The 56,853-nt window shown below is 69.6% G+C and carries 55 protein-coding genes (2 of these 55 only partly in view); 30 read left to right on the top strand and 25 right to left on the bottom strand.

The genetic code is table 11. The annotated features are described in order from the left end of the window. Positions 1-13, top strand: the end of a protein-coding gene (locus ACZ6SF_RS20390; RefSeq protein WP_466063741.1) for an acyl-ACP desaturase. Its footprint begins 947 nt before the window's first position; 13 of the gene's 960 nt are visible here — the last part of the coding sequence; its start codon lies off the left edge, out of view; its stop codon occupies positions 11-13. A 33-nt stretch (positions 14-46) separates the two neighbouring features. On the opposite strand, the gene ACZ6SF_RS20395 is transcribed toward ACZ6SF_RS20390, so the two are convergent. Continuing rightward, the gene (locus tag ACZ6SF_RS20395) at positions 47-847 is read right to left on the bottom strand and encodes a biotin--[acetyl-CoA-carboxylase] ligase (protein ID WP_466063742.1); all 801 of its coding nucleotides are present in this window, start codon (positions 845-847) and stop codon (positions 47-49) included. A gap of 62 nt (positions 848-909) precedes the next feature. Beyond that, a complete protein-coding gene (locus tag ACZ6SF_RS20400) occupies positions 910-1,089 on the bottom strand; it encodes a hypothetical protein (protein WP_466063743.1) in 180 nt (59 codons plus the stop codon). A 263-nt stretch (positions 1,090-1,352) separates the two neighbouring features. Between ACZ6SF_RS20400 and ACZ6SF_RS20405 the strand changes: the two genes are divergently transcribed. The 3 genes from ACZ6SF_RS20405 to ACZ6SF_RS20415 all read left to right on the top strand — a co-directional run bounded on the left by ACZ6SF_RS20405 (position 1,353) and on the right by ACZ6SF_RS20415 (position 4,096). After that, the gene (locus tag ACZ6SF_RS20405; RefSeq protein ID WP_466063744.1) at positions 1,353-2,993 is read left to right on the top strand and encodes an acyl-CoA carboxylase subunit beta; all 1,641 of its coding nucleotides are present in this window, start codon (positions 1,353-1,355) and stop codon (positions 2,991-2,993) included. 112 nt (positions 2,994-3,105) lie between these two features. Continuing rightward, positions 3,106-3,426, top strand: a complete 321-nt coding sequence (locus ACZ6SF_RS20410) for an acyl-CoA carboxylase subunit epsilon (protein ID WP_466063745.1) — start codon at positions 3,106-3,108, stop codon at positions 3,424-3,426. 25 nt (positions 3,427-3,451) lie between these two features. Beyond that, on the top strand, positions 3,452-4,096 hold the full coding sequence (locus tag ACZ6SF_RS20415) for a Maf family protein (RefSeq protein WP_466063746.1): 645 nt from the start codon (positions 3,452-3,454) through the stop codon (positions 4,094-4,096). On the opposite strand, the gene ACZ6SF_RS20420 is transcribed toward ACZ6SF_RS20415, so the two are convergent. Beyond that, positions 4,025-4,987: a helix-turn-helix transcriptional regulator gene (locus ACZ6SF_RS20420; protein WP_466063747.1), complete on the bottom strand. Its 963-nt coding sequence runs from the start codon at positions 4,985-4,987 to the stop codon at positions 4,025-4,027. The genes ACZ6SF_RS20415 and ACZ6SF_RS20420 overlap by 72 nt on opposite strands. Positions 4,988-5,154: 167 nt before the next feature. On the opposite strand from ACZ6SF_RS20420, the gene ACZ6SF_RS20425 reads away from it, so the two are divergent. From ACZ6SF_RS20425 to ACZ6SF_RS20435, 3 genes are all read left to right on the top strand, one after another. Beyond that, positions 5,155-6,012, top strand: coding sequence for a sulfurtransferase (locus ACZ6SF_RS20425; RefSeq protein ID WP_466063748.1), 858 nt, complete (start codon positions 5,155-5,157; stop codon positions 6,010-6,012). Positions 6,013-6,364: 352 nt separating this feature from the next. After that, positions 6,365-8,149: an acetyl/propionyl/methylcrotonyl-CoA carboxylase subunit alpha gene (locus ACZ6SF_RS20430; protein WP_466063749.1), complete on the top strand. Its 1,785-nt coding sequence runs from the start codon at positions 6,365-6,367 to the stop codon at positions 8,147-8,149. A gap of 133 nt (positions 8,150-8,282) precedes the next feature. After that, positions 8,283-9,248 carry a patatin-like phospholipase family protein gene (locus ACZ6SF_RS20435; RefSeq protein WP_466063750.1) on the top strand — a complete coding sequence of 322 codons (966 nt, stop codon included), beginning with the start codon at positions 8,283-8,285 and terminating at the stop codon, positions 9,246-9,248. A 132-nt stretch (positions 9,249-9,380) separates the two neighbouring features. Here the strand turns inward: ACZ6SF_RS20435 and amaB are convergent, their stop codons facing one another. Further along, on the bottom strand, positions 9,381-10,910 hold the full coding sequence (amaB, locus tag ACZ6SF_RS20440) for an L-piperidine-6-carboxylate dehydrogenase (RefSeq protein ID WP_466063751.1): 1,530 nt from the start codon (positions 10,908-10,910) through the stop codon (positions 9,381-9,383). Between the two features lie 112 nt (positions 10,911-11,022). On the opposite strand from amaB, the gene ACZ6SF_RS20445 reads away from it, so the two are divergent. Together ACZ6SF_RS20445 and lat are read left to right on the top strand one after the other, a co-directional pair. Then, a complete protein-coding gene (locus ACZ6SF_RS20445; RefSeq protein ID WP_466063752.1) occupies positions 11,023-11,475 on the top strand; it encodes an Lrp/AsnC family transcriptional regulator in 453 nt (150 codons plus the stop codon). A gap of 85 nt (positions 11,476-11,560) precedes the next feature. Further along, positions 11,561-12,919 carry an L-lysine 6-transaminase gene (gene lat / locus ACZ6SF_RS20450; RefSeq protein ID WP_466063753.1) on the top strand — a complete coding sequence of 453 codons (1,359 nt, stop codon included), beginning with the start codon at positions 11,561-11,563 and terminating at the stop codon, positions 12,917-12,919. A gap of 49 nt (positions 12,920-12,968) precedes the next feature. On the opposite strand, the gene ACZ6SF_RS20455 is transcribed toward lat, so the two are convergent. Further along, positions 12,969-13,313 (bottom strand): hypothetical protein, encoded by a 345-nt coding sequence (locus ACZ6SF_RS20455; protein WP_466063754.1) that lies wholly within the window; start codon positions 13,311-13,313, stop codon positions 12,969-12,971. A gap of 196 nt (positions 13,314-13,509) precedes the next feature. Between ACZ6SF_RS20455 and ACZ6SF_RS20460 the strand changes: the two genes are divergently transcribed. Further along, positions 13,510-15,249, top strand: coding sequence for a serine/threonine-protein kinase (locus ACZ6SF_RS20460; RefSeq protein WP_466063755.1), 1,740 nt, complete (start codon positions 13,510-13,512; stop codon positions 15,247-15,249). Between the two features lie 23 nt (positions 15,250-15,272). Here the strand turns inward: ACZ6SF_RS20460 and ACZ6SF_RS20465 are convergent, their stop codons facing one another. Continuing rightward, positions 15,273-15,824 carry a histidine phosphatase family protein gene (locus ACZ6SF_RS20465; RefSeq protein ID WP_466063756.1) on the bottom strand — a complete coding sequence of 184 codons (552 nt, stop codon included), beginning with the start codon at positions 15,822-15,824 and terminating at the stop codon, positions 15,273-15,275. A gap of 99 nt (positions 15,825-15,923) precedes the next feature. Here ACZ6SF_RS20465 and vapB point away from each other — a divergent pair, with 99 nt between their 5' ends. The 4 genes from vapB (at position 15,924) to ACZ6SF_RS20485 (ending at position 21,941) form a co-directional block, all read left to right on the top strand. Beyond that, positions 15,924-16,181: a type II toxin-antitoxin system VapB family antitoxin gene (vapB, locus tag ACZ6SF_RS20470; protein ID WP_466063757.1), complete on the top strand. Its 258-nt coding sequence runs from the start codon at positions 15,924-15,926 to the stop codon at positions 16,179-16,181. A 58-nt stretch (positions 16,182-16,239) separates the two neighbouring features. After that, positions 16,240-20,799 (top strand): ATP-dependent helicase, encoded by a 4,560-nt coding sequence (locus ACZ6SF_RS20475; protein WP_466063758.1) that lies wholly within the window; start codon positions 16,240-16,242, stop codon positions 20,797-20,799. A 54-nt stretch (positions 20,800-20,853) separates the two neighbouring features. Then, a complete protein-coding gene (locus ACZ6SF_RS20480) occupies positions 20,854-21,633 on the top strand; it encodes a DNA-formamidopyrimidine glycosylase family protein (RefSeq protein ID WP_466063759.1) in 780 nt (259 codons plus the stop codon). A 113-nt stretch (positions 21,634-21,746) separates the two neighbouring features. Then, complete coding sequence (locus ACZ6SF_RS20485; protein WP_466063760.1) at positions 21,747-21,941, top strand: hypothetical protein; 195 nt, start codon at positions 21,747-21,749, stop codon at positions 21,939-21,941. Positions 21,942-22,005: 64 nt separating this feature from the next. Here the strand turns inward: ACZ6SF_RS20485 and ACZ6SF_RS20490 are convergent, their stop codons facing one another. Further along, positions 22,006-23,739 carry a glycerol-3-phosphate dehydrogenase/oxidase gene (locus tag ACZ6SF_RS20490; protein WP_466063761.1) on the bottom strand — a complete coding sequence of 578 codons (1,734 nt, stop codon included), beginning with the start codon at positions 23,737-23,739 and terminating at the stop codon, positions 22,006-22,008. A gap of 230 nt (positions 23,740-23,969) precedes the next feature. Here ACZ6SF_RS20490 and glpK point away from each other — a divergent pair, with 230 nt between their 5' ends. Next, a complete protein-coding gene (glpK, locus tag ACZ6SF_RS20495) occupies positions 23,970-25,466 on the top strand; it encodes a glycerol kinase GlpK (RefSeq protein WP_466063762.1) in 1,497 nt (498 codons plus the stop codon). A 7-nt stretch (positions 25,467-25,473) separates the two neighbouring features. Here glpK and ACZ6SF_RS20500 read toward each other — a convergent pair whose 3' ends face one another. The 4 genes from ACZ6SF_RS20500 to ACZ6SF_RS20515 form a co-directional block, all read right to left on the bottom strand. Beyond that, positions 25,474-26,676 carry an aminotransferase-like domain-containing protein gene (locus tag ACZ6SF_RS20500; RefSeq protein ID WP_466063763.1) on the bottom strand — a complete coding sequence of 401 codons (1,203 nt, stop codon included), beginning with the start codon at positions 26,674-26,676 and terminating at the stop codon, positions 25,474-25,476. A gap of 84 nt (positions 26,677-26,760) precedes the next feature. Then, positions 26,761-27,858, bottom strand: coding sequence for a DUF8176 domain-containing protein (locus ACZ6SF_RS20505; protein ID WP_466063764.1), 1,098 nt, complete (start codon positions 27,856-27,858; stop codon positions 26,761-26,763). 73 nt (positions 27,859-27,931) lie between these two features. Continuing rightward, the gene (locus tag ACZ6SF_RS20510) at positions 27,932-28,885 is read right to left on the bottom strand and encodes a hypothetical protein (protein WP_466063765.1); all 954 of its coding nucleotides are present in this window, start codon (positions 28,883-28,885) and stop codon (positions 27,932-27,934) included. A gap of 426 nt (positions 28,886-29,311) precedes the next feature. Further along, positions 29,312-30,715 carry an NAD(P)H-quinone dehydrogenase gene (locus ACZ6SF_RS20515; RefSeq protein ID WP_466063766.1) on the bottom strand — a complete coding sequence of 468 codons (1,404 nt, stop codon included), beginning with the start codon at positions 30,713-30,715 and terminating at the stop codon, positions 29,312-29,314. Positions 30,716-30,912: 197 nt separating this feature from the next. Here ACZ6SF_RS20515 and ACZ6SF_RS20520 point away from each other — a divergent pair, with 197 nt between their 5' ends. Next, entirely contained in the window at positions 30,913-31,392 is a 480-nt protein-coding gene (locus ACZ6SF_RS20520; RefSeq protein WP_450004107.1) for a gamma-glutamylcyclotransferase family protein, read from the top strand. 371 nt (positions 31,393-31,763) lie between these two features. Here the strand turns inward: ACZ6SF_RS20520 and ACZ6SF_RS20525 are convergent, their stop codons facing one another. Beyond that, positions 31,764-32,939 carry a M20 family metallopeptidase gene (locus tag ACZ6SF_RS20525; protein ID WP_466064077.1) on the bottom strand — a complete coding sequence of 392 codons (1,176 nt, stop codon included), beginning with the start codon at positions 32,937-32,939 and terminating at the stop codon, positions 31,764-31,766. A gap of 293 nt (positions 32,940-33,232) precedes the next feature. Continuing rightward, entirely contained in the window at positions 33,233-33,937 is a 705-nt protein-coding gene (locus tag ACZ6SF_RS20530; RefSeq protein WP_466063767.1) for an enoyl-CoA hydratase/isomerase family protein, read from the bottom strand. Positions 33,938-34,060: 123 nt separating this feature from the next. On the opposite strand from ACZ6SF_RS20530, the gene ACZ6SF_RS20535 reads away from it, so the two are divergent. Further along, positions 34,061-34,840, top strand: coding sequence for a purine-nucleoside phosphorylase (locus ACZ6SF_RS20535; protein ID WP_466063768.1), 780 nt, complete (start codon positions 34,061-34,063; stop codon positions 34,838-34,840). Then, positions 34,840-36,339, top strand: a complete 1,500-nt coding sequence (locus ACZ6SF_RS20540; RefSeq protein ID WP_466063769.1) for a phospho-sugar mutase — start codon at positions 34,840-34,842, stop codon at positions 36,337-36,339. The genes ACZ6SF_RS20535 and ACZ6SF_RS20540 overlap by 1 nt, the downstream gene beginning before the upstream one ends. Before the next feature lie 5 nt (positions 36,340-36,344). On the opposite strand, the gene upp is transcribed toward ACZ6SF_RS20540, so the two are convergent. Further along, the gene (upp, locus tag ACZ6SF_RS20545) at positions 36,345-36,968 is read right to left on the bottom strand and encodes a uracil phosphoribosyltransferase (protein ID WP_466063770.1); all 624 of its coding nucleotides are present in this window, start codon (positions 36,966-36,968) and stop codon (positions 36,345-36,347) included. A 137-nt stretch (positions 36,969-37,105) separates the two neighbouring features. Between upp and ACZ6SF_RS20550 the strand changes: the two genes are divergently transcribed. The 7 genes from ACZ6SF_RS20550 (at position 37,106) to ACZ6SF_RS20580 (ending at position 41,888) form a co-directional block, all read left to right on the top strand. After that, on the top strand, positions 37,106-37,435 hold the full coding sequence (locus ACZ6SF_RS20550; protein WP_466063771.1) for a type VII secretion target: 330 nt from the start codon (positions 37,106-37,108) through the stop codon (positions 37,433-37,435). Between the two features lie 3 nt (positions 37,436-37,438). Further along, entirely contained in the window at positions 37,439-38,542 is a 1,104-nt protein-coding gene (locus ACZ6SF_RS20555; protein ID WP_466063772.1) for an NlpC/P60 family protein, read from the top strand. Positions 38,543-38,605: 63 nt separating this feature from the next. Continuing rightward, positions 38,606-38,956, top strand: coding sequence for a hypothetical protein (locus ACZ6SF_RS20560; RefSeq protein WP_466063773.1), 351 nt, complete (start codon positions 38,606-38,608; stop codon positions 38,954-38,956). A 58-nt stretch (positions 38,957-39,014) separates the two neighbouring features. Beyond that, a complete protein-coding gene (locus tag ACZ6SF_RS20565; RefSeq protein WP_466063774.1) occupies positions 39,015-39,362 on the top strand; it encodes a YbaB/EbfC family nucleoid-associated protein in 348 nt (115 codons plus the stop codon). Positions 39,363-39,454: 92 nt separating this feature from the next. Continuing rightward, complete coding sequence (locus tag ACZ6SF_RS20570) at positions 39,455-40,717, top strand: primosomal protein (RefSeq protein ID WP_466063775.1); 1,263 nt, start codon at positions 39,455-39,457, stop codon at positions 40,715-40,717. 208 nt (positions 40,718-40,925) lie between these two features. Continuing rightward, positions 40,926-41,114, top strand: a complete 189-nt coding sequence (locus ACZ6SF_RS20575; protein ID WP_357422221.1) for a type II toxin-antitoxin system VapB family antitoxin — start codon at positions 40,926-40,928, stop codon at positions 41,112-41,114. A gap of 90 nt (positions 41,115-41,204) precedes the next feature. Then, the gene (locus ACZ6SF_RS20580; protein WP_466063776.1) at positions 41,205-41,888 is read left to right on the top strand and encodes a JAB domain-containing protein; all 684 of its coding nucleotides are present in this window, start codon (positions 41,205-41,207) and stop codon (positions 41,886-41,888) included. A gap of 7 nt (positions 41,889-41,895) precedes the next feature. On the opposite strand, the gene ACZ6SF_RS20585 is transcribed toward ACZ6SF_RS20580, so the two are convergent. From ACZ6SF_RS20585 to ACZ6SF_RS20620, 8 genes are all read right to left on the bottom strand, one after another. After that, entirely contained in the window at positions 41,896-42,801 is a 906-nt protein-coding gene (locus ACZ6SF_RS20585; protein WP_466064078.1) for a metal ABC transporter permease, read from the bottom strand. 5 nt (positions 42,802-42,806) lie between these two features. After that, positions 42,807-43,541 (bottom strand): metal ABC transporter ATP-binding protein, encoded by a 735-nt coding sequence (locus ACZ6SF_RS20590; RefSeq protein WP_466063777.1) that lies wholly within the window; start codon positions 43,539-43,541, stop codon positions 42,807-42,809. Then, positions 43,538-44,437, bottom strand: coding sequence for a metal ABC transporter substrate-binding protein (locus tag ACZ6SF_RS20595; protein ID WP_466063778.1), 900 nt, complete (start codon positions 44,435-44,437; stop codon positions 43,538-43,540). The genes ACZ6SF_RS20590 and ACZ6SF_RS20595 overlap by 4 nt, the downstream gene beginning before the upstream one ends. 158 nt (positions 44,438-44,595) lie before the next feature. Further along, the gene (locus ACZ6SF_RS20600; RefSeq protein ID WP_450000777.1) at positions 44,596-45,369 is read right to left on the bottom strand and encodes a succinate dehydrogenase iron-sulfur subunit; all 774 of its coding nucleotides are present in this window, start codon (positions 45,367-45,369) and stop codon (positions 44,596-44,598) included. Continuing rightward, positions 45,369-47,168, bottom strand: a complete 1,800-nt coding sequence (gene sdhA, locus ACZ6SF_RS20605) for a succinate dehydrogenase flavoprotein subunit (RefSeq protein WP_450000778.1) — start codon at positions 47,166-47,168, stop codon at positions 45,369-45,371. Before sdhA ends, ACZ6SF_RS20600 begins: the two co-directional genes overlap by 1 nt. 16 nt (positions 47,169-47,184) lie before the next feature. Continuing rightward, positions 47,185-47,616: a succinate dehydrogenase hydrophobic membrane anchor subunit gene (locus tag ACZ6SF_RS20610; RefSeq protein WP_466063779.1), complete on the bottom strand. Its 432-nt coding sequence runs from the start codon at positions 47,614-47,616 to the stop codon at positions 47,185-47,187. A 3-nt stretch (positions 47,617-47,619) separates the two neighbouring features. Then, positions 47,620-48,018 (bottom strand): succinate dehydrogenase, cytochrome b556 subunit, encoded by a 399-nt coding sequence (gene sdhC, locus ACZ6SF_RS20615; protein WP_466063780.1) that lies wholly within the window; start codon positions 48,016-48,018, stop codon positions 47,620-47,622. Positions 48,019-48,586: 568 nt separating this feature from the next. Further along, on the bottom strand, positions 48,587-48,847 hold the full coding sequence (locus ACZ6SF_RS20620; RefSeq protein ID WP_466063781.1) for a hypothetical protein: 261 nt from the start codon (positions 48,845-48,847) through the stop codon (positions 48,587-48,589). Positions 48,848-49,015: 168 nt separating this feature from the next. Between ACZ6SF_RS20620 and ACZ6SF_RS20625 the strand changes: the two genes are divergently transcribed. The 5 genes from ACZ6SF_RS20625 (at position 49,016) to ACZ6SF_RS20645 (ending at position 54,613) form a co-directional block, all read left to right on the top strand. Next, positions 49,016-49,432 (top strand): cytidine deaminase, encoded by a 417-nt coding sequence (locus ACZ6SF_RS20625; protein WP_466063782.1) that lies wholly within the window; start codon positions 49,016-49,018, stop codon positions 49,430-49,432. A 103-nt stretch (positions 49,433-49,535) separates the two neighbouring features. After that, positions 49,536-50,537 (top strand): LLM class flavin-dependent oxidoreductase, encoded by a 1,002-nt coding sequence (locus ACZ6SF_RS20630; RefSeq protein WP_466063783.1) that lies wholly within the window; start codon positions 49,536-49,538, stop codon positions 50,535-50,537. A 70-nt stretch (positions 50,538-50,607) separates the two neighbouring features. Then, on the top strand, positions 50,608-51,912 hold the full coding sequence (locus ACZ6SF_RS20635; protein WP_466063784.1) for a thymidine phosphorylase: 1,305 nt from the start codon (positions 50,608-50,610) through the stop codon (positions 51,910-51,912). A gap of 172 nt (positions 51,913-52,084) precedes the next feature. Continuing rightward, positions 52,085-53,182: an adenosine deaminase gene (locus tag ACZ6SF_RS20640; RefSeq protein ID WP_466063785.1), complete on the top strand. Its 1,098-nt coding sequence runs from the start codon at positions 52,085-52,087 to the stop codon at positions 53,180-53,182. Between the two features lie 120 nt (positions 53,183-53,302). After that, a complete protein-coding gene (locus tag ACZ6SF_RS20645) occupies positions 53,303-54,613 on the top strand; it encodes a D-alanyl-D-alanine carboxypeptidase family protein (protein ID WP_466063786.1) in 1,311 nt (436 codons plus the stop codon). Positions 54,614-54,658: 45 nt separating this feature from the next. Here the strand turns inward: ACZ6SF_RS20645 and yhjD are convergent, their stop codons facing one another. The 3 genes in view from yhjD to ACZ6SF_RS20660 are tightly spaced (at most 46 nt apart) and all read right to left on the bottom strand, a layout consistent with a single transcriptional unit that may run on beyond the window. Further along, complete coding sequence (gene yhjD, locus ACZ6SF_RS20650) at positions 54,659-55,687, bottom strand: inner membrane protein YhjD (RefSeq protein ID WP_466063787.1); 1,029 nt, start codon at positions 55,685-55,687, stop codon at positions 54,659-54,661. 46 nt (positions 55,688-55,733) lie between these two features. After that, the gene (trpS, locus tag ACZ6SF_RS20655) at positions 55,734-56,768 is read right to left on the bottom strand and encodes a tryptophan--tRNA ligase (protein ID WP_466063788.1); all 1,035 of its coding nucleotides are present in this window, start codon (positions 56,766-56,768) and stop codon (positions 55,734-55,736) included. A 22-nt stretch (positions 56,769-56,790) separates the two neighbouring features. Next, positions 56,791-56,853, bottom strand: the final stretch of a protein-coding gene (locus ACZ6SF_RS20660; protein WP_466063789.1) for an oxygenase MpaB family protein. 876 nt of this gene lie beyond the right edge of the window; 63 of the gene's 939 nt are visible here — the last part of the coding sequence; its start codon lies off the right edge, out of view; it ends in the stop codon at positions 56,791-56,793.

Raw genomic sequence — 56,853 nt, forward strand, 5'->3', positions numbered from 1 at the left:
CGAGCCGGCGTAACACCGGCGGACCGGTCGTGGCGGAGCCGCCCGATCAGTCCTGGGGCCGGAGATGGGTCACATCACCGGCGGCGACGGCTTCCTCGCCGATCAGCAACCGGCCGGACGCATCGATATCGCGGGCGATACCGGTGAGCAACCGGCCCCCGGGCAGTTCGGCACGCACCGGGGCACCAAGAGTCGCGCAGCGTTCCCGGTAGGCCTCGGCGAGGGCCGTCGTATCCCAGCCGCCGTCGCGCCATTCGGTGTAGCGCCGCCCGAACTCGGTGAGCAGTGCGAGTACGAGCGCGGTGCGGTCGGGTTCGTCGGCGCCGCAGAGAGTGAGCGAGGTGGCGTGCGGGACGGGCAGCTCATCGGCGGTGAGGCTCACATTGAGCCCGATGCCCACCACGATCGCGGACCGCGGCCCGGTGGCCGCCACCTCGGCGAGGATGCCGGCGAGTTTGCGGCCCTCGACCAGGACGTCGTTCGGCCATTTCAGCGCGGCCGGGACGCCGGTGGTGGCGCGGACCGCGTCCACCGCCGCGATCCCGGTGAGCAGCGGGATCCAGCCGAGCATCTCGGCGTCCACCCCGTCGGTGCGCACCAGCATCGACAGGGAGATCTGGGCGCGCGGCGGGCTCGACCAGGCCCGGGCGAGACGACCCCGCCCGCTTTCCTGGGCCTCCGCGACCAGCGCGATCCGATCGGTCTCCGGATCGGCGGCACGCGCGATCAGATCCGCGTTGGTGGAGCCGGTCGATTCGACGACGTCGATTCCGGTGAAGAACGCCGGTTCCGGGGTGCCGGTCAGCGCTCGCCGCAACTGTTCGAGATCCAACGGGGGCCTGTGCATTCAGGGCACGCTACCGCCGTGCCCGGCGGCCACCGCAGGGTGGTGCGGTGACCGCCGGGGACCTAACCGGCGAGGTCGTAACTCCCGAGGCGGGCGCCCCCGCGATTCGCCTCGGTCTCCTCCTGTTCGGCCCCTTCGGTCACAGGTGCCGGATCGGTGACGGTCGGCTCGGGTTCACCCACCCGCGCGGTGAAGGCCACCGCCTCCGGATGCCGGCCTGTGAGAGTCGTCCAATGCCACATAGCAGACCACCTCCCCTCTGGACTTCAAAAGTGATCTGCTACAAGGGTATTGACCGCGCCTGGCGAGCGAAAGCGATTTTCCGGCCGGCGCACCGCGGCACAAACCCCCGCGAGTGACGTCGTGACAGGTCACCAGGGAGATTCACGATCAACATAAGAGGCGTCCACGGCGTACCCACCTGGGGTTTTCCCGACCAGGCACTACTGACCAGTAGCCAGATGTGGGTTAACAGGCCGGTAGGGCTCTGGTTACACTCCGACCCATGACGAGTGTCCAGCAGCAGCCCACGCCGGATTCGGCAGGTACGCCCGATATCCACACGACCGCCGGCAAACTGGCTGACCTGCGGAACCGGCTCGAAGAGGCCCAGCATCCGATGGGTGAGGCCGCGGTCGACAAGGTGCACGCCAAGGGCAAGATGACCGCGCGGGAACGTATTCTCGCCCTGGTCGACGAGGGTTCCTTCGTCGAGCTCGACGCGCTGGCCCGGCACCGCAGCGTCAACTTCGGCCTCGACAAGCAGCGTCCCCTCGGCGACGGTGTGGTGAGCGGTTACGGCACCATCGACGGCCGCGAGGTCTGCCTGTTCAGCCAGGATGTCACCGTCTTCGGCGGAAGCCTCGGCGAGGTCTACGGCGAGAAGATCGTCAAGGTCATGGACCTCGCGCTCAAGACCGGCCGCCCGCTCATCGGCATCAACGAGGGCGCCGGCGCCCGGATCCAGGAGGGCGTGGTCTCGCTCGGCCTCTACGGCGAGATCTTCCACCGCAATATCCAGGCCTCCGGTGTGATCCCGCAGATCTCGCTCATCATGGGCGCGGCCGCGGGCGGGCATGTGTACTCGCCCGCGCTCACCGACTTCGTGGTGATGGTCGACGAGACCAGCCAGATGTTCATCACCGGCCCCGACGTCATCAAGACGGTCACCGGTGAAGAGGTCACCATGGAGGAGCTGGGCGGCGCCCACACCCATATGGTGAAGTCCGGAACGGCCCACTACGTGGCCTCCGGGGAACAGGACGCCCTCGACTACGTCAAGGATCTGCTGTCCTACCTGCCCAGCAACAACCGCGCCGAGGCGCCCCGCTTCCCGGCCTCCGATCCGATCGCCGGCGCGCTCGAGGATTCCCTCACCGAGGAGGACCTCGAACTCGACACCCTGATCCCGGATTCGCCGAACCAGCCCTATGACATGCACGAGGTCATCCGGCGGCTGCTCGACGACGACGAATTCCTCGAGATCCAGGCCGAGCGGGCCATGAACATCATCGTGGGCTTCGGCCGGATCGACGGCCGCAGTGTCGGAATCGTCGCCAATCAGCCGACCCAGTTCGCCGGCTGCCTCGATATCGACGCCTCGGAGAAGGCCGCCCGCTTCGTGCGTACCTGCGACGCCTTCAACGTCCCGATCATCACCCTGGTCGATGTGCCCGGCTTCCTGCCCGGAACCGATCAGGAGTACAACGGCATCATCCGGCGCGGCGCCAAGCTCCTCTACGCCTACGGTGAGGCCACTGTGGGCAAAATCACGATCATCACCCGGAAGGCCTACGGCGGCGCCTACGACGTGATGGGGTCCAAGCATATGGGCGCCGATGTGAACCTGGCGTGGCCCACCGCCCAGATCGCGGTGATGGGCGCCTCCGGCGCCGTCGGCTTCGTGTACCGCAAGCGGCTCGCCGAAGCCGCCAAAGAGGGCGCCGACGTGGACAAACTCCGCCTGGAACTGCAGAACGAGTACGAGGACACGTTGGTGAACCCGTACGTCGCCGCCGAGCGCGGCTACGTGGACGCCGTGATCCCGCCGTCGCATACTCGCGGCCAGATCGTCTCCGCCCTGCGCCTGCTCGAGCGCAAGATGGTGACCATGCCTCCGAAGAAACACGGCAACATCCCGCTGTGATCCAGCGATAGGCTCTGTAGGCCGGACACTGATTTCGGGTATGCGATCAGTGCACGACGATCGCCCGGCCCACGCGCGCGGCGATCAAAGGCAAGAGAGAGGATCTGGCACTGTGACGATTGTGGCAGAAGAAGAGGTATTGGCCGCAGCCGAACTGGACCTCGCCACCGGCGAACTGCCGGTCGATACCGCGGACGGCGTGAGCGCAGCTGCCGAGACGGCCGGGGAAAAACCGTTTCTGGTCATCGAGAAGGGCGCGCCGACCGACGCCGAGATCGCCGCACTGGTCTGTGTGTTCAGTGCCGCCGCGGCCGCGGGCGCGCCCGCCGATCCGGGGCCGCAGGACCTGTGGGGCCGGCCGACGATGCTGCACCGGGGCACCTCCCCGTTCTCGCCGTACTCCTATCCGCAGCTTTCCCACCTGCGTTTCTGACACCGAATCCAGGAGATCTCCCGACGTGACCCGGCTGGTCCTCGCGTCCGCGTCACCGGCCCGCCGGTCGGTGCTGCGCGCGGCAGGTATCGAACCCGTTGTCCGGGTATCGGATGTGGACGAGGACGCCGTCGCGGCCGCCCTTCCCGCCGATACCGGGCCGCGGGAGATCGTGGTCGAACTGGCGCGGGCCAAGGCCCGGGCGGTGGCCGCCACCCTCGCGGGTGAGATCGCCGATCTCGGTGCCGACCTCGTCGTGGTGGGCTGCGATTCGATGCTTCTGATCGACGGCGAGCTCCAGGGCAAACCGCATACGCCGGAGGTCGCCCGGGCCCGCTGGCAGGCGATGGCCGGGCACTACGCGGATCTGGTGACCGGGCACTGCGTACTCCGGCTGCGTGCCGGCACGGTCGTCGCGGAGGTGACCGAGTGCAGCGCCACCACGGTGCATTTCGGCACCCCGGACCCGGCCGAACTCGACTCCTATATCGCCACCGGCGAACCGCTGCAGGTGGCCGGCGCCTTCACCCTCGACGGGCTGGGCGGCTGGTTCGTCGACCGGATCGACGGCGACCCCTCCAGCGTGGTGGGTATCGGCCTACCACTGCTGCGCCGACTGCTCCAGAAAGTGGGCGTCGGTATCGCGCAACTGTGGACCGACCATCCCTGAGGGCGGCGCCCCGCGTAACACCCGGCCGCCCTGCTGCCCCGCCGCGGGCGTGAGCGGTCCGGATCCGGGCCGGGGCTCCCCGTCCACCGAGGCCGAAGCCGGCGGGAGCTGACTCCCGGGCGGTACGACCTGCCCGGAAACCCGCGACAGCCGGGCCGCCTGCCCCGCGGCCGCGTCGATACGCCCCTGTTCCGGGGGCACCCGGGTGGCCGACACCGGCTGTTCGGTTCGCGCGCGTTCCGCGGCGGCCACCCGCCGCAACAGCACCTCACAGGTCTCCTCGGCCACGAAGGGCCGCAGTTCGGCCTCGATCCTGCCCGCCGCGCCGCCGCGCTCCAGCAGGGCGTCCAGCAGGCCGCGATGCACACCGCAGACGACCTCGGTATGGGTCCGGGCGAGATCGCGCAGCGGGCACGCGGTCAGCCGCACCACCACACCGTCCTCGGGATCGCGGCCGGAGGTGTCGCGGGTATCGCGTTCGGGGGCGAAACCCAATTCCGACATCAGCGAGACGACCCGCTCCTTGGCCTCGCGCACCGAGTCGATGACTTCTTCGGAGGTGTCGAGTTTGCCGCCCCAGGCCCGGCCGGCGGCCAGCCCGGCCGCCGCCTGCTCCTGCGGACCGGGTCCGAGTTGATCGGCGAGCACCTGGGCGAGATCCTGATATCCCATGGTGCGCTGGACGGCGCGATAGCCGATCCGGGGCCGCCCCCGACCGCGCGGCGGTTGCTGGAACTGCCGCACCAGCGATTCGCGGGTGAGAATATCGAGGTGGAAGCGCACGGTGGTGACATGCTGACCGGTGACCTGGGCCAGCTGCTGGGCATCGAGAGGCTCGCTCGCGCCCCGGAGGATCGCGAGCAGGCGCCGTCGCGGCCAAGAATCAGACATAGCTCACCCCTCCTTCGGGGAGACTTTATCGGAGTCATGTGCGACTAATTCGCCCATTGCACCGACTCTGTGCTCTGCAACAAGTTCACGTCAAGTCACACTTACTATCCAAGGTGCGGCTCGAACCTGTCGTCAGCACTGCCCGCCTCCTGTGAAGGACCCTGAACGTGCCCGTCGCCCCGGACCCATCTCCCGCTTTCGGCTCGTACGCAAACCCACACCGTTTGGTAACCACCGAGTGGCTGTCGGCAAACCTCGGCACCCCCGGTTTGAAAATCATCGAATGTAATGCCGACGTCCTCCTCTACGGCATAGGCCATGTTCCGGGTGCCAGCAAGCTCGACTGGCGCAGCGATCTCGACGACCCGGTGACCCGTGACTATATAGACGGTGAGCGCTTCACCGAACTCATGCGCTCCCAGGGCATCGAACACCACGACACCATCGTGCTGTACGGCAATGACGGTAACTCGCACGCCGCGCACGCGCTGTGGGTTTTGACCATGTTCGGCCATCGCGACGTCCGCCTGCTCGACGGCGGGCGCGATGCCTGGATCGCCGAGTCGCGCGACACCGTCTTCGAGACTCCGGAACCGGCCCGCAGCGGATACCCGCTGGTGGAGCGGAACGATACGGCCATCCGAGCCTTCCGGGAGGACGTCCTCGCGGCCCTCGGCGCGCCCCTGGTGGATGTGCGCTCACCGCAGGAGTACGCGGGCGCACCGGACGAGGGCGGGGGTGGAACGGTCCTGCGCGGCGGCCATATCCCCACGGCGGTCAACATTCCCTGGACGAGCGCGCTCGGCCCGGACGGGCGTTTCCGCGGCCGCGCCGAACTCGACGCGATCTACGGCGAGATCGGCACCGACGGCCCGCTGACCGTCTACAGCGCGGTCGGAGAACGGTCCAGTCATACGTGGTTCGTCCTGAAATATCTGCTCGGCCGCGAATCGGTGCGCAATTACGACGGATCATGGACGGAATGGGGCAACTCCGTGCGCATGCCCATCGCCACGGGCCGGTGACGCGACGTCGATGCCCCGTCTCGATCTATCCGATTACGCAGGTGAAGCGATGAATCCGTGGCGGTTCTCCCCCGGGACCGGTCCATAGAAGTGTCTATTGTGATCTGTGACCTACTGGCGGGTAGGGCTATCCGAGTTCCGGCTTTGTTGGCAGACTGCCTACACTCGCCCGGAGACATTTTGTCGACACGGGCGCGGAGCCCGCGTAGCGGATCCGAACCCACGGACACGGCGCCCACGAAGCGATCCGATCCTGATTCGGACCCGGACGAGCGGACCCGATCCGCGGGAGCGGAGCCGAAGCGCGGCTCATCCCGCAGAGCGACCAACAGAGATTGCAACAGGAGGCTCAGTGCCCAGCCATGCCAGCGCGCGGATCACGAAGGTACTCGTAGCTAACCGAGGCGAGATTGCCGTGCGCGTTATCCGGGCGGCCAAGGATGCCGGTCTCGGCAGTGTCGCGGTATACGCGGAACCCGATGCCGACGCCCCCTTCGTCAAGCTCGCCGACGAAGCCTTCGCCCTGGGCGGGCAGACCTCGGCGGAGTCCTACCTCGTCTTCGACAAACTCCTGGACGCGGCCGCCAAATCCGGCGCCGACGCCGTCCACCCCGGCTACGGCTTCCTGTCCGAGAACGCCGACTTCGCCCAGGCCGTCCTCGACGCCGGGCTGATCTGGATCGGACCGTCCCCGCAGTCCATCCGCGACCTCGGTGACAAGGTCACCGCGCGCCATATCGCCGAGCGGGCGAAGGCGCCGATGGCCGCGGGCACCAAGGATCCGGTCAAGAACGCCGACGAGGTCGTGGAGTTCGCGAAGAAGTACGGCGTGCCGGTCGCGATCAAGGCCGCGTTCGGTGGCGGCGGCCGCGGTATGAAGGTCGCGCACACCATCGAGGAGATCCCCGAACTCTTCGAATCCGCCACCCGTGAGGCCGTGGCCGCCTTCGGCCGCGGCGAATGCTTCGTCGAGCAGTACCTGGACAAGGCCCGCCACGTCGAGGCCCAGGTCATCGCCGATCAGCACGGCAACGTGATCGTCGCCGGCACCCGCGACTGCTCGCTGCAGCGCCGCTTCCAGAAGCTGGTCGAGGAGGCCCCCGCGCCGTTCCTCACCGACGACCAGCGGGCCCGTATCCACGCGTCGGCCAAGGCCATCTGCAAGGAGGCCGGCTACTACGGCGCCGGCACCGTGGAGTACCTGGTGCAGGGCGATACCGTCTCGTTCCTCGAGGTGAACACCCGCCTGCAGGTCGAGCATCCGGTCACCGAGGAGACCTCCGGCCTGGACCTGGTGCGCCAGCAGTTCCGTATCGCCAACGGCGAGAAGCTGGAACTCACCGAGGATCCCACCCCGCGCGGGCACTCGTTCGAGTTCCGCATCAACGGCGAGGACGCGGGCCGCGGCTTCCTGCCCGCCCCCGGACCCGTCACCGCCTACTCCGAGCCCACCGGCCCGGGCGTGCGCGTGGACTCCGGCGTGGTGGCCGGCAGCGTGATCGGCGGCCAGTTCGACTCGATGCTGGCCAAGCTGATCGTCACCGGCGAGAACCGCACCCAGGCGCTGGAGCGGGCGCGGCGCGCGCTCGCCGAGTTCCACGTGGAGGGGCTGGCCACGGTCATCCCGTTCCACCGGGCGATCGTGGAGGATCCGGCGTTCATCGGCGACGGCGAGTCGTTCGACGTCTACACCAAGTGGATCGAAACCGAGTGGAAGAACACCGTCGAACCGTTCACCGGTGGCGCTCCCGCCGATGAGGACGACGAGCCGCGGCAGAAGGTCGTGGTCGAGGTCGGCGGCCGCCGGGTCGAGGTCTCGCTGCCGGGCCAGTTCTCCGTCGGTTCCGGCGCGCCCGCCGCGGTGGGCACCCGCAAGAAGCCCAAGCCCCGCACCCGCGGTGGCGCGGGCGGCGGCGCCGCCTCCGGCGACGCGGTCACCGCGCCCATGCAGGGCACCGTGGTCAAGGTCGCGGTCGAGGAGGGCCAGTCCGTCGAGGCCGGCGATCTGATCGTGGTGCTCGAGGCCATGAAGATGGAGAACCCGGTCAACGCGCACAAGGCCGGTGTGGTCACCGGACTCAATGTGGCGGCCGGTGCGGCCATCACCCAGGGCACGGTCCTCGCCGAGATCAAGTAGCGGCCGCGCGGCCGCCGGCGGCCGCGAACCACTGCGCTACGGCATGCGACGACTGGACCAACAGTTGATGCACAATGCCCCGGAGCGGGTGCGCGATCGATGATCGCCACCCGCTCCGGCGTATGGTGACCTGGTGAGCGCAGTACAGCCGACGGTCGCGGAGGTGATCCGCGACCGTTTCCTATCCGGTGGCCGGTCCGACAGCCATCGGCTGGTTCTGGTGGTCGAGGGCGGCGGCAGCCGCGGCGTGTACTCCAGCGGAATGGTGCACGCATTGGAGGAGCTCGGCCTGGCCCGGGTCTTCGATGCCGTCTACGGCACCTCCGCGGGCGCCATCAACGCCGCCTGGTTCCTGTGCGGGCGGGCCGGCCGGGGTATGAAAGCGTGGACCGACGCCCCCATCATGCGCCGGGCCATCGACCCCACCCGGATGCTGCGCGGACGCCCCGCCTTCGATCTGCACTATCTGGTGCACAAGGTCTACGACGGTCTGCATCCCATGGATTTCCCCGCGATCCTGGCCAACGAGACCACCTTCCACCCCATCGCCACCGATATCCGCACCGGCCTGCCGGTCGACCTGCATCCGCATATCGTCGACAAGGCGACCCTCCAGACCGCCCTGCGCGCCTCCTCCGGCCTCCCGCTACTGGCCGGTCCCCCGGTCGAGCTCGCGGGCCGCCGGTACTTCGACGGCGGTCTCTCCGAAACGGTCCCGGTCCGCACCGCACTCCGGGCGGGTGCGACGCACGCCCTGATCCTGCGCACCCGCCGCTCCGACGAACGCCGTCCACCGGCCCCCTGGCTCCACGACCTGGTAGGCGGCACGTACATGCGGTGGACCGCCCCCGGCGCGCACCGGGCCTGGAAGGCCCGCCCCGGCCAGCAGGCCCTCGAGGACGCAGTGATCGCCGGTATGGGCCCCGCCGCCCACCAGATCCACCCGCCCGCCGGGTCCCCGGATATCAGCAGCGTCGAAACCGACCCCGGCATGCTCACCCGCGGTATGCGCATCGGCCACCGCGCCGTCACCGAATTCTTCGACCGCCTCGGCGTGACGACCTCGGCCCCCGCCGTACCGGGCGCGTCCGGAGCCTGAGCCCCGCCCCCTGCCCAGGGAACGACCCACCCACCTCAACGACTCCCTCCCTTCCCGGCAGACACAACCGCCCGGCAAGTCGCCCCTCACGCCGAGCCCCGCGAGGCCCTGGTTCGGCCCTGCTCCAAAATTTCAAAACCGGATGCCCTGGGCCAGGGGGAGGTCGTGGGAGTAGTTGACGGTGTTGGTGGCGCGGCGCATGTAGGCCTTCCAGGCGTCCGATCCCGATTCCCGCCCGCCGCCGGTATGTTTCTCCCCGCCGAACGCCCCGCCGATCTCCGCACCGGAGGTTCCGATGTTCACATTGGCGATCCCGCAGTCCGACCCGTCGGCGGCGAGGAATCGTTCGGCCTCCCGCTGGTCGGTGGTGAAGATCGCCGACGACAGCCCCTGGGGTACGCAGTTGTGCAGCGCCAGCGCGGTGTCGAAATCGTCGTAGGTGAGGACGTACAGGATCGGCGCGAACGTTTCCTCCCGGACCACCTCCGTCTGGTCCGGCATCCGGATGAGCGCCGGGCGGACGTACTGGGCGCCGGGGAATTCCGCGAGTTCCACCGGGTCGCCGCCGTAGAGGAGGTCGCCGCCGTCGCGGCGGGCCCGGTCGAGCGCGTCGCGCATCCGGGCGAGCGCGTCGGGGGCGCACAGCGGGCCGATCTGGATACCGGGTTCCAGCGGGTTGCCCACCCGCAGCTGCCGGTAGGCGTCCACCAGCCGATGCTGCAGTTGATCGGCGATGGAAGTGTGGACGATGAGCCGGCGCAGGGTGGTGCACCGCTGCCCGGCGGTGCCGACGGCGGCGAAGACGATACCGCGCACAGCCAGGTCCAGATCGGCCGACGGGGTGACGACGGCGGCGTTGTTGCCGCCCAGTTCCAGCAGGCAGCGCCCGAATCGGGCGGCCACCCGCGGCCCGACCTTCCGGCCCATCGCGACCGAGCCGGTCGCGCTGACCAGCGCCACCCGTTCGTCGTCGACCAGTTGCGCGCCCGCGTCGGCGGTCCCGAGGATCAGCCGGTGGATCCGTTCGTCGGCGCCGGCCGCGCGCGCGGCCCGGGCCAGCAGGCCGTGGCAGGCCAGCGCGGTCACGGGCGTGCGTTCGGAGGGTTTCCACACCACGGTGTCGCCGCAGACGAGGGCGACGGCGGTATTCCAGGCCCAGACCGCCACCGGGAAGTTGAAGGCCGAGATCACCCCGACCACGCCCAGCGGATGCCAGGTTTCCATGAGCCGGTGCCCCGGACGCTCGGAGGGCATGGTGTAGCCGTAGAGCTGGCGCGACAACCCCACCGCGAAATCGCAGATGTCGATCATCTCCTGCACCTCGCCGCGCGCCTCGGCGGGAATCTTGCCGACCTCCAGAGTGACCAGTTCGGCCAGTTCGTCCTGGTGCCGGCGCAGCAGCACGGCCAGTTCGCGTACCACCGCGGCCCGTTGCGGCGCCGGGACCAGACGCCAGGCGGTGAAGGCCGCCGCCGCGTCGGCGATGGTCGCGTCGATCTCGCCGGGGGTGTCGGGCCGCAGGCCGATCAGCACCTCGCCGTCGATCGGGCACCGGACCATCAGGTCGCCGGTGGGGGGATGGTCGAGCCCCATCCCGCGCAACAGGTCCCCGATCCGGTGGGCCGGAGCCAGGGCCGGATTCTCGCTGTCGATCTCTGTCATCGCGAACTCCTCGGGTTCGGCCGGACGAAATACGCTGCGCGAATGGCACAGCCGGAGAATGAACGTTCACAACTGAGTTCCGGCGGTGTGTCGCCTACGTTAGCCTTCGCTGATGGCGGAAACACCGGCAAAACCAGCCCTGGATGAGATCGATCGCCTGCTGATCCGGGAACTGATGGCCGATGGACGGGCGACCCTGTCCAATCTGGCCGAGAAGGCGAGTCTTTCGGTATCCGCCGTGCAGTCCCGGGTGCGCAGGCTCGAGGCGCGCGGCGTGATCCGCGGGTATACCGCGAACGTGGATCCGGAGGCGCTGGGGCAGTTACTGTCGGCATTCGTCGCGATCACTCCTCTCGACCCGTCCCAGCCCGATGACGCTCCCGCGCTGCTACAGAATGTCCCCGGTATCGAGGGCTGCCATTCGGTGGCGGGCGACGAGAGCTACATCCTGCTCGTGCGGGTGGCCTCGCCGCGGCATCTGGAACAGTTGCTGCAGCAGATCCGGGCGACGGCCAACGTCCGCACCCGGAGCACCATAATCCTGCAGACATTCTACGAAAAGTAGTTGATCACGTAACAACTCCGTCTTGTTATGGACTTGTCAGGAAAATTTCCCGGCAAGTCCGTTGCGGCTCCCGTACCGTCGATATGTGACCATCGAACTGGAACGGTCCGGCAACGGCGATGGCACGGCCCACCGCCGAATCCCCGCCGCACGCGTGCACGAGTCGTTGTCGGCGAGCATCCTCGCCGACGGCTTCGATCTGGTCCTCGACCTGCCCGCCTCCCACGGCTGCCGGCTGGTCGACGCCCGGGACGGCACCTCCTACCTCGATATGTTCGGCTTCTTCGCCTCCAGCGCGCTGGGTATGAACCATCCCGCGCTGGCCGGCGACGCCGGGTTCCGCAACGAATTGACCACGGCCGCAGTGAACAAACCGAGCAACTCCGATATCTACACCGTGGAGATGGCCGGGTTCGTGGACACCTTCGTCCGGGTGCTCGGCGATCCGCGGCTCCCGCATCTGTTCTTCATCGACGGCGGCGGGCTCGCGGTGGAGAACGCGCTCAAGACCGCGTTCGACTGGAAGAGCCGGCACAACGAACGCCACGGCCGCACAACGCGTCCCGGCCGGGAAGGCGGCGTACTGCACCTCACCGGCGCGTTCCACGGCCGCACCGGCTACACCCTGTCGCTGACCAACACCGACCCGGTGAAGACCGAGCGTTTCCCGGCCTTCGACTGGCCCCGGATCGACACCCCGTACTGCGGGAGCTCCGACGATATCGCCGCGGCCGAGCAGCGGGCTCTCGAACAGGCGGTCCGCGCGTTCGCCGACCGTCCGCACGGCATCGCGTGCTTCATCGCCGAACCCATCCAGGGTGAGGGCGGCGACCGCCATATGCGGCCGGAGTTCCTGCAGGCGATGCAGCGGCTCTGCCATGCCAACGACGCGCTGTTCATCGTCGACGAGGTGCAGACCGGCGTCGGAATGACCGGAAGCACCTGGGCCTACCAGCAGTTCGGGCTGGAACCGGATGTGGTGGCGTTCGGTAAGAAAACGCAGGTGTGCGGGATCATGGCCGGCGGGCGGGTCGACGAGGTGCCCGACAACGTCTTCGCCGTCTCCTCGCGTCTCAACTCCACCTGGGGCGGCAATCTCACGGATATGGTGCGGACCCGGCGCATCCTCGAGGTGATCGAACGCGACGGATTGGTCCAGCGGTCCGCACTACTGGGCAATCAGCTCGTCGATCTGCTGCGCGATCTCGCCGACCGCCACCCGGCGGTCACCGAACCCCGCGGGCGCGGGCTGATGTGCGCGATCACCCTGCCCGACAGCGGGTTCCGCGATGCCGTGCTCACCGCGCTGCGGGAGCGGGAACGGGTCCTGATGATCGGGACCGGGCCGTCCGGGATCCGGTTCCGGCCGCCGTTGATCGTGGCGCCGGAGGAACTGGTCGCGGCGGTCGCCGCCCTGGACCGGGTCCTGACCGAACTGCGCTGAGTAACCCGACCACGCCGAATCACCGAACACCACTGAGCCGAGGCGGCGGTCAGGCCGGGTCGAGGCGCAATCCCAGGGCACCCTCGGCGAACCGGCGGACCGCCGCCAGTCCGTCGTCGCGGGCCGCCTCGTAACCCGGACGCGCCCAGCCGTCGATACGCGCGGTGCCGTCCGCCGCCGGAGTCACACCGATCTCGGCCACCAGTTCCGCGGTCACCGGATCGCAGACCGCCCACGAGAAATGGGTTTCCGCCTCCCACTGCGCGTTACGCCGCGCCACATGGTCCGGATCGGTCACTCCGCCCGCCGCGAGCGCGGGCCGGTCGTCTATGCGTTCGTCGGCCCGCAGCGCGCGCAGATACCACGCGCCGGCATTGATCTCGATCGCTTCCATCCGGTCACCTTCGCACAACCCCCCGCACCGCCTCCGCCGCCGTCGGCCGGGCGAGCGACCCGATGGTCGGTGACCTCACACTGTGCCGGTACGGCCCGCGCGGCTAGGGTCGGTGTACCGGCCGGGCCCGCGCCCGGCCCGGCAGCACCGCGCCCGGCGCACCGACCCGGGCCGGCGGTGACAGGAAGGATGGGTCATGACCGGTGGGCGACTGGGCCGCTACCGGCTCGAACGGTTGCTCGGTCAGGGCGGTATGGGTCAGGTGTGGCTGGCCACCGCGGATCCGGCCGGAGGACGTCCGGCGCGGCAGGTCGCGCTGAAGCTGCTGCCGGCCGAACTCGCCGCGGACCCCACCTATCGCAGCCGATTCGAACGCGAGGCCGAACTCGCCGCCCGCCTGCACGACAGCCATATCGTGCCGATCCATGCGCACGGGGAACTGGACGGCCGGCTGTTCATCGAGATGGAATTCGTCGAGGGCGAGGATCTGTCGCATATCCTGCGCCGCGAAGGCCCCCTCGCGCCGGCTCGCGCCGTCGGCATCGTGTCCCAGATCGGCGCCGCGCTCGACGCCGCGCACCGGGCGGGACTGGTCCACCGGGACGTGAAACCGTCCAATATCGTCGTGCGGCGCGACGGTTTCGCCTATCTGATCGATTTCGGTATCGCGCACGGCGCGGGCAGCACCGCCCTCACCGCCTCGGGCCTGGCCGTGGGGACCTGGGCCTATATGGCACCCGAACGATTCACCGGCCGCACCGACGCCCGCGCGGATGTGTATTCGCTGGGGTGCGTGCTGTTCGAAAGCCTCGCGGGCGCGCGGCCGTTCGGTGATACCGACCCCGCCCGCCAGATGCACGACCACCTCACCACCGCACCGCCGAGCGTCCGCGCCGTGGTCCCGGGAGTCCCCGCCGAACTGGACCGGGTGATCGCGCGGGCGCTGGCCAAGGATCCCGACCACCGCTATCCCGGTGCCGGTGAATTCGCCCGGGCCGCGCTGGACGTCCTGGCCGGACGCGCCCCCGCCGGCGTGGTTCCGGCGGAACACCCCGGTACCCGGCACTACGAGGTCGGTGCTGTTCCCGCCGCCACGCGCCGGTACGAGGCGCCCGCACCGGATCTGCCCGCGACGCGCCGCTACGAGGCGCCCGCGCTGCCCGGGACCCTCGCCTACACCGAGTACGCGCCACCCGGGCACGCTCCGGAGCCCGCCTACCCGGCAACCCGCTCCTACACCCGGCTCGAGACCGGTTACGGCGGTCCGGGCGCCCCCGCCGCCCCCTATGACCACCGGCCCGGCGGCCCGAACCCACCGGTCGCTCTCGTTCCCGGGCCGCGCCGGCCCGCCCCCGCCCGGCGCCCGCCGCGGGGGCATACCCCTGCCCCGCCCCGCCGGCGCCGGCGCCGGTTCCCCCAGCTGCTGCTCTGGGCGATCCTGCTGATCGTGGTCCCGCTGGTCCTCATCGGCGGATGTGTCGCGGCGCTGGTGGACGGCGCCGGATCGTTCCAGATCTTCACCGGCGGCGGCGACAGCGCCGCCCCCGGTCCCGCTCCGGGGCCCGGGGATCCGATCCGCGACGGCAATTTCGAGTTCGTCGTGCGGAATGTGGAATCGGGGGTGCAGTCGGTGGGGCTCGAACGGGCCGAGGGGACCTTCGTGGTGGTGAGTTTCACGGTCCGCAATATCGCCGCCGACCCCAAGACCTATATGCCGCTCGGGCAGGAACTGCACGATACGGCCGGGGGCACGTTCTCCCCCGATGTGACGGCCACCGCCGTGCGCGCCCCGTCCGCGGCCGCACCGCGGTCGTTGCAGCCGGGCGAATCGATGGGCACGCATCTCGTGTACGGGGTTCCGGCCGGATCGGTGCCGGCGAGTATGACCTTCCGCGATTTCCCGCTCTCACGCGGGACCTCGGTACCGCTGGGATAACCGCGGCCCGGCACCGAGCCGCGTCAGGACACCCGCAGTGTCCACGCGCCGCGGTGATGGAACCGGACCCGGCTGCCCGGCGCCACATCGATCCGCCAGAACGACTCCGGCGCGGCATCCAGGACGAGGGTCAGCGCGGCCCGGACAACCGCCGGATGCGTCACCGCGACCGTGGCGGTGACCGGGTCGCGAACGAGATCGTCCAGCCAGCCGCGGACCCGTTCGCGCAGATCCAGAATCGACTCGCCGCCGTGCCCCCGGTAGCCGGGTTCGGTGAGCCAGCGGGTCACCGCCTCGGGCGCCACATCGTCAAACGATGCACCGCGCCAGGCGCCGGCGTCGAGATCGCGTAACCTCGATAGTGGCGCGGCCGCCAGGCCGAGAACTTCGGCAGTCTCTCTGGTCCGCCGCTCCGGGCCCACGAGCACCCGCGCGTTCGCCGGTGGTTCGGCCGCCCGCTCCGCCAGCGCCGCCCGCCCCGCCGGGGTCAGCGGTTCATCGGACGGGAAGCGCGCCGCCCGCAGCGCCTCGGTGACACCGTGGGAGATCAGATCGAGTTTGCGAACACCAGGCACTGTCGAAGCATAGAAACACCGGACTGTCACCGGTCGCCGGCTCCGTCGTCACGCCGGCCCCGGTCCCCGTGCCCACTGCCAGCAGGAGGTGATCGAGGAATGACAGATATCCATATCCGGGCCGTGCCCGGCGCAGTGATCGACGAAATCGACCGGCAAGCCGATCTCCTGGGAATATCTCGTAACGAATTCCTCCGCCGCAGGCTCGACCGGGAATTCCGCCCGGTCGGCGGTGTGACCACCGAGGATCTGGTCCGGCTGGCCGGGCTCGTCCGTGATTCCCGCGCCCCCGATCTCCACGGGCCGCCCGTGCTCGATCCCGATCTCCCCGAAATGGTCGACGGACCCCTGACCTGACCACCTCCCCGTCCCGGCACCCGGCCGCCTGTCGGTGGCCGGGTGCACACTGGGTTCCGTGACCGTGTTCTCCCCCGCCACCCAGCAGTGGTTCGACGGTGCGTTCCCGGCGCCGACGGACGCCCAACTGGGCGCGTGGCGCGCGATCGCGGCCGGGGAACACACCCTGGTGATCGCGCCCACCGGGTCGGGGAAAACCCTGTCGGCGTTCCTGTGGGCCATCGACCGGCTCGCCGCGGCCGAACCGGCCTCCGAGGGCACCTCGGTGCTCTATATCTCCCCGCTGAAGGCGCTGGCGGTGGATGTGGAACGCAACCTGCGCGCGCCGCTGGTGGGCGTACGCCAGACGGCCCGGCGGCTGGGGCTGCCGGCCCCGGAGATCAGCGTCGGCGTCCGCTCCGGGGACACCACCACCCAGGAACGGCGACGGCTGCAGCGCACGCCGCCCGATATCCTGATCACCACCCCGGAATCGCTGTTCCTGATGCTCACCTCGGCGGCCCGCGAGACCCTGCGGGGAGTGCGCACGGTCATCGTCGACGAGGTGCACGCCATCGCCGGATCCAAACGCGGATCGCATCTGGCGCTCTCCCTGGCACGGCTCGACACCCTCACCGAGAGCCCCGTCCAGCGGATCGGCCTGTCCGCGACGGTGCGCCCGCCGGAGGAGGTCGGCCGGTTCCTGGTGGGCGCGGCGCCGATCACCATCGTCGCGCCGCCCGCGCCCAAGACCTTCGACCTGTCGGTCCGGGTGCCCATCCCGGATATGACCGAACCCGGCGATTCCGACCAGCCCGGTTCGCTGTGGCCGCATGTCGACGAGGCCATCGTCGATCTCGTTCTCGGCCACCGGTCCTCGATCGTGTTCGCCAATTCGCGCCGGCTGGCCGAACGGCTCACCGCCCGCCTCAACGAGTCCTACGCCGACCGGCTCGGCGAGGGTCCCGATACCGGGCACGCCCCGCCGGCCCAGCTCGGCCCGTCCACCGAGGTGAGCCACGGCGCGGACACCCTGCTCGCGCGCGCCCACCACGGCTCGGTGAGCAAGGAACAGCGCGCCCTCATCGAAGACGACCTGAAGAGCGGGCGGCTGCGCTGCGTGGTGGCCACCAGCAGTCTCGAACTCGGAATCGATATGGGCGCCGTGGATCTGGTCGTGCAGGTGGAGGCGCCGCCCTCGGTGGCCAGCGGCCTGCAGCGGATCGGCCGCGCCGGACATCAGGTCGGCGAGATATCGCGCGGGGTGCTCTTCCCCAAGCACCGCACCGATGTCGTGCACTGTGCCGTGGCGGCGCAACGGATGCTGTCCGGGGAGATCGAGGCGCTGAAGATCCCGGCCCATCCGCTGGACATCCTCGCCCAGCAGACCGTCGCCGCCTGCGCACTCGAACAGCTGGACGTGGACACCTGGTTCGATACCGTACGTGCCACCGGAAGCTATGCGGCACTGCCGCGCTCGTCCTACGAGGGAGTGCTGGACCTGCTGTCGGGGCGCTACCCCTCCGACGAGTTCGCCGAGCTGCGGCCCCGCCTGGTCTGGGACCGCGACGCCGGCACCCTGACCGGCCGCCCCGGGGCGCAGCGCCTCGCCGTCACCTCGGGTGGCGCCATCCCCGACCGTGGCATGTTCGCGGTGTACATGGTGGGTGAGAAGGCCTCGCGGGTGGGCGAACTCGACGAGGAGATGGTCTACGAATCGCGGGTGGGCGATGTGTTCGCGCTGGGCGCCACCAGCTGGCGGATCGAAGACATCACCTACGACCGCGTCCTGGTCTCGCCCGCGTTCGGGCATCCCGGCCGCTTACCCTTCTGGCACGGGGATTCCCTGGGCCGCCCGGCCGAACTCGGCGCCGCGCTCGGCGAATTCGTACGCAAGGCCGGGTCGGATACCGCCGGGGCGGATTTCACCGCCCGCACCGCCACGGCCGGTCTCGACGAGAACGCGATCGGCAATCTGCGGGCGCTGCTGGACGATCAGCGCACGGCCACCGGCCGCCTGCCCACCGACCGCACACTGGTGGTCGAACGGTTCCGCGACGAACTGGGCGACTGGCGGCTGGTCCTGCACTCGCCCTACGGAATGCCGGTGCACGCGGCGTGGGCGCTGGCGATCGGCTCCCGCCTGCGCGAACGCTTCGGTGTGGATGCCGCGCCCAATGCCTCCGACGACGGCATCGTGGTCCGGCTGCCCGATACCACCGACGAACCGCCGGGCGCCGAACTGTTCGTCTTCGAACCCGACGAGATCGACGATCTGGTCACCGAACAGGTCGGCGGTTCGGCCCTGTTCGCCTCGCGATTCCGGGAATGCGCGGCCCGCGCGCTACTGCTGCCCCGCCGCGATCCGGGCCGGCGCGCACCGCTGTGGCAGCAACGCCAGCGGTCGGCCCAATTACTGGACGTGGCACGGAAATTCCCCGATTTCCCGATCCTGCTGGAAACCGTGCGCGAATGCCTGCGCGACGTCTACGACCTGCCCGCGCTGCGCGACCTGCTCGGCCGGGTGGCCCGCCGTCAGGTGCGCCTCGTGGAGGTGGAGACCGCCACCCCCTCCCCTTTCGCCAACGCCCTGCTGTTCGACTACATCGGCCAGTTCATGTACGACGGCGACAGTCCGCTCGCCGAACGCCGCGCGGCGGCACTGTCGCTGGACTCGGGGCTGCTGGCCGAACTACTCGGCCGGGTCGAGCTGCGGGAACTGCTGGACGGCGAGGTGATCGCGCAGACCGAGCGCGAACTGCAGCGACTGACCCCCGAGCGCGCCGCCCGCGACGCGGAAGGCCTGGCGGATCTGCTGCGCCTGCTCGGTCCCCTCACCCCGGACGAGGCCCGGCAGCGGTGCCGCGACGACCCCGCGGACTGGTTCGCGCGACTCGCCGCGGCGCGGCGGGCACTCGAGGTGTCCTACGCGGGGCAGGTCTGGTGGACCGCGATCGAAGACGCCGCCCGGTTGCGCGACGCGCTGGGTGTCCCGCTGCCGATCGGCACCCCGGCCGCCTTCATCGAACCGGTCGCCGATCCACTCGGCGATCTGGTGGCCCGCTACGCCCGCACCCACGGCCCGTTCGGGACGGAGGCGGTCGCGCGGCGATTCGGTCTGGGTACGGCGGTCGTGGCCACCGCGCTACACCGGCTGGTCGCCGAGAAACGCGTGGTGGAAGGCGAATTCACCCCGGAAGCCGGCGGGTCGGAATGGTGCGACAGCGAGGTGCTGCGGCGTTTGCGGCGGCGCAGCCTGGCCGCGGCCCGGCACGAGATCGAACCGGTCGCCACCGCGGCCCTGGGCCGTTTCCTGCCGGACTGGCAGCATATCGGCGGCACGGATCTGCGCGGCCTGGACGGGGTCGCCGCGGTGGTGGATCAGCTCGCGGGCGTGCCCGCCCCCGCATCGGCCTGGGAGTCGCTGATCCTGCCCGCGCGCGTGCGCGATTACAGCCCGGCACTGCTGGACGAACTGATGGCCACGGGAGAGATCCGCTGGTCGGGACACGGGGCGATCAACACCAAGGACGGCTGGATCGCGCTGCACCCGGCCGATCAGGCGCCGCTGACGCTCCCGCCACCCGATGAGGTGGAACTCACCGACCTCCACCTCGCCCTGCTCACCGCGCTGGGCGCCGAACCGGCCGCCAGAGCCCCGGCGACGAGCCGCGCCGCGTCCGGTCCGGACGGCGCCGGGCCGCCGGTGCCCGGCCTCCTGTCCGGAGGCGGCGGCGCGTATTTCTTCCGGCAGCTCGCGGACGCCACCGGCCTGCTCGACGATCCCGCCGTCGCCGCGGCCCTCTGGGACCTGGTGTGGGCGGGTCTGGTGTCCGGCGACACCTTCGCCCCGGTCCGGGCCCGGCTGGCCGGAACCACCCGGGCGCCGGCCAGCCATCGGACGCCGCGGCGCGCGCCCCGGGGCCGTACCTACCTACCCCGGCCCGCGCTGCCGACCAGATCCGGACCGCCGACGGTCGCCGGACGCTGGTCGCTGCTGCCCGACCGGGTCACCGACAACACCGTGCGGGCGCACGCCACCGCCGATCTGCTGCTGGAACGCTACGGCGTGGTGACCAAGGGCTCGGTGCAGAGCGAGGGTGTTCCGGGCGGTTTCGCGCTGCTGTACCGGGTGCTCAGTGAATTCGAGGACCGCGGCCGCTGCCGGCGCGGCTATTTCGTCGACTCGCTGGGCGGCGCCCAGTTCTCGACCACCGACGTGGTGGATCGACTGCGTTCCTTCGACGGCGACCGGCGCCCCGCGGGCGTGGCCCTGGCCTTGGCCGCCTGTGATCCGGCCAACCCGTACGGCGCCGCGCTGCCCTGGCCCAAGACTCCCGGTGCGGCCGGTCACCGCCCGGGCCGTAAGGCGGGCGCGCTGGTGGTGACGGTCGACGGTGAACTGGTGCTGTACCTGGAACGCGGCGGGAAAACCCTGCTCACCTGCACCGAGGATCCCGCCGCCCGGGGGGCCGCGGCGCGTGCCCTGGCCGGTCTGGTCCGCGACGGGCGAATCGATTCGCTGGTCATCGACCGGGTGGACGGCGAATCGGTACACGGCAACACCTTCGCCGGGTTCCTCACCGAGGCCGGTTTCAGCGCGACTCCACAGGGCCTGCGGATGCGAGGCAACCGATGAATCGGCCCGGCCGTCCCACCCCCGGGCCCCGGCGCGGGCGGAGGCGGAGCGGCGATGCCCGAGGGTGACGTCGTCTTCCTCGCCGCCGGCCGGCTGCGGGCCGCCCTGGAAGGCCGGACACTGGTCCGCAGCGATTTCCGGGTGCCCCGCTACGCCACCGTCGACCTGCGTGACCAGGTCGTGGACAGTGTGGGCAGTTACGGCAAGCACCTGTTCATCCGTACCGAGACCGTGAGCATCCACTCCCATCTGAAGATGGAGGGCAGCTGGCGGATCTTCCACTGCGGCCAGCGCTGGACCAAACCGCGGGTCAGCGCGCGGGTGGTGCTGGGCACCGCGGAAACGGAAGCGGTGGGATTCGACCTCGGGCTGGTGGAGGTGCTGCGCCGCCGCGACGAACACACCGCCATCGACCACCTCGGCCCCGATCTGCTGGCCCCGGGCTGGGATCCGGCGGAGGCGGTGCGGCGGCTGAGCCGTGAACCCGATACGCCGATCGGGCTCGCGCTGCTGGATCAGCGCAACCTCGCCGGGATCGGCAACATCTATCGCAGCGAGGTCTGCTACCTGCGCGGAGTCCACCCGGCGCTGCCGGTCGGGGCCGTCGACGATCTGCCCGCCCTGGTGAACGAAGCCCACCGGGTGCTGCACCGGGCCGCGTACGAACCGCCCTGGCGACCGCTGGCCTACGGCCGCGCCCGGTGGCCGTGCCGGCGCTGCGGCACCCCGCTACGGGTGGAGATGCTGGGCGAGACGGCACCGCGCAACGACCGGGTGGCCCGGCGCGAACGCGGTATCTACTTCTGCCCGAAATGCCAGGTCGCGCCCGGCTGACCCGATAGTCTGGCGCAGACCGGACGCTGCCACTTCTGTGACGGTCGCCATCGGCGTAGTAATGATCGGCGTCTTTCCGACGACACACGGGTACCGCATCGGAAGCAGGTCCCATGAACACCCGAACCGTCCACCTGGCCGCCGTCACCGGCAAATTGCTGTCCGCGGTGCTCGCTCTCGTGGCCACCGCGATGTTCTGCTATTTCCTCCTGCATCCCGCGACGTCCGCTCCCGCCCATCAGTCCCCCGCACCGCTCGGACCGGCCAGTACCCAGCCCGCCGCCCCGGAGTTCCGCGTATCGCACTGAGCCGGCCGCCGTGCGGCCCGCAGCCACCGGCCCACGGTTCAACCGTCGGTGTCAATCGCACGGTTCAACCGTCGGTAGGAACCGGCTCCAGGATTTCCGGGCGGGGCTCGGGCGCGGCGATCCGCAGCGCGTCGGCCGAGGCGTCGTCCGGCTGGGTCTGCGACCGCACCTCGGCGTCCACCCGGGCCAGATAGGTACGAACCTCACGATCGGTCTCGGCGTCGTCCCAGCCCAGCACCGGGCCGATCAAGCCGGCCACCTCCGCGGCGCATTCGGCGCCACGATGCGGATACTCGATGGAGATACGGGTGCGGCGGGCCAGCACATCGTCGAGGTGCAGGGCGCCCTCCGCCGCCGCGGCGTACACCGCTTCGACCTTCAGATACGAGGGTGCGGCGCCGATCGGCTGCCGCAACTCCGGGCGGTCGGCGGCCAAGGCCATGACCTCGTCGATCAGCGAGCCGTAGCGGTCCAGCAGATGTTTCACCCGGTACGGGTGCAGACCGTACTCCTCGGCCAGCTGCACGGTCTGGTTCACCAGCGCGAAGTAGCCGTCCGCACCGAGCAGTGGCACCTTCTCGGTGATCGACGGCGAGACCCGGGCCGGAATATCCTGGGCCGCCTCGTCGACGGCGTCGTAGGCCATCACCCGGTAGGTGGTGTATTTGCCGCCGGCGATGGCCACCAGACCCGGCGCGATCCGGGCCACCGCGTGTTCCCGCGACAGCTTCGACGTCTCGTCGCTCTCCCCGGCCAGCAGCGGCCGCAGTCCCGCGTACACGCCGTCGATATCGGCCGGCGTCAGCGGAGTGACCAGCACCTGGTTCACGCGTTCGAGCAGATAGTCGATATCGGCCTTGGTCGCCGCCGGGTGGGCCAGATCGAGATTCCACTCGGTATCGGTGGTGCCGATGATCCAATGCGCTCCCCACGGGATGACGAACAGCACCGAGGTGGCGGTGCGCAGGATGATCGCGGTATCGCTGACGATCCGGTCGCGCGGTACGACGATGTGCACACCCTTGGAGGCCCGGACATGGAACCGGCCGCGCTGCTGGGAGAGCGCCTGGACCTCGTCGGTCCAGACACCCGCCGCGTTGATGACCACATGCCCGCGGACCTCGGCGGTGCGCCCGTCCTCGCTGTCGCGCACCCGCACTCCGGTCACCCGATCGGCCTCCCGCAGGAAACCCACCACCTGGGTGGAGGTGCGGATCACCGCGCCGTAGTGGGCGGCGGTTCGCGCCACCGTCATGGTGTGCCGGGCGTCGTCGACCACGGTGTCGTAGTAGCTGATCCCGCCGATCAGCGAATTCCGGCGCAGGCCCGGTGCCAGCCGCAGCGCGCCGTGCCGGGTCAGATGCCGTTGTCCCGGCACCGATTTCGCGCCGCCCATGGTGTCGTAGAGCATGAGCCCGGCGGCGACGTAGGGGCGCTCCCAGGCGCGTCGGGTGAGCGGGTAGAGGAAGCGCAGCGGTTTCACCAGATGCGGGGCGAGGGTGGCCATGGAGAGTTCGCGCTCCCGCAACGCCTCGCGTACCAGCCCGAATTCCAGCTGCTCCAGATATCGCAGCCCGCCGTGGAACATCTTGGACGACCGGCTGGAGGTCCCCGAGGCCAGATCCCGCGCCTCCACCAGCGCCACCTGCAGCCCGCGGGTCGCCGCGTCGAGGGCGATACCGGCCCCCACGACGCCGCCGCCCACCACGATCACATCGAAATGATCCTTGCCCAGACGGTCCCATGCCGTGCGACGCTGTTCCGGCCCGAGAAACTGCGATCCCGGCTTCATCGTCATGGTTTCGACTCCCTGGGGTTTCGCGTTCGACTAGGTCGGCTGTGCATTCCCGAGTTCGATCTACAGCCTAATGGGCAGGTGGCCGTAGGTCGCGTTCACGGCGCCGTGCTGTGCCCGAGCAGACACCGGCCGGGCCGGCCTATGGGAACCCCAGCTGCGCCGCGACCCCACCGCCCGGCCGGTCACCGGGACAGCCGCGCGGGCGAGCCGGATTACGCTAGCCTCCTGCCATGCGCTATGTGGCCGCCATCGACCAGGGCACTACCTCGAGCAGATGCATTCTGTTCGACCGGCAGGGACAGATAGCGGGTGTCGCCCAGCGTGAGCACGACCAGATCTTCCCGAAACCGGGCTGGGTCGAGCACGACGCGCAAACCCTGTGGCGCAATACCGAATTCGTACTCGGCGCGGTACTCGACGAGGCGGGCGCGAGCGCCGGCGATATCGCCGCGGTGGGCGTCACCAATCAGCGCGAGACCACCGTGGTGTGGGAGCGCGATACCGGCCGCCCCATCCACAACGCCGTCGTCTGGCAGGACACCCGCACCGACCGGCTCTGCACCGAACTGGCCGGAGCCCACGGCGCGAACCGCTACGCCGACCGCACCGGGTTGCCGCTGTCCACCTACTTCTCCGGCCCGAAGGTGTCCTGGATCCTGGACGCCGTACCGGGCGCCCGGGCCCGCGCCGAGGCCGGCGAACTCTGTTTCGGCACGGTGGACAGCTGGGTGCTGTGGAATCTCACCGGACGCCACCTCACCGATGTCACCAACGCCTCGCGCACCCTGCTCATGGATCTGCGCACCCTCGGATGGGACGAGCGGATCTGCGCGGAGATCGGGGTACCGCCCGCCGTCCTGCCGGAGATCCGGAGTTCCTCGGAGATCTACGCGGAGATCACCTCCGGTCCGCTGGCGGGAGTGCCGGTCGCGGGGATCCTCGGCGACCAGCAGGCCGCGACCTTCGGCCAGGCCTGCCTGTCCCCGGGCGAGGCCAAGAACACTTACGGCACAGGTAATTTCATGCTGCTGAACACCGGCACCACCCCGGTGTTCAGCGAACACGGCCTGCTCACCACCGTCTGCTACAAGCTCGGCGAACAGCCGCCGGTGTATGCCCTGGAGGGGTCGATCGCCGTCACCGGGGCATTGGTGCAATGGTTCCGCGACAACCTCGGCATCATCTCGACGGCGGCGGAGATCGAGGACCTGGCCCGGACCGTCGAGGACAACGGCGGCGCCTATATCGTGCCCGCGTTCTCCGGGCTGTTCGCGCCCCGCTGGCGGCCCGACGCCCGCGGGGTGATCGCCGGACTCACCCGGTTCGTCACCAAGGCCCACCTGGCCCGCGCGATCCTGGAGTCGACCGCCTTCCAGACGCGCGAGGTGATGGACGCGATGCGCGCCGACGCGGCGGCCCGCTCGCTGGACCTGGAATCGGTGGCGCTCAAAGTCGACGGCGGAATGGTCGGCAACGATCTGCTGATGCAGTTCCAGGCCGATATCCTCGATCTCCCGGTGGTGCGGCCGACGGTCAACGAGACGACCGCCCTCGGCGCCGCGTACGCGGCGGGCCTGGCGGTGGGCTACTGGTCGGGTACCGACGATATCCGCGCCAATTGGACCGCCGATCGCACCTGGACCAGCACCATGTCCGCCACCGACCGCGACGCGCGGCTGCGCGACTGGAACAAGGCCGTCGAGCGAACCTACGACTGGGCCGAGTGAGCGGGCGCTACCGGCCGGCCGAGACCGCCTCCCGCCGATCCGCCGCGCGCGCCAGCCGGTCCACGGCGTCGGCCAGCACGTCCGGCGCGGCGGTGGTGAAACACATGCGCATGGCGTGGGTGTAGGTGGTGCTCACGGCGAACGCCTGCCCGGGCACGAACGCGACGCCCGTCTCGAGCGCCCGCGGCAGCAGTTCGGTGGTATCGGTTCCGTCGGTGAACTCGGCCCAGACGAACATGCCCCCGGACGCCGCGCTGCAGCGCAACCGTTCCCCGAACCGGCGGTCCACGGCATCGACCAGGGCGCCCGCCCGGGTCGAGTAGACGTTCCGCACGGTCTCGATATGGCCGCGCAGCCAGTCGGCATCGGCCAGCAGTTCGGCGGCGATCTGCTGGGTCAGCGCCGAACCGCACAGATCGGCGCCCTGCTTCAGCAGCTCGACGGCCCGGCACACCCGTTCCGGGGCGACCATCCAGCCCACCCGCAGGGTCGGGGCGATGATCTTGGACGCCGAGGACAACCGGATCACCGAGTCCGAATACGACGCCACCGGCTCCGGTGCCGGCCGTTCGAACCACAGCTCACCGTAGGGATCGTCCTCGATCACCCAGAACCCGTATCGTTCGGCCAGCGCCGCCAGCGCCTGCCGCCGGCGCGAGCTCATGGTCACGCCGCCCGGATTGTGGAAATTGCTGACCGTATGTACCACCGCGGGCCGCTCCCCGGCGGCGATCAGCTCCTCCAGCGCGTCGATACGCAGTCCCTCGGCGTCGAGGGGCACCGCCGCGATCCGGGCTCCGGCCGCCCGGAAGACCTGGAGTGCGCCGACGTAGGCCGGGTCCTCGACGACCACGAGCGCGCCGGGGTCCAGTAGCACTTCCGCCAGCAGCGACAGCGCCTGCTGCGACCCGTGGGTCACGAACACCTCGCCGAGCGCGACGGTGCGCCCGAGCCGCGCCGACTCCCGCGCCGCCAATACCTCACGGAGGGGTCCCCAACCCGGCGATTCGGTGTACTGCAGCGTGGAGCTGGTGCGCAGCGCCGATTCCGCCGCCGCCGCGATCCGGGCGCCGGGCATGAGCCCGGCGTCGGGCAGACCTCCGGCGAGGCTGACGATATCCGGGTCCGCGGTGAGCTTCAGCAGGTCACGGATGGCCGAACTGGTGAGACCGGCGAGTTTGCCGGCCAGCGGCGGTTGGGTGTTGGGCATAGGGCCTCCAAGGACGCACCTGGTAGAAACCCGATCATCCCATGAATATCCATGATCTGAAATTGTGATCTCATATGTCGGGATTCAGCGCCGGTCGGCGATCACCCACAGCAGCGTTTTGCCGTCCCGTTCCACCGTGGTGACGGTCTGCTTGTACACCGTGGTCGTACCACCCGGACGCCGCTCGGTGAGATCGACGTCGAAGGTATCCGGGGCCCGTTCGGTGATCCGCACACAGTGCTGGGTGTCCACCGGGATCTGCGCGTCGATGGCCTGCTGGATGGTCTCCGCGGACGAGATGGACGGTGAGTCCGCCGCTACGAACTCCCGCGCCGCGACGCCGTTGCGTTCGGCGTAGAACGCGTTCTGGAAGCCGAGAATCGCCCCCGCACCGCTCTCGGTGTCACCGATCCCGTCGCCCACGGTCACCGCGCCGTCCTGGCTCGCCGGACAGCTCAGCTCATCGGCGGGCCCCGGCGGCGCGGCGACAGGTTCGTCCCCGCCGCTGGTCACGACGACGATCGCGACCCCGACCGCCAGGAACGCCACCAGAACGGCGGCAATCGTGATGATCTTGTTCAACGGCAGCTGCCGGCGCGGCTTACTGGCCAGCGCGCCCGCCACCGACTGCGGTGTGAGCTTCTGCGCGATCGGATCGCTGTCCCACGACAGACCACCCGGCTTCGGCCGAGGGGCCCCCGCGCCCGAGTCGGCGCCCGGACCACCCGGCCGGCCCGGCGTGGACCAGCCGGGCTCCGCGGTCCGATGGCGCACGGTCGTCTGATCCGATTCCGGGGCACGCTCCGGCTGCCGGACGGCCGGGTCCGACGGGTACTGATGGCGGACGGTCGCCGCATCCGGGGAACCGGACGAGGTGGGCGCCGGGCGCTGAACCGGAACGGACCGGTCGGGAGCCTGGTATTGGGGGGTGGAACTGTCCGGGGCCCGGTACTGGGGCGGCGGCGGAGGCACCGGCGGCGCCTCCGGCGTGGCAGCAGCGGAAGACCCCGCGGGCCGCCAGGTCAGTTCCCGGTTCTCCGCACCCTCCGGCTTCCAACCCTGGACCGGCAGCTCGCCCGTCGGCGGGCCGAATTCCGATACGGGCGGCCCGAAATCGCCGGTAGGAGGCCCGAAATCCGCCCGCTCCGATTCACGCTCTCTGCCTTCGCCCTCGCCGGTCACTGCCTATCCCTTTCGAGACACGCGGGTGGGGCGGCCGTGACCGACCGCCCCACCCGGCAAGATGTCACTCGTATCAGTACTGGAGTGAACCACCCCACTGGCTGTTGACGCCAGCGACGTTGATCGACTGCTCCGGGTAGTTGCCGGGCGGCAGCAGCGGCGGGGGCGGCGGAATCTTCGCCGCGGCCTCCAGGGCGGCGGCGCCGCCCGGCTGCATCTGGATCCAATGCTCGACCGCCGCCTTCGCGGTGTTCACCGGAGTGGTGTCGATGGTGTGGTCCAGCCGGTTGTCCGGCAGTCCGTTACCACCGGTGAAGGTGGAAACGTTGATGGTGTTCTCGTCGACGAACTCCACCGCGATACCGGCCTCACCGGTCCCCTGCGGGGTGCGGAAACCGGCCGTGCCGACATAACCGGCCTGGTTGGAGAAGTGGTGGGTGTTCGCGAAATGCCCCGGAGCCAGCGAACCGCCGTCGACCGCGGCGCCGATCTCCATATGCGGGCCCTGCATCTCGACGACCGGAGCCACCGGCGCCTCGTCCAGGCTCGGCGCGTTCCACTGGGGCTCCTGCGGCTGCACCAGGGTATCGGTCTGCGGAGCACCCGGCTCCACATCCACTCCGGGCTCCGGCGCGGGCGGCTGCCCCGGCTGGGCCGGCGGCTGCGGCGCGTCCGGCTTGTCCGGAGTGATCGCCGGCTGCACCGCTTCGGGCTGGCCGGGCACCGGCAGCGGCGCCACCCGCGGCGTGGTCACACCCGGCTGGGTGGGACCCGTCAGGCTCTGATCGCCCTCCTCGCCCGGCTTCGGCGTGGTGACACCCGGCTGGCTCGGAGTGGGCGTATTCCCCTGCTGGTTCTCGTTCTGCACTCCCGGCTGACTGGGAGTGGTCTCCGGACTGCTCTGATCCTGAGGCTCTTCCGGCTGCTCGTTGGTCCCCGGCTGCGCGGGCGCCGGCGTGCTCGGCGTGGTCGGCGCCGTCGGCTGCTCACTCGGAACGGCCCCCGCCGGCGATGCGAAGATTGCCATCGCCGCAGCGGTGGCAAGCGGCAGCGAAGTGCTCGCCACCGCCCGGCTCGCCCGGTTCGGCTTACGATGTTTCACTTTTCGCCCAATCCCTCTCCCGGATCCGGCGCCATACGCGGACCGTATCCAGTTCTGACAATCCGAGATACGGACCGGACGGGTGACCCGGGTGGGCCGTTCGCTGTCCGAATCCGAAAGGACGAACCCCCCGGCACCAAACCTCGCGACCGCCCGTCGATCGCATCTCTGCTTCGGAAGTGAATCACACCTGCGCTCGTCCGGCAACGTGACCGAAAACTTCTGCGCGGCTACGCCGCGCGGGATTCGGCCCCGTAGGACCCGGCGCCTCACGGCAGGCGGACCCGGCGCCTCACGGCAGGCGGGGCGCGCCCGGGGAAGCCGCCGAGCGGCCCGGCCTCCGGAGCCCTCCTAGCCCAGGTCGTCGTGGCGCATGAGCTGGCGGGCCGCCTCCATCACCGAACCGGTGAGGGACGGGTACACCGAGAAGGTCTGCGCCAGATCGTTGACCGTCAGGTTGTTCTGCACCGCCAGGGCGATCGGCAGGATCAGCTCCGAGGCGATCGGGGCCACCACCACGCCGCCGATCACCACACCGGTGGCGGGCCGGCAGAAGATCTTCACGAAACCGCGGCGCAGGCCCGACATCTTGGCGCGGGGGTTGGTGTTGAGGGGCAGCATGACCGTGCGGGCGGGAACCTCGCCGTTGTCGATGGCGGTCTGGCTCACGCCGACCGTCGCGATCTCGGGGCGGGTGAACACCGCGGAGGCCACCGTCTTGAGCCGGATCGGGCTGACTCCCTCACCGAGCGCGTGATACATGGCGATCCGGCCCTGCATAGCCGCCACCGAGGCCAGCGGCAGCAGGCCGGTGCAGTCGCCGGCGGCGTAGACGCCGGGAACCGCGGTACGCGATACCCGGTCCACCCGCAGGTAGCCGCCGCGATCGAGTTCGATCCCGGCCTGTTCCAGGCCGAGGTCCCCGGTGTTCGGGGTGGAGCCGACGGTCATCAGGGCGTGCGACCCGGTGACGGTGCGGCCGTCGGACAGGGTCACCACCACGCCGTCGGCGGTGCGTTCCACCTTGTCGGCGCGCGCGTGTTTCACCAATTCCACGCCGCGCTCGGCGAACGCGTCCTCGAGAACCAGTGCGGCGTCGGCGTCCTCACCGGGCAGCACCCGGTCGCGGCTGGAGACCAAGATCACCCGCACGCCCATCTCGGTATAGGCGGAGACGAACTCGGCACCCGTGACGCCCGAACCCACCACCACCAGGGTCTCCGGGAGATCGGCCAGATCGTAGAGCTGACGCCAGTTCAGGATCCGCTCACCGTCCGGTTCGGCGCCGGGCAGCACCCGCGGCGAAGCGCCGGTCGCGATCAGCACGACCTCCGCCTCCACGGTCTCCTCGGCGCCCTCCGGGAACGAGACCGTGACCTGATGGGTGGCGCGACCCGATCCCGGCCCGGCCAGCCGGCCCCGGCCCGGCAGCACCCGCACCCCGGCCGCCTGGAGTTTGGACCGGATATCCGACGACTGCGCCAGCGCCAGCGCCTTCACTCGTTCGTGGACCTCCGGCAGCCGGACCTCCGCCTGCTCCGGATCCAGCGTGATCCCGAGGTTGCGAGCGCGCCGCAGATCGGTCCGCACTCCGGTCGAGGCGATGAACGTCTTGGACGGCACACAGTCCCAGAGCACACACGCTCCGCCGATACCGTCGGAATCGATCAGTACCACCTGCGCGCCGTGCTGGGCCGCGACCAGTGCCGCCTCATAGCCCGCGGGTCCGCCACCGATGATCGCAATGCGGGTCATACATACCCCTGTCCTAATCACCCGCGCCAGGCGCGCGGCAGCTCGCGGCCCTCACTCGCCGGGTCAAGCCTAGTGTGTGCCGCGCCCGCGCCCACGCCCGGCCGCGACCGCGCGTCGGCGCACCCGAAGCACATCCCGGAGCACTAATTACGACGCCCCGTACCGGTGCGCGGCGCCACACAACTAAGCTGCCGGTTGTGCCGATCTACGCTGCCTACGGGTCCAATATGGATTCGACCCAGATGCTCGAGCGCTGTCCGCACTCCCCCATGTCCGGGACGGGCTGGCTGGAGGGCTGGCGCCTCACGTTCAGCGGGGACGATATCGGCTGGGAAGGCCCACTCGCGACGGTCGTGGAAGAACCCGGCTCGCGGGTCTTCGTGGTGCTCTACGACGTCTCCCCCGAGGACGAGCAGCGGCTGGACCGTTGGGAGGGATCGGATTTCGGTATCCACCGCAAGATCCGCCTCCGCGTGACCCCCAGCCCCGGCAGCGGCACCGACCCGATCCTGGCCTGGCTCTACGTCCTGGACGCCTACGAGGGCGGCCTGCCGTCGGCCCGCTACCTCGGGGTGATGGCCGACGCCGCCGAAAAGGCCGGGGCCCCGGAGGAATACGTACACGCCCTGCGCACCCGCAACAGCCGCAACGTAGGCCCCGGAAACAACTTTAGTTAAAAGGGAGCTGTAATTTTGGAGCGGCTCCGCCGCTCGAGGGCGGGGCCCTATTAACCCCGGTTCTTCACTCCCGCCGGTCGGTCGCTGCGCTCCCTCCCTCTGGTCGCTCCAGAACCGGGGCGGGCCCCGCCCAGCGGAGGTGACCCCGGAGGCAAATGTGGAGGACGCGCTCGGGAATCCACACCCTTCCAGAACGTCACATCCTCGTGACCCGCTCAGCTGTCGCCTTCCCGGGCCGTGGGTCGCTGCCCTGGGCCTACCGGTGACTGCCCTGGGCCTACCGGTTCGAGAAAAGGTTCGGCCCGCGTCTGCTGTCAGCGCTCGAAGCGCATGTGGCGAAGCCACGAGTCTCGAGCGCTGACAGCAGACGCTCAGGAGGGCCGAACCTCGAGCGGCGGAGCCGCTCCAGACCAACACAGCGCGATGTTGGTGAGGGTTCGGACTCCTACGGCCAGTGCGCGTTCGTCGATATCGAAGGTGGGCTGGTGCAGGTCCAGCTGCGGACCTTCGCCCGACCAGACGCCGAGGCGGGCCATGGCGCCGGGGACTTCCTCCAGGTACCAGGAGAAATCCTCGCCGCCGCCGGATTGGGGGGTATCCGCCAGGGCGTCGGGGCCCAGGGCGCGGACGGCGTCGGAGAACATCTGGACCGAATGGTCGTCGTTGACCACCGGGGGCACCCCGCGGCGGTAGTCGAGCTGGTAGCGGACTCCGGTGGGCGCGAGCAGGCCGTCGACGATCTCACGCACCAGCGGCTCCAGCAGCGACCAGGTGGCGTGGTCGCCGGTGCGGACGGTGCCGGTGAGCATGCCGGTCTGCGGGATCGCGTTGGGCGCTTTTCCGGCGCTCACCGCGCCCCACACCATGACCGTGCTGGTACGCGGGTCGATACGGCGGGTGAGCAGGCCCGGCAGCCCGGTGATGACGGTGCCGATGGCATAGACCAGGTCACTGGTCAGGTGCGGGCGCGAGGTGTGCCCGCCGGGTGAGTCCAGAACGAGTTCGACGGTATCGGCGGCCGAGGTGATGGCCCCGACCCGGATGCCGACGCGGCCGACTTCCAGGCGCGGGTCGCAATGCAGCGCGAAGACCCGGTCCACACCGTTCATCACGTCGGCGGCCACCATATCGAGCGCGCCGCCGGGCATCACCTCCTCGGCGTGCTGGAAGATCAGCCGCACCCCCACCGGCAGGTCGAGATCGGCGAGGGCCAGCGCAGTGCCGAGCAGGATCGCGGTATGCGCGTCGTGACCGCAGGCGTGCGAGACCCCGGGCACCGTGGAGGCGAAGTCCAGGCCGGTGAACTCCTGCAGCGGCAGCGCGTCCATATCGGCGCGCAGGGCGATCCGCGGACCGGTGTCGGGGCCGATATCGCAGATCAATCCGGTACCGCTGGGCATGACCCGGAACGACAGACCGGCCTTCGTCAGCCAGGTGCCGACGAATTCGGTGGTCGCGAACTCGGTCCGCGACAGTTCCGGGTTGGCGTGGATATGCCGCCGCCATTGAACGAGATCGACCGTGTGCTCGGCCAGCCACGCCGTCACCGCGTCCTGTCCGTCTCGCACCGAACGGCCGGATGTGCTCACCGAATGTCCTCCTGTCGTAGAACGAGCAGCTGTGAACCACTTCGCTGGTGTCCGGGCCTCCCTGGACACATATCGCCCGCGACCGTGGTCGCGGTACATACCGGTGGCCTGCTCGCCCCTGTCGAGAAGCGACCGTAACCTCCAGTTTCGCACCGCGGCCCGATCCACGCGCGGCGGCCCGGGCCACCGCGGCGGACGTGTCGCGGGCGGGCCGGAGCCGGGAGGGCGGCGAACGCCGGGTGTGCGGGCCGCTACCCCTGGGCGAACGCCAGGTTCTCGGGGGTGTTCGGCACCGCCAGTCCGGCGAGCGCCGCCGCGTGCAGCGAGCGCTTGATCGCGGGCAGGCTGGGTGTGCGGTTCGCGGCCAGTTCCGCGGCCCGGGCGATCGCGGCGCCGCGCAGGGCGTCGGCTTCGGCGACATCATCGACGATACCCGCGACCAGCGCGTCGGCCGCACCGTAGCGGCGGCCCGTGGTCATCGCGGCGAGCGCGACCTGGTTGGTGAGGCGGCCGGTGAGCAGCGCGTTCATCCCGACCGTGAACGGCATGCCCAGATGGACCTCGGGCAGGCACCAGTACCCGCGGTCGGCGCGCATCACCCGGAAATCGTGCGAGGTCGCCAGCATGGCGCCCGCGCCGAAGGCGTGCCCGTTCACCGCGGCCACCGTCGGCATGGGGAACGCCAGTATCCGGGTGAAGACGCTGTGGACCCGGTCGAGGTAGCCGTGCATCCGGTCGAGATTGGCGAACAGCCAGTCGGTGTCGAGGCCGTTGCTGAAGAATTTGCCCGTGGCCGTGGTGACCAGGGCGGCGGGGCCTTCGATGGCCTCCACACTGTCCAGCAGGGCATGGGTTTCGTCGATCCACTGATGGCTGAAACGGTTCTCGTCGTCGGTCTGGCCCTCATTGCCCAGCGACAGTACGAATACGTTCCCATCACGCTCCAGGTACGGCATACGTGCAGCGTATCGACAGCGATCCGGATCCGTCCGGGCGCGGGTCGCGCCGGCCTCGCCGGACGCCGGCGGGCGCGGCCGTACGGACGGTCCCGCGGCGCCGGAGGCCATAGACTGACCGCCATGCTCGCCGAACAGGCCGCCGAGGAGATCGCCGCCCGCACATCCGTCGCCCGGCACCGGGTCGCGGTGATACTGGGTTCGGGCTGGCAGGACGCCGTCGCCGAACTCGGGACCCCGACCGCGGAGATCCCGATGCCGGACCTCCCGGGATTCGCCGCCCCCACCGCCCAGGGCCATCTCGGCCGGGTGCTGTCGGTACCGGTCGGCGGGGCCGATGTGCTGGTCCTGATGGGACGCCGGCACCTCTACGAGGGCAACACCCCCGACGATGTGGTGCATCCGGTGCGTACCGCGGTGGCGGCGGGCGCGGAGACCGTGATCCTGACCAACGCCGCCGGCGGTATCCGCCCGGGGCTGCGGGTCGGTGAGGCGGTACTGGTGCGCGACCACCTGAACCTCACCGGCCGGACACCGCTGACCGGAGCGACGTTCGTCGACCTGGTGGACGCCTGGGACCCGAAACTGCGGGAGCTGGCCCGCACGGTCGACCCCGACCTCACCGAGGGCGTGTACGCCGGGCTCACCGGCCCCCAGTACGAAACTCCCGCCGAGATCCGCATGCTGGCCACCATGGGGGCCGATCTGGTCGGGATGTCCACGGTCCTCGAGGCCATCGCGGCCCGCGCATCGGGCGCCCGGCTGCTCGGCATCTCGCTGGTCACCAACTCCGCCGCGGGTGTCACCGGCGCGCCGCTGTCGCACGCGGAAGTGCTGGCCGAGGGCAACGCGGCCGCGCCCCGGCTCGGCCGGCTGCTGCGCGGCGTGCTGGAGAAACTGTAGTGCTGACCTTCGGCACGGCGGGGCTGCGCGGCCCGCTGGCCCCGGGACCGGACGGTATGAACGACACCACCGTCGCCCGCGCCACCGCGGGGCTGGCGGCCTGGCTGCGGGACCGCTGCCTGGGCGGCGGCCGGGTGGTGGTGGGCCGCGACGCCCGCCACGGCTCGGCTGAGTTCGCGCGGATCACCGCCGAGGTACTGGCCGCGGCCGGTTTCGCGGTGACCCGGCTGCCCGAACCGCTGCCGACCCCGGTGACGGCGTTCGCGGTGCGGGCCCTGGACGCGGTGGCCGGGGTGCAGATCACCGCCTCGCACAATCCGGCGACCGATAACGGCTACAAGGTCTATCTCGACGGCGGCTCCCAGCTCCTGGCGCCCGCGGACACCGAGATCGAGAAGCAGATCGTCGCGGTGGTGGAACCGATCGACCGCACCCCGGTACCGGAGGCGGACACCGAACTGCTGACGCGGTACCTGACCCGGGTCGCGCAACTGCCGCGGCTGATCGGCGGCGACGGGGAGCGCGCCGAGATCCGGATCGCGTTCACGCCGCTGCACGGAGTCGGGGGCGCCACCGCGGCGCGGGCGCTCGCGGCCGCCGGGTTCGCCGATATCCACGCGGTCGCCGAACAGTTCGCGCCCGACCCGGATTTCCCGACCGTCGCCTTCCCGAATCCGGAAGAGCCCGGCGCCGCCGATCTACTGCTGGCGCTGGCCGAACGGGTGGACGCCGATCTGGCGATCGCGCTGGACCCCGACGCGGACCGATGCGCTCTGGGAGTGCCCACGGCGGACGGCTGGCGGATGCTGCGCGGTGACGAGACCGGTGTTCTGCTCGCCGATCATGTCCTGCGCACCGCGCCCGCGGATTCGCTGGTCGCCACGACGATCGTCTCCTCACGCCTGCTCTCCCGGCTCGCCGAAGCCCGCGGGGCCCGCTACGCCGAAACCCTCACCGGTTTCAAATGGCTGGCCCGGGCCGGTGACGGATTGGTCTACGCCTACGAAGAGGCCATCGGCCACTGTGTGGATCCGGCGGCGGTCCGCGACAAGGACGGGATCTCCGCGGCGGTGCTCGCCGCCGATCTCGTCGCGCGGTTGCGGACCCGGGGCCGCACTCTGCTCGACGAACTCGACGACTACGCGGTCCGTTTCGGCGTGCACGCCGGTGACCAGGTCGCGCTGCGGCTCCCCGACCCGCACGCGGCGGCCGAGGTGGTGGCCGGGCTGCGGGCGGCGCCACCGCGCGAACTCGCCGGAACCCCGGTCGAATACACCGATATGTCCGCACTGCGGGGCCGGATGCGCACCGACGCCCTGGTCTTAACCGGTTCCGGCGTGCGGGTGGTGGTCCGGCCCTCGGGCACCGAGCCGAAGCTGAAGTGCTATCTCGAGGTGGTGGAACCGGTCTCGGCCCCGGAACGGTTACCGGCCGCCCGGGCCGCGGCCGGGCAACGGCTTTCGGAACTGCGCGAATACTGCCGCGCGCTCGGCGCCTGAGGGTTTCACCGCGGCCCGAACTGGCGGTCCCCGGCGTCGCCGAGCCCGGGCACGATGAACGCGTCGTCGTTGAGCCGGTCGTCGATCACCGCCGTCACCAGGCGCACCGGGAAGCCCGAGCCCGCCAGTGCCGCGATCCCCTCGGGCGCCGAGACCACGCACACCGCGGTGATATCGGTGGCATCGCGCTGCGCCAGCAGGTCCAAGGTGTGCAGCATGGATCCGCCGGTGGCCAGCATCGGGTCCAGCACCATCACCGGGGTCGTGGAGAGGTCGTCGGGCAGCGATTCCAGATAGGGCACGGGCAGATGCGTCCGTTCGTCGCGCGCGACGCCGACGAAGCCCACCTGCGATTCGGGCACCAGATCGGTCGCCGCGTCCACCATGCCGAGCCCGGCCCGCAGCACCGGGACGAGCAACGGCGGACGGGCCAGCCGGGCGCCCCGGGTGGCCGCGACCGGGGTGACGATATCCACGTGCTCCACCGGCGCGTCCCGCAGCGCCTCGTAGACCAGGAGCCTGGAGAGATCGCGCAGCGCCGCCCGGAAGGCGGGATCGGGGGTTCGTTCGTCGCGGAGCGTGGTCAGCAGGATCGCCACGAGCGGATGATCCAGGGTGTGCGTACGCATGACGAAACGATAAGGTCGAGCACACCGGCACCGCTGTCTCGGCGAGGATTTCCGCGCGTGGCGAATTTCGCGGAACCACGCGGGAAGCCGGTGCGTCGAAACCGGTAGATGACATACTCTGCCCGTTAACGAAGTCGATGGGGGAACCTCTGATGGTGAACATCTCGGCCGATGCCGACGGTATAGCGGCCTACGGCGCGACGACCGGGATCATGTCCGGCGAACTGGCGGCGGCGGGGGCCGGCGCGACGGGGGCCGCCCCGGCGATCCTGGGCCCGATCTTCGGCCTGGTCGGTGGTGACTTCCTGGCCGCCTACGCCGCCGCCCACGCGGGGCATGTCGCGACGATCGGCCAGCTGTCCGCGGTACTGGGCACGATGAGCGGCGCGGCGGGCGTGGCCGCGGTCAGCTACGCCGAGGCCGATTCCGGTAACGCCGCCGCGCTGCGCGCCACCGCCGGGGAGTAACCGGTGATCGATATCAACGCGCTGGCCAAGCCGATCTTCGATCTGCTCTCCAGTTTCGGAACCGGAGTGCTGTCCACCGGCGGGCCCGGAGACGCGCTGCGTACCGCCTCCACCGCGATCGAGCAGGTCCATACGCTGGGCCGCAGCGGTATCAACCAGATGAACACCGCATGGGACGGCACCGGCGCCGACGCGGCCACCTCCAAGGCCCTGCGTGTGCAGACCACGGCCGCCACCATCTCCGACCGCGGCAACGAGATGGCCACCGTGATGGGCCAGGCCGCCGCGCATGTCGAAACCGGGAACAAGGATCTCACCGCCATCGCGCAGTCCTTCGTGAACACCGCGACCGCCGCGGCGCCCACGCTGGGCACCCCGGCCGGGCTCTCGCTGCTGGTCGGCTCGGCGATCGATCATCTCGGCCAGGCGCTGGGCGTGGTGGGCCGGGTACAGGGCGAACTACAGACCCAGACCGCCTCGATGAACGAACTCACCCCGCCGCCGACCACGCCGTCGGCCGCGAACACCGCACCGGTCGGTACGCAGGCGCTGTCGACGGTGTCGTCCGGTCTGAGCAGTGTGGCCGGGGTCGCCGGCAATCTGATGAGCACCGCCATGGCGAGCCCGGGCGGTTCCACCACCACTACCACGACGAGCGCGGGTACCCCGAGCAAGACCACCACCTCCACCGGCCAGACCGCCGAGGGCGAGGGTGTGAAGATCACCCTGCCCGACGGCAGTGTGGTGGAGGCCCCGAACGAGAAGGCGGCCACCGCGGTCAAGGCGGCGCTCGGCACGGTCGGGACGCCGTACGTCTGGGGCGGCAACACCCCGGGCGCCGGGCTGGACTGCAGCGGAATGACCAAATACGCCTACGGCGAGGCCGGGGTGGAGTTGCCGCGGCTCGCCCACGAACAGGCCAACGGCGCCACACCGGTGTCGGCGGGTGATCTCATGCCGGGTGACCTGGCGGTCTGGGATGGTCACGTGGCCATGGTGATCGGTAACGGGCAGTTGGTCGAGGCCGGTGACCCGGTGCAGGTCGGCTCCATCCGCACCGAGAACAGCGGCATGGAGTTCTACGGGTTCTACCGGCCCACCGAATGAGCCGCCCGCGGTCGCTGACGCGGTGACCAGGGCGGATATCCGATCACGACGAGTGGACAGCACATGAGCGAGCAGCAGATTCCCGAGGTGCCCAACGTCACGGTGGCGGGTAGCCGCAACCGTGCCGGCACCCTGTCGGTGCGCGCCACCGACCAGGGAATGCCGGTGGAGATCACCTTCGAGCGCAGCGAATACCGTTACGGCGCACAGGCTCTCGCCGACGAGATCCTGCGCCTGACCCGCCGGTCGACCATCGCGGCCAAGGCCAAGCGGCGAGAACTCCTGGCGGAGAACGGTATGCCGGCCGACATCCTGGACCAGCTGGGCCTGCCGACACGGCAGCAGGCGGTGGACGAACTGGATCGGATGGACGACGACGACACCGGCCCGACGAGTTGGATGCGCCCGGTATGAGCGACCGTCGCGCGCCACGCGCCGACGGACGGCCGCCGGGACCTGAGAGGGAAGCAGTATGAGCGCGGAAATGGATGCCCTGGTCGCCGGGGCCACACAGAAACTCGAGGCACTCGAAGCGGCGCTGTACGGGCTCAAACAGGTCCGCGGCCGCTTCACCACCGAGGACGAGCTGGTCTCGGTGGAGGTCGACAGCGACGGGGCCCTGGTGGGGCTGCGGCTCGGCGAGGGCGTCACCTCGCTGCCGCCGGCCGAAACCGCGCAGCTCATCATCTGGGCCGGCCGGCAGGCCGCCGAGGACGCGGGCAATCAGCGTTCGGGGGTTATTGCCGCACTGAACGAATCGTTCCCGCCCGCGGCGGAGGAGGCGCCGAAGGCGTCCGGGAGCGCACCGGGCGGCGCCTGAACGCAGCGGCCGCCGAGCGTGGTGCCGGTCATGTCACAGTCGTCGCGGACTGCGGATGGCCTTCGCCAACAGCGCCCGATAGGCTTCCGCACATGGCTTCTGGAGACATCGTCCCGATCGAGCTCGGTCTGACCGACGGCGATCTCGTCACCCTGTGGGCACCGCGCTGGCGTGACGGTGACGACGAGTGGGAAGCGTTCCTAGGACACGAGGATGCCCTGTACGGCTTCGAATCAGTGGCCGAACTGGCAGCCTTCATCCGGACCGATTCCGATAACGATCTGGTCGACCATCCGGCATGGAAGGTCGTCGCGGGTCTCTCGCCGGCCGAACTCGAACCGGAGGACAACTACTCGTTCGACCTGGTCGGAGTGCCGGAGCTGGCCGCCGGCGAACCGGACGTGGACACCATCGCCGAGCTCGAAGACACCTTGGCCATGGTGCGCAATATCGGCGAGGTCTGCGAGCTGGACGCGGTGACGAAGTTCTTCGGCTCGCACCCCGCGCTCGGCGCGCTGGCCGGCGGTACCCATATGTTCGCCGGTCGCGAGGGCCTGGAGCTGTGGGACCGGATCGGCGCCGCGGTCGCCAAGAGCTGGGACGATGTGCTGGATGCCATCGATTCGGTGGTCAAGGTTCCGGATGTGGACGCCGAAGCCGTCGCGCTGGCCGAAGCCGAGTTGCTGGCCGCCGAGGAGAACGAGGTGGACGCCGACGATGCGGCCGATACCGACGACGACAGCGATTTCGAACCGGTCGACCTCGACGAGGACGACGACGACGAGGACGAGGACGACGACGAGGAGCTGACCTTCTGGGAGGAGGTCGGCATCGACCCCGTCAAGATCGTCACCGGCGACGGCGAATACTTCACGCTGCGCTGCTATCTGGACGACGAGCCGATCTTCCTCGGGGCCCGCAAGAACATCTCGGTATTCGGCAGCGAACGGGCCCTCGCCCGGTACCTGGCCGACGATCACGAGCACGATCTGGCTCAGATCAGCACCTTCGCCGAGGTGCAGACCGCCGCGGTCGACGGTTCGCTGGAGGTCGAGGTCACCGACGAGAACGTCTACGTACTGCCCGGCCTGGCCGACGATCTCGCCGAGGGCCCGCGCGCGGTCGACAGCGAACAACTCGATCTGGTCCTCGAACTGTTCACCGACGCCGCCGACTACGCCGACGACGACGCCGTCGAACAGGCGCTGGCGAAATCCACCCCCCTCGGCTGGTACATCTCCTACCTGCTGAACCCCGACCCGACCCGGATGGCCCCCAATCCGCCCTTCGACGCCGAGGCCAAGGCCTGGCGCGAACTGGAACGTAATTTCGAGTCCCGCCTGACCGCGCGCTGACACCCGGCCCGCCGGGTGGCGGACACGCCGGTCGGCGGCCGCGCCAGGTCTCGATGTGGACACACGACGGCCATTTCGTCGTCAAACCGGCATCGACTGGGCAAACTGTCTGGCCAGCGGCGTTGTCGTTGCGCAGCCGCGGCCGGGCGCGATCCGGGCCGGGGACGACGCGCCGCCGCACCATGGGCGGTTGTACAAAGGAGGACGCATGCCGACAGTGCGGATCGATCTGGATCAAGACCTGCTGGCGGCCGCCGGCGCCATCATGGGTACGGCGACGAGCAAGGCGACGATCCACGAGGCGCTGCGCCGCATCGTGGTCCACGAGCGGCAGCTACGGCATTTCGAGCGGCTCGCCGCATCGGCCCTGAATCGCCCCCCGCAACCCGCCACCTGAGCACCCGGACAGCAACCCGCGCCCGGCTCGCCGCCGACCTGTCGGTCCCCACTGGCATGATCCGGAGGCACGGATGCCGGAGGGGGAATCATGCCGGGAACGATCACCGATCTACCCGAATCGCAACGTCCGCGGGAGCGGCTGTGCGCACTCGGTCCGCAGGCGCTCAACGACGGTGAACTGCTGGCCCTGCTCCTGGGTCAGGGCCGGCGCGGGGAAAGCGCGGTCGACCTGGCATTCGCGCTGCTCGCGGAGTTCGGCGGGGTGGCCGGTCTGGCGTCGGCGCGGCCCGAGGAGCTGGCCCGGCGCCCCGGTATCGGCACGGCCAAGGCCGCGGCCATCAGCGCCGCCTTCCAGCTCGCCGCCCGGGCTCGCAACGGTTCCCAGGGCCTGCCGGTCCTGGCGCGGGCCGAAGATGTGGCGCGCGCGGCCGCGCCCCTTTTCGCGGGCGCGCGAGTGGAGCGGTTACTGGTTCTGATCTGCGATTCCCGCAACCGGCCGCGGCAGCGGGTGTTCGTGGCCGAGGGGGCGATAGACGAGGTCGCGGTCCCGGTCCGGGAGATCCTGAACACGGTGCTCCGCCACGACGGCCGCGCCTTCGCGCTGGCGCACAACCACCCCTCCGGTGATCCGACCCCGAGCCTCGACGACCGGCGGGTCAGCAGCCTGCTGGCCGCGGCGGCGGGCACGGTCGGATTGCGGTTCCTCGACCACGTGGTGATCGCGGGTGAGGACTGGCGCCGCGCGGCGCCCTTCGAGGAAACGGACCCGTAGGCCGGGTTCAGTACACCGGTGGGGCGGCCTCGTCGAGCGGCTGTCCGGCGGCGTCGGCGCGCAACCGGCGGCGGGCGGCCAGCCGGGCGCCGATCAGGCCCTGCCGCGGCGCGAACAGGTAGACGGCGGTGAACACCGCGCCCTGGGCCAGCACGATGGTCGCACCGGGCGCGGTATCGGCGTAGTAGCTCACATACAGCCCGACCACCGCGCAGCAGCCCGAGAGCGTCGGTGCCAGCACCAGCATCCGGCCGAATCGTTCCGTGAGCAGGTACGCGGTGGCCCCGGGAATGATGAGCATGGCCACCACCAGGATCACCCCGACCGCCTGCAGGGCCACCACCGACGTCAGGGCGAGCAGGCCGAGCAGTGCCGCACCCAGCACGCGGGGATTCAGGCCCAGGGCGTAGGCGTGGGTGGGGTCGAACGCGTACAGCGTGAAATCGCGGCGCTTGAGCACCAGCGCCCCGAAGACCACCGCGGCCAGCACCGCGATCTGCACCAGTTCCTCCTGGCTCACGCCGAGGAGATTGCCGAAGATGATGTGGTTGAGATCGGTATCGCTGGGTGTCACCGAGATGAGTACCAGGCCGAAGGCGAACAGGGTGGTGAACACGATGCCGATCGCGGCGTCCTCTTTGATCCGGCTGGTATCGCGGACCAGCCCGATCAGGCCGACGGCCAGGAATCCGAAGATCACCGCGCCGACGGCGAAGGGCACTCCCGCGATATAGGCCAGTACCACCCCGGGCAGGACCGCGTGCGAGACCGCGTCACCCATCAGCGACCAGCCCACCAGCACCAGCCAGCAGGACAGCAGCCCGCAGACGACGGCCGCGACGATACTCGCGGTCAGCGCCCGCACCATGAACGCGTAACGCAGCGGTTCGAGGAAGAATTCGAGCAGGTCCATCGCGGTCACCGCTGCTCGGTGACATCGAGCCCGAAGGCCAGCGCGAGGTTCTCCGGCCGCAGGGCTTCGTCGGGACTGCCGTGCACGAGGACCCGGCGCATCAACAGCACCGCTTCGTCGGCCAGACCGGGCAGCGCGTGCAGATCGTGGGTGGAGATGAGAACCGTGGCTCCGTCGGCGGCGAGACCGCGCAGCAACGCGGTGATCGTCGCCTCGGACCGTTTGTCGACACCGGCGAACGGTTCGTCCAGCAGTAGTATCCGCGCGCCCTGGGCGATCCCGCGCGCGACGAACGCGCGTTTGCGCTGACCACCGGACAACCGGCCGATCTGCCGGTCCGCCAGTTCGGTGAGTTCGACCCGTTCCAGCGCGTCGTCGACCGCGGCCCGGTCGGTGCGGCCGGCCCGGCGGGTGAACCCCATCCGCCCGTAGCGCCCCATGGTCACCACATCGCGCACCGACAGCGGGAACGACCAGTCGACGGCCTCGCTCTGCGGGACGTAGCCGAGCAGTCCGGACCGGCGGGCCGCGAGCGGTTTGACGCCACCCACACGGACCGTGCCGCGGGCGGGGGTGACCATACCCATCAGGGTTTTGAACAGGGTCGATTTACCGGACCCGTTCATCCCGATCAGCGCGCACACCCGGCCCGGGTCCAGGGTCAGCTCGACCCGGTCCAGCGCTTGGACCTCTCCGTAGTAGACGGAGACACCGTCCACCTCGATCGCGGGGACTGTCATGGCCTGCTCCCGGTGAGTGCGGCGGCGATCGTCTCGGCGTCGTGCCGGACGAGATCCAGATAGGTCGGCACCGGACCGTCGGCGGCGGACAGCGAATCCACGTACAGCACGCCGCCGAACCGCGCGCCGGTGGCCTCCACCACCCGCTGCATGGGGGCGTCGGAAACGGTGGACTCGCAGAACACCGCGGGTACCTCGTGGTCGCGGACGTATTCGATCACCCGGGTGATCTGTTGCGGAGTCGCCTGCCGCTCGGCGTTGACCGGCCAGATATAGGCCTCCGACAGCCCGGCGTCGCGGGCCAGATAGGAGAACGCGCCCTCGCAGGTCACCAGTGCCCGCTGGCGGCGCGGCAGTTCGCGCAGGGCGCCGACCAGTTCGTCGTGCACCTGCTGCAGGCGGAGTTTGTACCGCGCCGCGTTATCCCGGAACGCGGCTTCGTGTTCGGGCGCCATCCGGATGAAGGCGGTGACCATGTTGTCCACGTAGGTCTGCACATTCAACGGCGACATCCAGGCATGCGGATTCGGTTTACCCGCGTACGCGTCGGAGGTGATCGGCACCGGTGCGACCCCGTCGCTCACCGTGACGCGTTCGGCGTCCAGATCGGCCACGAACTGGTCGAACCAGGCTTCCAGGTTCATTCCGTTGTCCAGGATGAGATCGGCCTTGGCGGCGCGTTTCACATCTCCGGGGGTCGGCTCGTACCCGTGGATCTCGGAGCCGGGCTTGGTGAGCGATTCGACCCGCAGGTGTTCACCCGCCACATTGCGGGCGATATCGGCCAGCACGGTGAAGGTCGTGAGTACCACCGGTTCGCCGGTACGCGGGAGATGGAACGACGCGCACCCGGCGGCGAGCACTCCGGTCGTGAGAACAGCGGCGATCCTGGCCATCACACGCACTCCGAACCACCGCCTTCCGCTGAGGGAAATGCTAAGTTCGGGAACCCGAATAATCAACTTCGTGTGAGGGAAAACAAGTGTGCTACCGGGCGAACAGCACCGCCCCCGGCACCGTGCGGTACCGGGGGCGGTGTGGAAAACGGGTGTGATCAGCGCGCGAACAGCAGGGCGCGCTTGACCTCCTGAATGGCCTTGGTGACCTCGATACCGCGCGGGCAGGCATCGGTGCAGTTGAAGGTGGTGCGGCAACGCCACACCCCGTCGACCTCGTTGAGGATGTCGAGGCGCTCGCGGGCGGCCTCGTCACGGCTGTCGAAGATGAAGCGGTGCGCGTTCACGATCGCGGCCGGGCCGAAGTAGCTGCCGTCGGTCCAGTACACGGGGCAGGACGTGGTGCAGCAGGCACACAGGATGCATTTGGTGGTGTCGTCGAACCGGGCGCGGTCGGCCTGGCTCTGGATCCGCTCGTAGGTCGGCTCGTTACCGGAGGTGATCAGATACGGCTTCACCGCCCGGAACGCGTCGAAGAACGGTTCCATATCCACGACCAGGTCCTTCTCGACCGGCAGACCGCGAATGGGTTCGACGGTGATGGTGACCGGTTTGCCGTTCTTCGGCAGCATGTCCTTCATCAGGACCTTGCAGGCCAGCCGGTTGACCCCGTTGATCCGCATCGCGTCGGACCCGCACACCCCGTGCGCGCAGGAGCGCCGGAAGGTGAGGGTTCCGTCCAGGTAGGACTTGATGTAGATGAGGATGTTCAGGAACCGGTCCGTCGAGAGGGCGGGCACCTGAAACGACTCCCAGCGCTGCCCCTGACCGTCCTCCGGGTTGAACCGCGCCACCTTGACGGTGATCATGGTCGAACCCTCGGGGACCGGCGCCGGGTTCGCGACCGTCGGATTCTCGGCTACAGCGGTCATCAGTACTTACGCTCCATCGGCTCGTAACGGGTCTGCACCACCGGCTTGAAGTCGAGGCGGATATCGGAGAGGAGATCCGCGCCCTCCTTGTAGGCCATCGTGTGCCGCATGAAGTTCACGTCGTCGCGGTCGGGGTAGTCCTCGCGCGCGTGCCCGCCACGCGACTCCTTGCGGTTGAGCGCCCCGACCACCGTGACTTCGGCCAGTTCCAGCAGGAAGCCCAGCTCCAGGGCCTCGAGCAGATCGCTGTTGTAGCGTTTGCCCTTGTCCTGCACCGTGATCCGGGCGTAGCGCTCCTTGAGCGCGTGGATATCGGTGAGGGCCTGCTTCAGGGTGTCCTCGGTGCGGAACACCGAGGCGTTGTTGTCCATCGACTTCTGCAGTTCGGTCCGGATATCGGCGACCCGCTCGTTGCCGTGGTCGGACAGGATCAGCGAGAGCCATTCCTGCACCATCTGAGAGGGGTTCTCCGGCATATCGACGAATTCGGCGCGATGCGCGTATTCCGCGGCGGCGATACCGGCGCGCCGGCCGAAGACGTTGATATCGAGCAGCGAATTGGTGCCGAGGCGGTTCGCGCCGTGCACCGAGACGCAGGCACATTCACCGGCGGCGTACAGGCCGGGGACGATATCGGTGTTGTTCTTCAGCACCTCGCCCTCGATCCGGGTGGGGATACCGCCCATGACGTAGTGGCAGGTGGGGAACACCGGCACCAGTTCCTTCACCGGGTCCACACCGAGATAGGTGCGGGCGAACTCGGTGATATCGGGCAGCTTCTCCTCGAGCACGTCCTCGCCGAGGTGGGTCACGTCGATGTAGACGTAGTCCTTGTTCGGCCCGGCGCCGCGGCCTTCGAGCACCTCGAGCACCATCGAACGGGCGACGATATCGCGCGGTGCGAGGTCCTTGATGGTGGGCGCGTAGCGTTCCATGAACCGCTCGCCGTCCACATTGCGCAGGATGCCGCCCTCACCGCGGACCGCCTCGGAGATGAGGATGCCCAGCCCGGCCAGGCCCGTCGGATGGAACTGATGGAATTCCATATCCTCGAGCGGCAGGCCCTTGCGGAACACGATCGCCATACCGTCGCCGGTGAGCGTATGCGCGTTGGAGGTGGTCTTGTACATCCGGCCGGAACCGCCGGTGGCGAAGACGATCGACTTCGCGTGGAAGACGTGCAGTTCACCGGTGGCCAGTTCGTAGGCGACCACACCGGTGGCGACCTGACCGCGATCGGTATCGGTCAGCACCAGGTCCAGCACGTAGAACTCGTTGTAGAACTCGACGTCGTGCTTGACGCAGTTCTGGTAGAGCGTCTGCAGGATCATATGACCGGTGCGGTCGGCGGCGTAGCACGCGCGGCGCACCGGGGCCTTGCCGTGGTCGCGGGTGTGCCCGCCGAACCGGCGCTGGTCGATCTTGCCCTCGGGCGTGCGGTTGAACGGCAGGCCCATCTTCTCCAGGTCGAGCACCGCGTCGATGGCCTCTTTGGCCATGATCTCCGCCGCGTCCTGGTCGACCAGGTAGTCACCACCCTTGACCGTGTCGAAGGTGTGCCACTCCCAGTTGTCCTCTTCGACGTTGGCCAGGGCCGCGCACATACCGCCCTGGGCCGCGCCGGTGTGGCTGCGGGTCGGATACAGCTTGGTCAGCACCGCGGTCCGTGCCCGCGGGCCCGCCTCGATGGCCGCCCGCATACCCGCGCCACCGGCGCCGACGATCACGACGTCGTAGCGGTGCTCCTGAACGGGTCGGGACTCAACGACGTCGCTGGTTCGTTCGCTGCTCTCACTCATGCGAGGGGGCCCGTTCCTAACTGATGTTGGGGTCGAAGGTGAAGATGACGTAGGTGCCCACGCCCATGATCAGGATCATCGACAGCACCAGCAGGGTGTTCAGCCAGAAGCGGGTCGAATCCTTGCGGGAGTAGTCCGCGATGACCGTGCGCAGGCCGTTGCCGCCGTGCAGCTGCGCCAGCCACAGCATGGTCAGGTCCCAGATCTGCCAGAACGGGCTGGACCAGCGGCCGGCGACGAAGGCGAAGTTGAGCCGTTTCACGCCGCCGTCGAGCAGCAGCATGATCGCCATATGGCCGAGCACCAGGACGATCAGCGCGAGGCCGGAGAACCGCATGAACAGCCAGGCGTTCTTCTCGAAGTTGCCGCCGGTGCGGGCCCGGGGGGAACGCGGCAGGTCCAGGCTGGCCGGGCGATCGTGGGATTTACCGATAACAGGTGCAGACATGGCTCAGTGCTCCGTCAACAGTAGGTAGAACATGCGGCCGATCGAAGGCACCACGAGCACGACCAGCAGGCCGAGGATGCCCCACAGCATCTGCTTCTGATAGCGCGGGCCCTTGGACCAGAAGTCGACCAGGATCACTCGCACACCGTTGAGCGCGTGGAACAGCACGCAGAAGACCAGGCCCATCTCCATGAGCGCGACGATCGGGGTCTTGTAGATCGCGATCGCGTCGTCGTACATTTCGGGACTCACCCGCACGAGGGCGGTGTCCAGGACGTGCACGAACAGGAAGAAGAAGACCGTCACACCGGTGATCCGGTGCAGGGCCCAGGACCACATGCCGGGGTCGCCTCGGTACAGCGTTTTGCGCTTCGGCTGAGCCGGAGCTTCTATCGTGGTCATAGAGTTCGGTGCCTCCAACATCGTTGATGGACCCGGTCACAGATCCCGGCACCGGTGTGGAAGGGGCCGGTTATTCGGTGGCGGGTCATCCCGCGGCCGACAGGGCCGACTGCCGGGGCCGCTGTCGAGGGGTTCGCCGCCGCCGAACCTGAACCGATCTGTTCTGGACTCTAATCCTCTGACAATCGGGGAACTAATTCGGCTTACCGCGCGTTGCGCCCAGATCACACAGGTTAGGTTTACCTTTGTAGGGCCGGACGGGGGTTGTGCGGCGGGTTCGCCGCGCCCTCGTTCACCCATTCATAGAACTTGTTCGTAGCCCGCATTTCTTCCACAAACCATTGGTGTGCAGCGGGTTTCACATTCCCGGCCGGACGCGCGGCGAAGCGCCGCCATTTAAGGCGGGCGCCCGGCCTCTCAATGCCGAAGTCGCCATTGTGCGGGTCGGCAATGTGCAAAATGTCTCACCCGGAGGCCGGAAGTTACTCAAGAGTAGCCGAGAGATCGCCTCCGGAGGAAAGAGTTTCCGAGATTGCGATGAATTACCGCGCGGCCGCCCGCCACACCCTCACTCGTCTTCCGAGATGGCGTCGACCCGCAGCCGGACGGTCTCGTAGTTGAAGACGGTATCGACGGTATCGCCGGTCACCCGGCCGAGCAGAGCCTGGCTCGACAGGGCGCTCTGGGGATACCGGCCCACGGCCGGATCGGCTTCGTGGTCGGGCACGATCTGATACTCCATCCGGACCTCGACCTCGCCGTAGGCGTCGAGCTTGGACAGGAGCAGTTTCGAATACACCATCACGATGAGGAACTTCGAAAGCGTCATTCGGCACCTTCCTGGTGACCTGTGCCGGGCCGGGCGGCCTGGCAATCTACATATCTCCAGGTGGAAGGACATGTTTCACTTCAGCCTCCGGCGAGCGCGCACGACACGGCGCGGTAGGCCAAGCTGGAACCGGACCGAGACGAGCCGGGCACGACTGCGGGAGCGCCGATGAACGCTGCGGATACACCGACCGATATCGACTGGGACGGGCTGCGTGCCGCTGCCCGGGAAGCGATGCGGCGGGCCTACGCGCCCTACTCCGGCTTTCCGGTGGGCGCCGCCGGCTGGGACGGCCGGGTCGTGTCGACCGGCTGCAATGTGGAGAACGTCTCCTACGGACTCGGGCTGTGCGCCGAATGCGTGCTGGTCGGCAACCACCGGATGGCCGGCGGTGACCGCCTGGCAGCCGTCTCGGTCTGCGATTCCCGGGGCGAGATCCTGCTGCCGTGCGGACGCTGCCGCCAGGTGCTCTACGAGTTCGGCGGATCGGACCTCCTGATCGACCATCGCGACGGGCCCACCCCGCTGGGCCGGCTACTGGCCGACGCCTTCGGCCCCGACGATCTGGCCGCCGGGCGCGGCTGACGGCCCGGGCAGCGCCGACCACGCACCCCGCCGCCGGCGCACGATATCTGTGACCCGGTCCCCGCCCCGGAATCTCGGTGCGCTCCCACCCGTTGCTCCGGGTATGACAGTTCCCCTCTCCGTTCTCGATCTGGCCGCGGTCGCCGCCGACGGATCGCACAGCCAGGCACTCGCCGACACCCTGACCGTCGCCCGCGAAGCCGAGCGGCTGGGATACCACCGGTTCTGGGTGGCCGAGCACCACGGCATGCCGGGGATCGCGAGTTCGGCCCCGCCGGTGCTGATCGCCGCCGTGGCCGCGGCGACCGAACGGATCCGGGTCGGGTCGGGCGGGGTGATGCTGCCCAATCACGCCGCACTGGTGGTGGCCGAACAGTTCGGCACCCTGGTCGCGCTCTACGGCGACCGGATCGACCTCGGCCTGGGCCGCGCCGCCGGCACCGACCCACTGATCTCGGCCACCATCCGGCGCGGTGCCGCCGCCGAGGCCGTCGAGGATTTCCCGAAGCAGGTGGTGGAACTGCTCGCCTATTTCGGCACCATCCCGCCATTGCGCGGCGGGCAGGGCGACCGCATCCGGGCGATCCCGGGTGAGGGCGACCCGCCGGAGATGTGGCTGCTGGGGTCGAGCGATTTCAGCGCCCGGCTCGCGGCCATGATGGGGTTGCCGTTCGCCTTCGCCCACCATTTCGCGGGCGGGCGTACCACGCCGCTGGTCTTCGAGCTGTACCGCCGTGAATTCCGGCCCTCGGAGGTGCTGAGCGAACCGCGTTCGATGCTGGCGGTGGCCACGGTCGTCGCCGAGACCGCCGAGGAGGCGCGCCGCCGGACGCTACCGCAGAGCCTGGTCCAGCTGCGGATGCGTACCGGGCAGTTGCCGCAGCGCATCCCGACCCTCGCCGAGGCGGTGGAGTATCCGTGGTCGGACGCGGAGAACGCGTTCGTCGACGACCGCAACGCCGATCAGGCGGTGGGCACCCGCGAGCAGGTGCGGGACCGGCTGGACACCCTGGTGAAGGAGACCGGCGCCGACGAGATCATCGTCGCCCCCACCGGCCCGACCGTGGCCACCCGGCTCGAAACCCTGCGCGCCCTGCGGGAATGAGCGCCCGCGTGGATCCGGCTCCTGGGCCGGATCCACGGCCGCGCCACCGGCGCGCTGCGAGACTGGGGGCGTGACGGGACACGACGCGATATCCATCATCCGGGCCAAACGGGACGGCGCCGCGCTGTCCGACGAGCAGATCGATTGGGCCATCAACGCTTTCACTCACGGTGAGATGGCCGACGAGCAGATGTCGGCCCTGGCCATGGCGATCGTGCTGCGCGGGATGGACCGCCGCGAAACCGCCCGCTGGACGCACGCCATGATCGATTCCGGGCGCCGGCTGGATTTCACCGGCCTGCCCCGGCCCACCGTGGACAAACATTCCACCGGCGGCGTCGGTGACAAGATCACACTCCCGCTGGCGCCGCTGGTCGCCGCGTGCGGCGCCGCGGTTCCGCAATTGTCGGGACGCGGTCTCGGTTACACCGGCGGCACGCTGGACAAACTGGAATCGATACCCGGCTGGCGGGCCGATATCGGCGTCGACCGGATGCGCGAGATCCTCGCCGACCCCGCCGGGGGTGCGGTGATCTGCGCCGCGGGCGCCGACCTCGCGCCCGCCGACAAACGCCTCTACGCGCTGCGCGACACCACCGGCACCGTCGAATCGATACCGCTGATCGCGAGTTCGATCATGAGCAAGAAGATCGCCGCCGGGACCGCCGCGCTGGTGCTCGACGTGAAGGTCGGCTCGGGCGCGTTCATGCGAACCCGCGACGAGGCCCACGCGCTGGCCACCACCATGGTGGAACTGGGCACCGACGAAGGTGTCGCCACCGTCGCCCTGCTGACCGCGATGGACACTCCCCTGGGCCGCACCGCGGGCAACGCGCTCGAGGTCGGGGAAGCGGTGGAGGTGCTGGCCGGCGGTGGTCCGGCCGATATCGTCGAACTGACCCTGGCGCTGGCCCGCGAGATGGTCGCGCTGGCGGGTCTGGATGTCGACCCCGCCGACGCGCTCGCCGACGGACGGGCGATGGATCACTGGCGCACGATGATCCGCGCCCAGGGCGGCGACCCGGACGCGGCGCTGCCCGGCGCCGCCCACACCGAATACCTGCCCGCCCCGGCCACCGGTGTGCTGACCCGCCTGGACGCCCTGGCGGTAGGGATAGCCGCGTGGCGCCTGGGCGCGGGCCGGACCCGGCAGGGCGCCCCGGTGCAGGCCGGAGCGGGCGTGCGCCTGCTCGCCGTTCCGGGCGACCGGGTCACCGCCGGACAACCGCTGCTCGCGCTGCACACCGATACGCCGGAAACCATCGAGCGGGCCGTCCACGCGCTGGCGGAGGCGATCACCGTCGCCGACGGCGCCGACGAGCGGAGCGCCCGCGGGCCGCTCGTTCTCGAACGGGTCGCCGCGGACCGTGCCTGACCACGTCACATCCCGGCCCGGCTCATCCCGTTCCGCCGCCCGGCGACCGACCTGTCCGGGCGGCGACCACCGAACCGGAGCCCGGTGAACTCGAGATGAGCGGCGACCGAAGAGGCGCGAGGATTCGGGGCGTCCGGCCGACAGGCCGGAAAATCGGCGATACCGTCGGAACATGACCGGACCGATGCCGCTGGACCTCGCCTCGCTGCGCCGCGCCCCCAAGGCGCTGCTGCACGATCATCTCGACGGCGGTCTGCGGCCCGCCACGGTGCTCGAACTGGCCCGCGAATGCGGATACGACGCGTTACCCGCCCAGGACGCCGAAGCGCTGGCCCGCTGGTTCCGCGACGCCGCCGACAGCGGATCGCTGGAACGCTACCTGGAGACCTTCACCCACACCGTCGCCGTGATGCAGACTCCGGAGGGCCTGCGCCGGGTGGCCCGCGAATGCGTCGAGGACCTCGCCGACGACGGCGTCGTATACGCCGAAGTGCGCTTCGCGCCCGAACAGCACCTGGAACAGGACCTGACCCTCGACGAGGTGGTCGAACACGTGCTGGCCGGTTTCGCGGCCGGCGAGGCGGACGCCGCGGCGGCCGGGCGGCCCATCGTGGTCCGCTGCCTGCTCACCGCCATGCGGCACGCCGCCCGGTCGCGCGAGATCGCGGAACTGGCGGTGCGGTTCCGGGATCGCGGCGTGTGCGGGTTCGATATCGCCGGCGCCGAGGCCGGCTACCCGCCGTCGCGCCACCTCGACGCGTTCGAGTACATGCGGGTCAACAACGCGCATTTCACCATCCATGCGGGTGAGGCGTTCGGGTTGCCGTCCATTCAGGAGGCGCTGGCCTTCTGCGGCTGCGAGCGGCTGGGCCACGGCGTGCGGATCGTCGACGATATCGAGGTACCGGGTGCGATCGAGGAGGCCCGGCTGGGGCGGCTGGCCGGGTTCGTCCGCGACACCCGGGTCCCGCTGGAACTGTGCCCCTCGTCGAATGTGCAGACCGGCGCGGTGCCCTCGCTGGACAAACATCCGTTCGACCTGCTGGCCAGGCTGCGCTTCCGGGTCACGGTCAACACCGACAACCGGCTGATGAGCGATACCTCGATGAGCCGGGAGATGCTCAAACTGCACCAGGTGTTCGGGTACGGCTGGACCGATCTGGAGCGGTTCACGATCAACGCGATGAAATCCGCGTTCATCCCGTTCCCGGAGCGGCTGCGGATCATCGACGACATCATCAAACCCGGTTACGCGGTCCTGCTCGGCTGAGCTGTGTTTATCGGCGCCGCCTGCGGCGTCGCGGGGTTTGGCCCCCTTAGGCCGGGCCAAACCCTCCGCGGGTCTCGCTCAACTCGGCGCCGCGGCCGGGCACGTCTAGGCTCATCGTCGATGTTTATGAGGGAGCTCCACCAGCGCGCCGTCCGCCGTTTCGGCTCGGTGCTGACCGCCGCGGTATGTGCGGCCGGACCGATCACCGTATGCGGACCCGCGATCGCGCAGCCCCCACCACCCACGACCACCCCGTTCACCACCCCCGTCACCGATTCCTGCCCACAGCGCGACCGGCCGCCGGCCGCGATCGACGTCTCCGAGGTCCCCGCGCCCGGCGAACCCACCCCCACCGCGCTGCCCGTTCCGGATTCCCCGGTCGGCGGCAAACGCCTGGGCGAATGCGGTGTGGTCCTCCCGGCCGGCGCGCCCGCCGTGCCGCCGGATATCTCGGCGACCGCCTGGATGGTGTCGGATCTCGACACCGGCGCCGTCGTGGCCGCCAAGGATCCGCACGGTCGCTACCGGCCCGCCAGCACTATCAAGGTGCTGCTGGCGACCATCGCGTTGCGCACCCTGGACCTGGACACGGTCGTCGTCGGCACCCAGGCCGACGCCGATGTGGAGGGCACCCGGGTCGGGATCGGCCCGGGTGGCCGCTACAGCAACCGTCAACTGCTGCACGCGCTGGTGATGGCGTCGGGCAACGACGCCGCGCACGCGTTGGCGGCGCAGTTGGGCGGTGACGCGGCCACGGTCGCGAAGATGAACGATCTCGCCGCCTCGCTGCACGCCTACGACACTCGCGCGGCCACCCCGTCCGGTCTCGACGGACCCGGTATGAGCACCTCGGCCTACGATCTGTCGCTGCTGTTCCGCGAGGCCATGTCGATCCCACTGTTCGCGGAGATGATCCGCACCGAACAGTTCGACTTCCCCGGTTTTCCGCCGAATCCGGCCGTGCCCGGCGATCAGGATCATCCGGGTTTCCCGATCGCCAACGACAACGGTCTGCTCTACAACTATCCGGGCGCGCTGGGTGGTAAGACGGGGTTCACCGACGATGCGCGGCAGACCTTCGTGGCGGGCGCAGAACGCGGCGGACGCCGCCTGGCCGTGACCCTGTTGCAGGCCGACGTACTGCCGATCCGCCCGTGGGAGCAGGCGGCTCGGTTGCTCGACTACGGATTCGCGCTCGGACCCGGTGCCCAGATCGGCGAAATCCCTGGTGACCGAGCCGAATCCGAGGATGGGGACGCGGTACTGGCACTGCCTCCCCAGGAGGGCGCCCAGAACGCCATCGCCTATTCGGCCCAGCCGCGCGCAGCGGGCGGTTTCGACGACCTGTGGATGATGCTGATGGTCGGCGGTCTGATCCTGGTGCCGATAATGCTGGTGGGGATGTGGCATATCCGCACCCGAAAACGCTGACCCGGCCCGGCCGGTCACCCGGGGCACGCCGCCCGTTCTGCCGATTCAGCGGCGGCGCCGCCGGATCCGGGACAAACCGGCAGCGGTGAGTGCCCCCGCTCCGAACAGCGCGGCCGATTTCCCCAGCGACGGCCGTCCGGTGTCCTGGATCCGCGGGCTGATCACCGCGGGGCCGGGCAGCGGGGCCGGCGCGAGTTGTTCGTTCTCGCGCGCGGTGGCCGCCCAGGCAGTGGCGAAGAGAATGATCCGGTACACCACGTAGCTGAACACCATGATGCCGATGATCGAACCGAACGCCGCCCCCGCCGGACTGCTCAGCACCGACCGCAGATAGATCCCGGCGAGGTTCTTGAAGATCTCGAATCCCACCGCCGCCAGCACCGCCGCCCGCAGCGCGCTGCGCAGTGTCACCGGCTCGCGGGGCAGGCGGGCGATAATCCAGGCGAACAACGCCCAGGACGCCACCATCGCCAGCCCCGTGGACAGCAACCACAGCAGCCACCGCGACCCGGGCATGTCCTGCAGCCCGACGAGTTCGAGCAATCGCACTCCGAGCCGGCTCGACGCCAGAACCGACAGCCCCAGCGACAGTGCCAGCGCCAGGAACAGACCGAAAAGCGCGCCCAGATCCGACAGTTTGTTGCGGAACCAGTTCGAGTCGTCGGATTTCTGCTCCCACTGCTCGGTCAGCGCTGCGCGCAGGTTCGCCATCCAGCCCAGCCCCGAATACAACCCGGTGAGCAGGCCCAGGACACCGACCGCGCCGCGTGAGCCGATCGCCTGGTCGATCAGATCGTTGAGCTGATCACCCATCTCACCGGGAATGTTCTCGACGACACTGGTGCGCAGTTCGTCGAGCAGATCGGCATTACCCGCGAGCACGAAACCCGCGATGGCGAAGGCGATCATCAGCAGCGGGAACAGGGACAGCACCGTGAAATAGGTGATACCCGCCGCGTAGTGGTCCCCGCGCTGGTTCTGGTATCTGCCGACGGCGCGTACCAGATGATCGAGCCAGGGCCGCCGCCCGATCGTCCGCGTGACCTTGTCCTTGACCGTGTCGATCACCTGCACTGTCAGCGCCCCTCGCTCGCCCCGCGCATCGAGGCCGGACCGGAGCTCAGCGGGTGAGGAACCCGACCCGGTCGTAGACCTGTGCGAGGGTGTTGCCGGCGATCTCGCGCGCACGCTCGGCCCCGGTGGCGAGAATGCGATCGAGTTCACCCTGATCCGCCATGTACTCTTCCACTTTCGCACGAAGTGGCGTGACAAATCCGGTCAGTGCGTCGGCGACGTCGGCTTTCAGATCGCCGTACCCGCGACCGGCGTAGTCCTTCTCCAGCGTCACGATCGGGGTCTCGGTGAGCGCGGACAGGATCACCAGCAGATTGCTGACCCCCGGTTTCGCCTCCACGTCGTAGCGGATCTCGCGTTCGGTGTCGGTGACCGCCGAGCGCACCTTCTTCGCCGTCACCTTGGGGTCGTCGAGAAGGTTGATCAGGCCCGCGTCCGAACTGGCGGACTTGCTCATCTTGGCAGTGGGATCCTGCAGGTCGTAGATCTTGGCGGTGCCCTTGACGATATGGGCCTCCGGCACCACGAAGGTCTTCTTGAACCGGGTGTTGAACCGCTGGGCGAGATTGCGGGTGAGCTCGAGATGCTGACGCTGGTCCTCGCCCACCGGCACCTGATGCGGCCGGTAGAGCAGGATATCGGCGGCCATCAGCACCGGATAGGTGAACAGGCCGACGGTGGTGTTGTCGGCGCCCTGTTTCACCGATTTGTCCTTGAACTGCGTCATCCGGCTCGCCTCGCCGAACCCGGTGATGCAGTTCAGCACCCAGGTCAGCTCGGCGTGCTCGGGCACCTGGGACTGTACGAACAGGGTCGAGCGCTGCGGGTCGATACCGAGGGCGAGCAGCTGCGCGGCCGCGGCACGGGTGCGCTTGCGCAGTTCCTTGGGATCCTGCGACACCGTGATGGCGTGCATATTCGGGATGAAGTACAGCGCGTCGTAGTCGTCCTGCATGGTGACCCAGTACTGCAGGGCGCCGAGGTAGTTCCCGAGGTGGAACGAATCGCTCGTGGGCTGGATACCCGAGAGCACTCGCTGTTTACGCTCCCCGGCGGCCGGGGTCGGAGCAGGACTGGACATACACCCGATCTTCGCACGCGGATCAAGCCGAATTGCGCTCCACCCAGGTACGCGGATCCACCCCGGGCATACTGCGCTTACCGTC

Source organism: Nocardia sp. NPDC049935 (assembly GCF_055586645.1).

Coding starts and splice junctions, on each gene's coding strand:
- ACZ6SF_RS20395 (WP_466063742.1), bottom strand. CDS start 847: ATGCACAGGCCCCCGTTGGATCTCGAACAGTTGCGGCGAGCGCTGACC.
- ACZ6SF_RS20400 (WP_466063743.1), bottom strand. CDS start 1,089: ATGTGGCATTGGACGACTCTCACAGGCCGGCATCCGGAGGCGGTGGCC.
- ACZ6SF_RS20405 (WP_466063744.1), top strand. CDS start 1,353: ATGACGAGTGTCCAGCAGCAGCCCACGCCGGATTCGGCAGGTACGCCC.
- ACZ6SF_RS20420 (WP_466063747.1), bottom strand. CDS start 4,987: ATGTCTGATTCTTGGCCGCGACGGCGCCTGCTCGCGATCCTCCGGGGC.
- amaB (WP_466063751.1), bottom strand. CDS start 10,910: ATGACAGAGATCGACAGCGAGAATCCGGCCCTGGCTCCGGCCCACCGG.
- ACZ6SF_RS20445 (WP_466063752.1), top strand. CDS start 11,023: ATGGCGGAAACACCGGCAAAACCAGCCCTGGATGAGATCGATCGCCTG.
- ACZ6SF_RS20455 (WP_466063754.1), bottom strand. CDS start 13,313: ATGGAAGCGATCGAGATCAATGCCGGCGCGTGGTATCTGCGCGCGCTG.
- ACZ6SF_RS20460 (WP_466063755.1), top strand. CDS start 13,510: ATGACCGGTGGGCGACTGGGCCGCTACCGGCTCGAACGGTTGCTCGGT.
- vapB (WP_466063757.1), top strand. CDS start 15,924: ATGACAGATATCCATATCCGGGCCGTGCCCGGCGCAGTGATCGACGAA.
- ACZ6SF_RS20480 (WP_466063759.1), top strand. CDS start 20,854: ATGCCCGAGGGTGACGTCGTCTTCCTCGCCGCCGGCCGGCTGCGGGCC.
- ACZ6SF_RS20485 (WP_466063760.1), top strand. CDS start 21,747: ATGAACACCCGAACCGTCCACCTGGCCGCCGTCACCGGCAAATTGCTG.
- ACZ6SF_RS20490 (WP_466063761.1), bottom strand. CDS start 23,739: ATGACGATGAAGCCGGGATCGCAGTTTCTCGGGCCGGAACAGCGTCGC.
- glpK (WP_466063762.1), top strand. CDS start 23,970: ATGCGCTATGTGGCCGCCATCGACCAGGGCACTACCTCGAGCAGATGC.
- ACZ6SF_RS20500 (WP_466063763.1), bottom strand. CDS start 26,676: ATGCCCAACACCCAACCGCCGCTGGCCGGCAAACTCGCCGGTCTCACC.
- ACZ6SF_RS20510 (WP_466063765.1), bottom strand. CDS start 28,885: ATGGCAATCTTCGCATCGCCGGCGGGGGCCGTTCCGAGTGAGCAGCCG.
- ACZ6SF_RS20515 (WP_466063766.1), bottom strand. CDS start 30,715: ATGACCCGCATTGCGATCATCGGTGGCGGACCCGCGGGCTATGAGGCG.
- ACZ6SF_RS20530 (WP_466063767.1), bottom strand. CDS start 33,937: ATGCCGTACCTGGAGCGTGATGGGAACGTATTCGTACTGTCGCTGGGC.
- ACZ6SF_RS20535 (WP_466063768.1), top strand. CDS start 34,061: ATGCTCGCCGAACAGGCCGCCGAGGAGATCGCCGCCCGCACATCCGTC.
- upp (WP_466063770.1), bottom strand. CDS start 36,968: ATGCGTACGCACACCCTGGATCATCCGCTCGTGGCGATCCTGCTGACC.
- ACZ6SF_RS20550 (WP_466063771.1), top strand. CDS start 37,106: ATGGGGGAACCTCTGATGGTGAACATCTCGGCCGATGCCGACGGTATA.
- ACZ6SF_RS20560 (WP_466063773.1), top strand. CDS start 38,606: ATGAGCGAGCAGCAGATTCCCGAGGTGCCCAACGTCACGGTGGCGGGT.
- ACZ6SF_RS20565 (WP_466063774.1), top strand. CDS start 39,015: ATGAGCGCGGAAATGGATGCCCTGGTCGCCGGGGCCACACAGAAACTC.
- ACZ6SF_RS20570 (WP_466063775.1), top strand. CDS start 39,455: ATGGCTTCTGGAGACATCGTCCCGATCGAGCTCGGTCTGACCGACGGC.
- ACZ6SF_RS20575 (WP_357422221.1), top strand. CDS start 40,926: ATGCCGACAGTGCGGATCGATCTGGATCAAGACCTGCTGGCGGCCGCC.
- ACZ6SF_RS20580 (WP_466063776.1), top strand. CDS start 41,205: ATGCCGGGAACGATCACCGATCTACCCGAATCGCAACGTCCGCGGGAG.
- ACZ6SF_RS20585 (WP_466064078.1), bottom strand. CDS start 42,801: ATGGACCTGCTCGAATTCTTCCTCGAACCGCTGCGTTACGCGTTCATG.
- ACZ6SF_RS20590 (WP_466063777.1), bottom strand. CDS start 43,541: ATGACAGTCCCCGCGATCGAGGTGGACGGTGTCTCCGTCTACTACGGA.
- ACZ6SF_RS20595 (WP_466063778.1), bottom strand. CDS start 44,437: ATGGCCAGGATCGCCGCTGTTCTCACGACCGGAGTGCTCGCCGCCGGG.
- ACZ6SF_RS20600 (WP_450000777.1), bottom strand. CDS start 45,369: ATGACCGCTGTAGCCGAGAATCCGACGGTCGCGAACCCGGCGCCGGTC.
- sdhA (WP_450000778.1), bottom strand. CDS start 47,168: ATGAGTGAGAGCAGCGAACGAACCAGCGACGTCGTTGAGTCCCGACCC.
- ACZ6SF_RS20610 (WP_466063779.1), bottom strand. CDS start 47,616: ATGTCTGCACCTGTTATCGGTAAATCCCACGATCGCCCGGCCAGCCTG.
- sdhC (WP_466063780.1), bottom strand. CDS start 48,018: ATGACCACGATAGAAGCTCCGGCTCAGCCGAAGCGCAAAACGCTGTAC.
- ACZ6SF_RS20620 (WP_466063781.1), bottom strand. CDS start 48,847: ATGACGCTTTCGAAGTTCCTCATCGTGATGGTGTATTCGAAACTGCTC.
- ACZ6SF_RS20625 (WP_466063782.1), top strand. CDS start 49,016: ATGAACGCTGCGGATACACCGACCGATATCGACTGGGACGGGCTGCGT.
- ACZ6SF_RS20630 (WP_466063783.1), top strand. CDS start 49,536: ATGACAGTTCCCCTCTCCGTTCTCGATCTGGCCGCGGTCGCCGCCGAC.
- ACZ6SF_RS20640 (WP_466063785.1), top strand. CDS start 52,085: ATGACCGGACCGATGCCGCTGGACCTCGCCTCGCTGCGCCGCGCCCCC.
- ACZ6SF_RS20645 (WP_466063786.1), top strand. CDS start 53,303: ATGTTTATGAGGGAGCTCCACCAGCGCGCCGTCCGCCGTTTCGGCTCG.
- trpS (WP_466063788.1), bottom strand. CDS start 56,768: ATGTCCAGTCCTGCTCCGACCCCGGCCGCCGGGGAGCGTAAACAGCGA.